Raw genomic sequence first — 41,547 nt, forward strand, 5'->3', positions numbered from 1 at the left:
GTCCGGCGCTTGAGGACGGACCCGGCCCACAGGGGCGGGGAGCCACCGGTCACCCCGGTTCCGCCCCGCCCCGGCACCGCACTACTTCCGCTTCGCGGAACCCGCGGAACCCGCGGAACCCGCGGGTTCCGCCACACCCTCCGCGCCGGCCGGGTCAGGCGCTTCTTCGAAGTCGACCTTCCCCATGTGCCGGTTCATGGACTTCATCAGCAGCCACACGCCCACGGCGAGCGCTGCGAAGACGATGAAGCCGAGGACCCCGGGGGTCACCTTGTTCTTGTCCAGTTCCTCGGCGAGCGGGACGAGGTGCGTCAGTGCCTGAGTCGCGTACATATCAGGCATTGTCGCGGATGCCCGCGAAGAGGTCGCTCTCGGGGAGGGAGGTATCGACGAGAGACTTCGCCAGCTCGTACTCCTCGGTCGGCCAGACCTCCCGCTGGATGTCCATCGGAACGCGGAACCAGCCGCCGTCCGGGTCGATCTGCGTCGCGTGCGCGATCAGCGCCTTGTCGCGGATCTCGAAGAAGTCCGCGCACGGAACGTGCGTGGTCAGCGTGCGTTCGGCGCGCTCGAATTCCTTCCAGCGCTCCAGCCAGTCCCCGTACGGCGACTCCAGGCCCCGGGCCAGCAGGGCCTCGTGCAGCGCGACCGTGCGCGGCTTGTTGAAGCCTTGGTTGTAGTACAGCTTCTGCGGCGTCCAGGCGGGACCGAACTCCGCCTCGGGGAACTTCTCGGTGTCCGCCGCTCCCTCGAAGGCGATCATCGAGATGGTGTGGGTCATGATGTGGTCGGGGTGCGGGTAGCCCCCGTTCTCGTCGTACGTGGTGATGACCTGCGGCCGGAAAGCGCGGATCTTCGCGACGAGGCGCCCCGCCGCCACGGTCTCGTCCTCCAGCGCGAAGCAGCCGTCGGGCAGCGGCGGCAGCGGGTCGCCCTCGGGCAGGCCCGAGTCGACGAAGCCGAGCCACTCCTGCTTGACGCCCAGGATCTCCCGGGCCTCGTCCATCTCCTTCTTGCGTACCTCGTGGATGTGCTCCTCGATGTACGCGTCCCCCTGGAGTTTCGGGTTGAGGATGGAGCCGCGCTCGCCTCCCGTGCAGGTCACGACCAGCACGTCCACCCCCTCGGACACATACTTGGCCATGGTGGCCGCGCCCTTGCTCGACTCGTCGTCGGGGTGGGCGTGTACGGCCATCAGTCGAAGCTGCTCAGTCAAGACTCGATCCTCAGTGATTGGTCGCGAAGTGCAACTTCTATAGTGACCGAACCGGGGGGTGGAAAATTCCTCGATACCCGGTACGGGAGGAACGATCATGACGGCGGTGCGCGAGGCGCTTCCCGAGAACCGCTACGGCCGCTCCGCGGACCAGCGCGCGGACCGCAAGCTCAAGATCATCGGCTCCGTCCTCGGCGTCGCCCTGCTGGGCGTGGTCGGCTGGATCGGCTTCGGATACGTGAGCGGCCAGGGCCTCAGCGCCGAGATGATCAAGTTCAAGGTCGCCTCGGACGAACACGTCGAGGTGCACCTGGAGGTCCGCAAGGACCGGGACGCCAAGGGCTACTGCACGCTCCGCTCGCTGAGCGAGGACGGCATGGAGGTCGCCCGCAAGGACTTCCGCTTCGACGAGGACACCGACCGGATCGACCAGGTCCTCACCCTGCGTACGACTTCCCGGGCGACCGCCGTCGAGCTCCTGGGGTGTACGGATGACGGCGGGGCGTAGCGTTGACCGCCGCACGGGTGACCTGAGCGACTCCTGACGGGTCTGACCTGCGGTTCAACACTCTCAGCCGTTTACCTCCTCCCCCTTTCCCCGCCGAATTGTTAGGCTCGTGGTTTCGCCCACCCGTGGAAGCGCATGCTTCGGGGTAGGGCGATGCTTTGTATTCCCAGTACCGACGAGGAGCACCCTGTGACCCAGACCAGCGAAAACGTCACCTGGCTCACGCCGGAGGCGTACAACCAGCTCAAGGCCGAGCTGGAGTACCTGTCTGGTCCCGCGCGCACGGAGATCGCCGTCAAGATCGCGGCGGCCCGTGAGGAGGGCGACCTGCGCGAGAACGGCGGGTACCACGCGGCCAAGGAGGAGCAGGGCAAGATGGAGCTCCGGGTGCGCCAGCTGACCCAGCTCCTGGAACACGCGAAGGTCGGCGAGGCACCGGCCGACGACGGCGTGGTCGAGCCCGGCATGGTCGTGACGATCGCCTTCGACGGCGATGACGACGACACGACGACCTTCCTCCTCGCCTCCCGCGAGTACGCGAGCTCGGACATCGAGACGTACTCCCCGCAGTCCCCGCTCGGTGTGGGCGTGAACGGCAAGCGGATGGGTGAGACCGCGGACTACGAGCTGCCGAACGGCAAGACCGCCACGGTGAAGATCCTCTCGGCGAAGCCGTACTCCGGCTGATCCGCAAACCTCGGACACCCCGTACGCAGCAGGAAGCCCCGGCCGATGAGGCCGGGGCTTCCTGCTGTGTTCGGCTCGGACGGCGTTCCGATCAGACGGCGACCGAGCGGTACTTGCGGACGGAGAGGGTCCGGAAGACCACGATGATCAGTACGGACCAGATGATCGAGGCCCAGATCGGGTGCTCCATCGGCCACGCTCCGGTGACCGACTTCGGCACGCCCGGCATCGTGTTCCCGAAGAGTTCACGGGCGCCCGCCACCGTGGCGCTGAACGGGTTCCACTCGGCGACGTGCTGGAGGAACGTCGGCATGCCGGTGACCGGTACGAAGGCGTTCGAGATGAACGTCAGGGGGAACAGCCAGATCAGACCGCCGGAGGTGGCGGCCTCCGGGGTCCGCACGGACAGGCCGATCAGGGCTCCGATCCAGGAGAACGCGTAGCCGAGCAGGAGCAGGAAGCCGCAGAGCACCTTGCCGATGTTCTCGTGGGTACGCCAGCCGACGATCAGGGCGACCCCCGCGAGCACCGCGAGGGTGAAGGTGGTCTGGACGAGGTCCGCGAGCGTCCGTCCGGTGAGGACGGCGCCCCGCGCCATGGGCAGCGACCGGAAGCGGTCGATCAGCCCCTTGTGCATGTCGTCGGCGATGCCCGCACCGGCGCCCGCGGTGGCGAAGGTGACGGTCTGGGCGAAGATCCCCGCTATGAGGAACTCGCGGTACTCGGCGGCGCTGGTCGAGCCGCCGATCACCATCGAGCCGCCGAAGACGTAGCTGAACAGCACGACGAACATGACCGGCTGGATGACCCCGAAAAGGATCATCTCCGGGAAGCTAGTCCAGCCATGTCGTCACTGTTGCAGCCCGCACTCTCACCGTGTTCTCTCAGGTCAGAGGCAGCCGGCACTTCGAGTTCCAGTTCATGCGCCTGATGGAAGGCGGCGGTGTCGGGGCGAACTACAGCTCGCGCTTCCTGGCCCCGTACGGCGCCCCGCGCCGTGAGCTGAAGGTGCACATCGTGTGCGACCCGATGCACCAGGACTACGAGGAGATAAAGGCCGCGGGGGGGGCCTCTCCGAGGAGTACAACTCGGACTGGGCCGGCGCCTTCGAGATCGAGGACTCCCGCGAGGGCTGGTCCGACACCTTCATGCACGACCGCCACGTCCAGCACGCCGACCGCGTGTACGACGTCTCGCGCGTCCGCTGCAAGGGAAGCCGACTGAAGACGTTCGGCGGCACGGCCAGCGGTCCGGGCCCGTTCGCCCGCATGATGCTGGAGATCGCGGCCGTCATGAGCAAGGCGGTCGATCCGTTCTTCTTCGGCCACGGCCCGCACCTCTCGCCGACCGACGCCATGGAGATAGCGCACGCCATCGCCGAGTGCGTCGCGTCCGGCGGGGTCCGGCGCTCCGCCCGCATGGCGATCTGCCACTGGGACGACCCGGCGATCGACGACTTCCTGGAGTGCAAGGCTGACGGCTCGAAGCACTGGACCACGAACATCTCCGTCGAGATCGACGACACGTTCATGGCCGCCCTCAAGGATGACGAGCACCCGGAGCACGAGAACGCCCGCTTCGTGCACCAGCAGGTCATCGCCGGGATGCTCAAGAACGGAGAGCCCGGCTACTGGAACAGCCCCGCCTCGAACGAGGGCGAGACCGGCACAGTCATCGCGACCAACCCGTGCGGCGAGATCGCGCTGGAGCCGGCCGAGAACTGCAACTTGGGCCACGTGAACCTGGTCTGCTTCGCCCCCACGGCGAGCGGCGCCAGGCTCGACCGCGCCGGTCTCCAGAGGGCGCACAAGCTGATGACCCGGTTCCTGATCCGGGCTACCTACGGCGACGTGAACGACGACCAGCAGGCCGGCCTTCTCCTGCGGAACCGACGCATCGGCGTGGGACACCTCGGGGTCCAGGGCTTCCTCGCCAAGCAGAGCATCCGGTACTCCAAGGCCCCGTACAACAAGTTCTTCCGGGCTCATCTGGCAGACCTGTACGACGCGGTCCGCGAGGAGGCTCGCGAGTACGCCTTCGAGCTGGGGATACCCGAGCCGGTCAAGGTCACCACCGTGGCGCCGACCGGGTCCATCGCCAAGCTGCCGGGCGTGACCGAGGGAATCCACCCGATCTACGCCCGCCACTTCATCCGCCGCGTGCGGTTCTCGATGCCGGACCCGGCGCAGGCCAAGACGGTCCGCGACTTCGAGGCGCAGGGGTACGCGGTCGAGCCGTGCGTGTACGACCAGTCGGGCAACACGTACGTGGTCGCGTTCCCGACGAAGGAGAAGCTCGTCGCCGAGGTCGAAGAGCTGGGCTTCGATCCGAAGAGCGTCGAGTCCGCCGACGAGCTGACCCCTCACGAGATGCTCGCCTTCCAGGCGATGTATCAGGAGTGCTGGGCGGACAACGCCGTCTCCTTCACGGTGTACTTCCCCGAGGGCAAGTACAAGGTCCACGAGGCGATGGACATCATCGAGTCGTGGCTTCCGTCGCTGAAGGGCACGACCCTGATGCCGGACGGCACCCGCCCCCAGAGCCCGTACGAGCGGATCACCGAGGGAGAGTTCGACTCTTACGAGCTGACCTCGATCGAGGACTCCACGGACGAAGAGTGTGCATCTGGGGCGTGCCCGATCCGGTAGTCACATCGTCGGTGTCCCCTGTTGCTGACTCGCAGGGGGCGCCGGCTGGGCGTCGGTGAATTGGAACATGCCGATGATCACCAAGCCGAGCGTACAAGTAAGGCCGAAGGCTGCGCCCCCGGTCATGACACTTTCCAGCCCGGACGCACCGCGCGCAGAAACCAAGAAGGCGCAGATGATCCCGATACATGCAGAGAAAACGATGTTGCCGAGGATCGCGCACGCCTTCTTCAGGTTGGCGCTCATCGATAACCTCCTTCTTCCGGAGGTGGCCGATCGAGAGCCGCAACAGCCTCGACCAGCCGCCTGCCTGAGCAGATGACGTCAAACCCCTCTCGCAGTCCACGCACTTGCGTGAACCGCCTCCAGAGGAGTCGGTCGAGTCCTGTCGCACCAGCCCGTGGCAGTACCCGTTCAGACCCACTTCGGGTCCGTCGTGCCGTAGATGCCCTCACTACAGGGCGCGAAGTGTCTGGCGATGAGGGGGCTGCCAACATCACCTCTGAAACATCCAGCAGGACACCAAGTGTCCGAACCAGCTCGATGAGCCTAGCACCGCACTCTTGAGGGCACCAAAAACCCCCCAACTCGCCGGAGTTGGGGGGATTCAGTCGTTCAGCTCAGGGTCTCGCCCACCTCATAGATCGTGGGCCGGTCCTTCGGGTCGTAGCGGAGCATCTCCCGCACGAGGCTGCGCATCGGGCCGGGGATAGTGACGTCCCGGTGCCGACCGTCCACGATGGCCTCACGCTGCACGGGACGCGGGGCGTCGTCCGGGTACTCGACAGCTCGCCCCCCGGTAGCGGAGATGAGCAGCGAGGCACCGAAGGCGTAGACATCGGCCGCCTGTGTCGGCTCGGCCCATCCGGTTTCCAGCACGCTGCGGGAGATCTCGGGCGCCTCGTAGTGGACCAGGCACCCACGGAACGGGAAGTCGAGGCCGGCGGGCACGTGACCGCCTCGGGCCAGGGCGAGGTCGATGAGGTGCACCCGCTCCGATCCGACCACGAAGTGCGCGGGCTGTACGTCCGCGTGCACCCATCCCTTTCCGTGAAGCTCGGCCAGAACCTCGGCGCATGCGAGAGCATCCCTCTGGAGCGGCTCCATCGTCGAGCCCGGTACTCGGCAGCCCTCCCAGAGCTGCCAGAGGCTGGGGCCCTCGCGCCAAGGCTGGACGTTCCACGTCCCCTCTTCCCACTCGCCATAGGGAGTGGCCTCCTCGTTCAACCGGTTGAGGATGTACCCCTCTCGGCCCGGAGCAAGAGCAGTCCACGGTTGGGCCGGGCCCTCGCCCGACTCGTTGGAGTACCCGAGCTTCACCGCGTGCCTGCCGCGCTCGCTCTCGATCTCCCACACAGAGGAGCCGCGCCGGTTCAGGACCAGACGCTTAGACGTTGGCATGTAGGCATCGACGATGACGATGGGTAGTTCTGTTACGGGCAAGGGGGGTCTCCCTCCAGAGGGGCGCGGCCGGCCCGTGTGCAGGCCGGCCGCGCTCTGTCACTGGGGCGGCGGCTTAGTAGTCGCGCCCGTCATCCGAGTCGCACTGGGCGGCGTTGGTGCCGTCCACCGTCCACAGGTCGTCGAAGACCATGAAACCCGCGGCCTTCATCGCGTGGGCGGTGCTCCTGACGTTCGCCAGGGGGCGGCCACCTTCGACCGGAGCCGGCGCGGGGTTGTGGTGCAGGAACCGGCCGCCGTGGCGGTTGCAGAACTCGGCGTATGCCTTCGTGTGCAGGATGAAGGCGTGGTACCCCTTGTCGACGTCGTCACTGGGCATCATCGGCGACGTGGCGGTGGCGACGTAGGCGACGGCCTGGTCCGCGATCCGCTGGGCCCGCTCCAGGCTCTCGCCGTCGTGCTGCATCACGAAGTTCGCGATGCTGTCGAACAGTTCCTCGCCGGCCAGGACGCGGCCGGTCTTCGTCTCGTTTGCTACGACAGTCATGCGTGTTCCTCTCACTGATGGAGTGTGCACTGGACTTGCAACCCACCCCGGACGCTGACCGTCATGAGAGCGGCCGGGGTGGGGGTCTGAGGGTCCGTCCCGCGCGGGTGACGGGGGAGCCATGGGTAGGCACCGCGAGGGACGGACCGGTCTAGGGGGTGGCCGCCCGCCAGCCGAACACAAGGACGAAGCCGACCGAGGCCCCGATCGTCAGGGCGAGGATCGGGCCGGCCGCTCGGGTTATCAGTCGCCAGATCATGAACGGGCTCCAGGCTCGTCGTTCATGTGCGTACGCCACGGGCGCCAGATCACCTCGCGGAACGTGTGATGCGTAGGGTTCTTGCCCGAGTGCCTGAGCGCCCACTTCTGCGGCGTCTTCCAGTGCTCGGACCGCTCCGACCTCTCACGGCAGACGACGCACTGGAGCACGTAGGTGATCGGCTCTCCGTCCGGTTCCCGGTCCGGGGCGATGGTCCACGGGACGTGCCGGACGACGGAACGGACCGAACTCATACTCGGTTCCTGGACCAGTAGTTGGCGACCGCTACGCGGGCACTGAGCCGCTCTACCGAAGTCAGCTCCGACAGGAGGTTGGGGTCGACCTCCCAGTGACTGTCACTCGACAGGGCATGTAAGCGGAAGGGCCCCTCGGGAGAGCGCTGCACGATCCCGATCTGACCTGACTCTGTGTCCCTCATGACCGAGCCGATCTCGATACGGGGCTCGGCTTGCTGGTTGCTCACCATGACGAAGAAGCTACGAGGGGTGACCGTGGTGAGCCAGACACGCAACGATGCACTTCCAACGACTAGCCGTCAGAAGCGCATCGTCAGCGTGTAGTTAGGCGAATACGCCCAGGTGAGCGCCTACTTCGCGCATCTCTGTCGTGAGGGTACGGCGCTTCTTCGTGATCTCCTCGAAGGTGATCGCGGCGGACGACTGGTGCCGGAACCACTCGGGCGCGATGTCGTCGAGGTGCGAAAGCTCCTCCATGGCGGCGGTGGGGTCACCGGTACGCACCATGGCGCGAGCGAGGTCGAGGCGGTAGCGGTTGCCATCGTTGGTACTCGGCCCGCCGAGCTGCTTCCAGTGCTTTTCCTGGAAGGTGGCGTCCTCCTTGGACTTCCGGATCACGGACTGTGCGTCACCCTCGATCATGAAGTCCTCCAGCTCCTTCATGGCAGCCGTGACGGGACCGAACATCGACCAGTGCCGCAGCAGGTTCCTGTGCGTCTTGCCCACGGCCTTCGCGGCAGTGCCGGCCGCCTTGCGCAGGGCCTTGGCCTCCTTCGCGCGATTGTTCCGCGCTGCCGCAGCCGCCGCTTCCATCGCCAGGCCGCCCCATGTCGAGTACTGGTCCGGGGTGGCTCCCATGATCTTCGGCTCAACGATGTCCATCGTCGCGACCGCGATGTCCTCGGCCTCGTCGAACCGCTCGGTTCGTACGAGCAGCCAGCACATCCCGCCAACCCCGGAGGCTGCCACGAGGTTGTTTCCGGCCGCCTTGGCGTCCTCGATGGCACCCCGAGCTGCCACGTGGGCAAGGTCGAACTGGCGGATCTGCGTCAGGTACCGCCCGACCAGGTTCAAGGCCCGTGAGCGCTCCACCAGAGCGTTCGCACGCTCATCCCCGGAGTCGTAGTAGGCCACGGCGTCGTTCGCCGCCCTGATGAGCGTAGGCAGATCCGCGGCGATGCTCTTGTAGGTGTCGCCGAAGTACAGGACGGAGTTGTCGTACGTCATGCGGCTCAGGCGGCGCAGGTCTGGCTCCTCGCCTGCCGGGGCGGTCGTCGGGCCGAGGGCGAGCGCAGGCGTAAGTGCGATGCGCAGCTCGCGCAGGTTCTGACTGTTCGGATCGTCGTGCTTGACCGGCTGGGGAGGGCCGGCCGCCATCAGGTCCGAGGTCTTCAGCTTGAGGACGCGGGCGAGCGTATGGAGGGTCTCCATCCGGACGCCACCATGGCCCTGCTCGATCTTGCGGATCGGCCCGACCGACATGCCGGCGCGATGTGCGAGCTGCTCCTGGCTCAGCCCCGCAGCGCGGCGGTATTTCCGTAGGTTGTCTGCGAGTTCGTCGGACATGCGCGACACCACCTCTCTCAGCCAGAGTAAGCCCTTCGGAAAAAGCGCAAGCCCCCTTCAGGATTGGCCTGTCGAGGGCTTGGGTGCTCAGACGGAGGTGCTCGGAGCTTCCTCGACGGGAGTCGGCACGATGGGCGGCAGCTCGGTGGGCTTGAGCTGCTCGTACCGGTCGGGCTGTGGGGTGTCCCCGACTGATTCAGTCAGCACGGGCCCTCCCGCTCCGAAGGCGTGGAGTCCACGTACTGCTCGATGACGTCCTCCTTCCACTCCTGGAACTCGGGCGGCAGCGCCGCGAAGGCCATGAACGGGTTGAACGCACCCCAGAAGTCCCCGAGGTCGTCCCAAGCGTCGTGATCATCCTCGGGCACGAAGAGTTCGAACGAGTCGGGATCGACGTTCTGGACGGTGAACGGCTGGGGGTTGGGCTTCGCGGCCGGGTTCTTCGGGGCGGCCTTCTTGGGTCCGCTCGGCTTCTTCCTGGCCGGGGTCCTGGCCGGAGGCTTCTCGGTGTCCGCCCCTGCTGCCGCCGAGGACCTGGGGACCACCCTGGCGGCCTCCGTGGGGGCCGGGGCGGGCTTGTCCGCCGACACGGGCGATCACTACCTGACATGGCGCCCCGAGCCGACGGAGGACGACGCACAGCCGGCGCCTGGGCCGGCTGCTCGTCGATCGTCACCCCCACAGGCGGAACCGTGCCCCGTGTGGGCGTGGCGGAGGTCTCCGAGACGGTGATGTCGTCTCTCTGGTCGGAAGGGGCTTCGTCGTCGCCAACGCTGATGTCGTGCGTGTGTACTGCGTCGTGCTGCGGTCCCCGGATGCCCACTACGGCCATCCAAGACATGCTCAGCACCATCGTTGCCGGCTCCGCGACTTCTGCCAGCTTTCAGCCCGGCGGCGAACAAGCCGAACAGCGTCCGAAAACATGGTGTTATCACTCGATTACACACCGTTACCATGCGTGAGGTAGAAGCCTCGATGTGATTCACACACGACAGCGGCTCGTCTCGCAGCCTGCGTTGCAGAGGGCCGCACATGGAGCTGATAAGCGATGAAGGCAAGCATCAAGTTACTAGGGACGGGCTCTGCGGCGTTGGTCCTCGTCATGGCCAGCGCGTTCGCGGCTCAGGCTGGCGAGCAGGCGTCGGGGACGGCCAAGCTTCCTTACTTGTCTGGTGGCAAGGTCTACGCCGAAGCGAACCTGAACGGCCCCAACCCCGTGGGTACGAAGCTCTGCGTCTACCTGAACGCGCTGTACCCGTACGGGCCGGACGTGAACCTGGCATCCAAGTGCGCAACCATCAACGCCGGCACGGTGAAGGTGGGCATCAACAAGCCGAGCTGCGCGGCCCTCACGACGTGGGCTGTCGCCACGTATAACGGGAAGAGCATCTGGGAAGGGTCGTCGAAGTACGCAAGCTTCTGCTGACGCTCCAACACAAAGAGGGGGCTCGCCGGATTCAGCCCGGCGAGCCCCTATCCGTGGCGCGGGTGGATTTCACGCCCCCACCGCCTGCCCCTGGCGCTAGCCAAGTGAAACGAAAATCCAACTCGGCTAACAGGATTCGGCGGGCCCGTAAATCCGCCTGCGCCTCCAAGGGGCGGGTCAGGCGTCCACTCGACGGTACTTGCGCACCGCGAGGGTGCGGAAGGCCAGGATGATCAGGACGGACCAGATCAGCGACGCCCAGACGGGGTGCTCCATCGGCCAGGCTCCGGTGACCGACTTCGGGACGCCCTCGATCGTGTTGCCGAACAGCTCTCGGGCCGCCTGCACCGTGGCACTGAAGGGGTTCCACTCGGCGACGTACTGAAGGAACGTCGGCATGCCGTTGACCGGGACGAACGCGTTCGAGATGAAGGTCAGCGGGAACAGCCAGATCAGACCGCCGGAGGTCGCCGCTTCCGGGGTGCGCACAGACAGGCCGATCAGCGCCCCGATCCAGGTGAAGGCGTACCCGAGCAGCAGAAGTAGGGCGAAGCCCGCCAGCACCTTGCCGATGTTCTCGTGTGTACGCCAGCCGACGATCAAGGCCACGCCCGCCAGCACGGCAAGCGTCACCGCAGTCTGCACGAGGTCAGCGAGGGTACGGCCCGTGAGCACGGCGCCGCGCGCCATGGGCAGCGACCGGAAGCGGTCGATGAGGCCCTTGTGCATGTCGTCGGCGATACCGGCGCCCGCGCCGGCCGTGGCGAAGGTGACGGTCTGCGCGAAGATGCCCGCCATCAGGAATTCCTTGTAGGCGGAGGCGCTGACGCCGGCACCCGGGATGGCGATGGAGCCGCCGAAGACGTACGTGAACAGCACCACGAACATGACCGGCTGGATGACCCCGAACAGCAACATCTCCGGAATCCGTGACATCCGAATCAAGTTCCTGCGGGCGATGACCAGCGAGTCACGGACGGACTGGCCGACGCCGCCTCCGGAGCGGGGTGCGGGAGCTGCGGTCGTCTCGGTCACGGCACTCACTTCTCTGCCTCCGTCGGGGCGGCGACCGGCGCGTCCGTCCCGTTCTCGTCGTTCTTCTCCTGTTCGGCCGCGTGGCCGGTGAGGGAGATGAACACGTCGTCGAGGGTGGGGCGGCGCAGCCCGATGTCGTCGATCTCCACGCCGCGGGCGTCGAGGTCGCGGATGACCTCGGCGAGGAGCTTGGCACCGCCGTCGACCGGGACGGTCAGCTTGCGCATGTGCGGGACGACGGCGACCTCGCCCTTGCCCAGGTGGGCGAGGACGTCGCGGGCCGGGTCGATCTGGTCGCGCTGCTGGACGACGACCTCGATGCGCTCGCCGCCGGTGCGGGCCTTGAGCTGGTCGGAGGTGCCGCGGGCGATGACGAGACCGTGGTCGATCACGCAGATGTCGTGGGCGAGGCGGTCCGCCTCCTCCAGGTACTGAGTGGTGAGCAGCAGCGTCGTGCCGCCTGCGACGAGCTCCTCGATGACCTCCCAGAGCTGCTGCCGGTTGCGCGGGTCGAGTCCGGTGGTGGGCTCGTCCATGAACATGACCGGCGGGGAGACGACGAGCGCCGCGGCGAGGTCGAGCCGGCGGCGCATGCCGCCGGAGTACGTCTTGGCGGTGCGGTCGGCCGCCTCGGCGAGGTTGAAGCGTTCCAGCAGCTCCCCGGCCCGGGCCTTCGCGGCGCGGGAGGACATCTGGTAGAGCTGGCCGACCATGTGCAGGTTCTCGCGGCCGGTCAGGTATTCGTCGACTGCGGCGAACTGGCCGGAGAGCCCGATCGAGCGCCGCACCTCGTTGGGATTCTTGAGTACGTCGATGCCCGCGACGAAGGCGCTGCCGCTGTCGGGCCTGAGCAGCGTCGTGAGGACGCGTACGGCGGTCGTCTTGCCGGCCCCGTTGGGGCCGAGAAGTCCGAGGACGGTGCCTTGCGGCACGTCGAGGTCGACACCGCCGAGTGCGGTGACGTCGCCGAAGGTCTTCACCAGACCTTCTGCGTAGATCGCGCCTGGCATACGGGATTCCCCCAGTGCGTTCGGGTGACTTCCTCACAGATCCTAGATTTGCCCGGGTTTCCGCGCCCGGTGAACACACGAGACGAACGCGCGTACGCCGGTGGACCGGGCGCACGCACAGTAACGCGATACATCGCGACCGACAAGCGATTTCAGCCCATCACGAGATAGCCCGCCCCGCGCAGCGCCGCCGCGACCTCTTCGCAGTGTTCGGGGCCCTTGGTCTCCAGGTGCAGTTCCACCTCGGCCTCGGTGAGACCGAGCCGGGGGTCGGTCCGCACATGGCTGACGTCCAGGACGTTGGCGTCGGCCACCGTGAGCACGCCCAGCATGGTGGCCAGCGCGCCGGGGCGGTCCGTCAGGCGCAGCCGCAGGCTCAGATAGCGGCCGGCCGCCGACATGCCGTGGGTCAGGATGCGCTGCATCAGCAGCGGGTCCACGTTGCCGCCGGACAGCAGCGCCACCACCGGCCCGCGGAACGACTTCGGGTCGCTGAGCAGCGCGGCCACCGGGCTCGCGCCGGCCGGTTCCACCACCATCTTCGCCCGCTCCAGGCAGAGCAGCAGGGCGCTGGACAGCTCGTCCTCGGAGACCGTACGGACTTTGTCGACCAGCTCCTGGACCAGGCCGAACGGCACGTCGCCGGGGCGTCCCACCTTGATGCCGTCCGCCATCGTCTGGAGCGAGCCGATCGAGACAGGGTGGCCGGCGGCCAGCGACGGCGGGTAGCAGGCCGCGCCGGCCGCCTGCACACCGACGATCCGCACGTCGGGCCGGACCGCCTTCACCGCCACGGCGATACCGGCCGCGAGACCCCCGCCGCCGATGCCGACGACGATCGTGCGCACCTCCGGGCACTGCTCCAGGATCTCCAGGCCCACCGTGCCCTGGCCCGCGATGATGTCCGGGTGGTCGAAGGGGTGGATGAAGACCGCGCCGGTCTCCTGCGCGTACTCCTGAGCCGCGGCGAGCGTCTCGTCGACGACGTGGCCGTGCAGCCGCACCCGCGCTCCGTACTCACGGGTCGCGGCGATCTTGGGCAGCGGTGCGCCGACCGGCATGAAGACCGTTGACCGTACGCCGAGCAGTGCAGACGCGAGCGCTACACCCTGCGCATGGTTTCCGGCGCTCGCGGCGACGACACCGGCGGCGCGTTCGACCGGGGTGAGGCCCGAGATCCGTACGTACGCGCCCCGCAGTTTGAACGAGCCGGTCCGCTGCAGGTTCTCGCACTTGAACTGGACGGGTGCGCCCACCAGGGCCGAAAGATGGCGGCTTCCCTCGAGCGGAGTGACCCGGGAGACGCCGGAGAGCATCTTCTGCGCACCCCGGACGTCATCGAGGATCAGTGGGGGAAATCGGCCGGGCGGCGGGAAGTTCATACCGCAAGTCTTGCAGCTGAAAGGGGTTGCGGCCGCCGCGAACGGACCCGTCCTGCGCCGATGTCCGCAGGTTTGTGCGGCACTGGTACGCGTTGCCCCGGGGCCGCGTACTCTGTCCCCCACCCATCCGACACCGCACGAAGAGAGCTCCCGGCCATGCCCCCTCAGGACATGACGACTGCCGCGTCTCCTTCCGGGGGCGCCACCCCGGAGAAGCCGGGTCACGACCATCTTCTCGACGCTCTGCAGCACCAGGTGGCGGTCTTCGCCCGGCGTGCCGAGCAGACCCGCCTCGGCGGCGTCGGCCAGGTACGCAACTCCATGGACCGCGCCGCGTATCTGCTGCTCAACCGGCTGGACCGGGAAGGCCCCATGGGTGTCAAGGCGCTGGCCGCGGGGATGGGGATCGACTCCTCGACCGTGACCCGGCAGGTCGCACCGCTCGTGGACACCGGCCTGGTCAAGCGCACCTCGCACCCGGAGGACGGCCGTGCGGTCGTGCTCCAGCTGTCCCCGCGCGGGCAGGCCCGGCTGGACGAGGTCCGTTCCTCTCGGCGCGAGCTGATGTCGCAGGTGACGGACGAGTGGTCCGAGGACGAGCGGGACACGTTCTGCACACTCCTCACCCGCTTCAACGCGGCCCTGGCCGCGCGGCAGGCCGCGCACCAGGCACCGGCTGCGGGATAGCGCGGGCCGCCGGGCTCCCGGGGGTTGACCCGGGGCCCGCGGAGCGCTCCGATTGACCTCGTGCGAGAGCGTCAAGCGGGCCGGCAGCGGCGCCGTGCCCAGGAGTTCGAGGCCTTCGTGGCGGGCGCGGCGGGCCGGCTGTTGCACGTCGCGACCCTGCTCACGGCCGAACCGGTGGACCCGCCCGGGACCGACGAGCGCGCGCAGCGGCTTCTGACGGCCGCGCTGGCCCGGACGTACGCGGACTGGGACCAGCTGCACGGCGAGGATCCGTACGTCCGCACCCGGCAGGATCTGGCTGTCCGGTTCGCCCGTCAGGCGTGGCGGCACCGCCGTCCGCGCGGCGGGCTGCTGGACCGGCTGACCCCGCAGGAGCGGCTGGTCCTGGTGCTGCGCCTGTACGAAGGTGTCCCGGAGGAGCAGGCTTCGGCGCTGCTCGGGATCTCGGTGGAGCGGATCCGTTCGGTCTGCGACCGCTCGGTGGCCACGATGCGCGGCACCAGGAGCCCGACGGGGCGGTGGGGTCACACCCGGCAGCTGCGGGCCGCGCCATGAGCGGTGTCCGGCGCAACGAGGACGAGGTCCGGCGGATGCTGGAGACCGCCCGTCCGCAGGTGCCCGCGGGGCTGCCGGCGCGGGCGTCGCGGCGCGGCGCCCGGCTGTTGCGCCGCCGGCGGGTGCTGCGCAGGCTGTGGCTGGTGGCGGCGGGAGCGGTGGTCGTGGCGTTCACGGTGTGGGCGGTGATGGTCCAGCCCTGGCAGGCGCCGCCCGCCGGGACGACACCGCCGCTGGACGGCTGGTAGAGCGGCGGACCCGGACATCGCGGGACGGCTCCTCTACGCTCGTCCGCGCAGTCGGAGAACCTTTCGGAAAACATCCCGGAAAAGTCCGGGCGGCCATGTCGAGAACCCGCGGGCGGCTCCGTCCCGGGGGTGAACGCGACCACAGAGGGCCGCACGAGCACCAAGGAGAACCGTCATGGCGAAGTACCTGCTCCTGAAGCACTACCGCGGCGCCCCGGCACCGGTCAACGACGTGTCCATGGACCAGTGGACGCCGGAGGAGATCTCGGCCCACATGCGGTACATGCACGACTTCGCGGCCCGGCTGGAGAAGTCCGGCGAGTACGTCGACGGTCAGGCGCTCGCCCCCGAGGGTGCGTGGGTGCGCTACGACGGGGAAGGGCGGCCGCCGGTCACCGACGGACCGTTCGCCGAGACCAAGGACCTCATCGCCGGCTGGATGATCATCGACGTCGACAGCTACGAGCGCGCCGTCGAACTGACCGGGGAGCTGTCGGCCGCCCCCGGCGCGGGCGGCAAGCCGATCCACGAGTGGCTGGAGCTGCGCCCGTTCCTGGCCGAGCCGCCCACCATCTCGGAGTGCCACCTCGGATGAACGAGGTCATGCTCAGGAGCCTCACCCCGGGCGTGCTCACCGTCCTCGTCCGCCGCGGAGCAGACTTCGCGGCGGCCGAGGACGCGGTGCAGGACGCTCTGGTCGAGGCGCTCCGGGTCTGGGAGGCCGACCCTCCGCGGGATGCCAAGGGCTGGCTGATCACCGTGGCCTGGCGCAAGTTCCTCGACGCGGCGCGCGCCGACACCGCGCGCCGCCGCCGTGAGGACCGGGTCGAGGAGGAGCCGGCGCCCGGGCCGGCTCCCGCGGGGGACGACACGCTCCAGCTGTACTTCCTGTGCGCGCACCCGTCGCTGACCCCGGCATCGGCGGTCGCGCTCACGCTGCGCGCGGTCGGCGGGCTCACCACCCGCCAGATCGCCGCGGCCTATCTGGTGCCCGAGGCGACCATGGCGCAGCGCATCAGCCGGGCCAAGCGCACCGTCTCCGGAGTGCGGTTCGACCGGCCGGGCGACGTCGCCACCGTGCTGCGCGTCCTGTACCTGGTGTTCAACGAGGGCTACTCCGGCGATGTCGACCTGGCCGCCGAGGCCATCCGCCTCACCCGGCAGGTCGCGGCCGCCGTCGACCACCCCGAGGTGGCGGGGCTGCTCGCCCTCATGCTGCTCCACCACGCCCGGCGCGCCGCCCGGACCGCGTCCGACGGCAGCCTGGTCCCGCTGGCCGAGCAGGACCGCGGCCGGTGGGACACGGCGTCGATCGCCGAGGGCGTCGGAATCCTTCAGGCGGCGCTCGCCCGCGATCGGCTGGGCGAGTTCCAGGCTCAGGCCGCCATCGCGGCGCTCCATGCGGACGCGCCCGTCGCGGAGGAGACCGACTGGGTGCAGATCGTCGAGTGGTACGACGAGCTCGCGCGCCTGACCGACAGCCCGGTCGTCCGGCTCAACCGCGCGGTCGCGGTCGGGGAGGCCGACGGGCCGCGGGCGGGCCTGGCGGCGCTCGCGGCGCTGGACTCCACGCTTCCCCGCCACACCGCGGTGGCGGCGTACCTCCACGAGCGCGACGGTGACCTGGTGACGGCGGCCCGGCTGTACGCGGAGGCTGCCCACCGGGCCCCGAACCTCGCGGAGCGCGACCACCTGACCCGCCGGGCCGCCCGGCTCAACGCCCGCCGGGGTCGCTGACCGGTCACTGCCGAGGTCGCGCGCTGCTGCCCGATTTATCCTGGAAGGGATCGGCCGAGGAGGCTGTGATGACCAGGAAGATCGCCGACTGCCGCAAGTATCCGAGCGTGTCGAACTGCTCGCTGACCATCTCCGGCGAGGAGGAGGAAGTCGTGCGGGCCGCGACCGAGCACGCGGTCTCGGTCCATGAGCACACCGACAGTCCCGAGCTGCGGGAGCAGGTCAGGGCCTCGCTGGAGGACGAGAAGGTCCCGGCCTGAGGCCGGGAGGGCCAAGAACACCGTGGGCGGGACCGGCGGAACCGGCCCCGCCCACGCATGCACGGACCGACGGACTGACTGACGGACTAGCCGAGCGCCTGCGTCAGGTCGGCCAGCAGGTCGTCGCCGTTCTCGATGCCGACGGAGAGCCGCACCAGGTCGGCCGGGACCTCCAGCGGGGATCCGGCGGCGGAGGCGTGTGTCATCCGGCCCGGGTGCTCCAGCAGCGACTCGACGCCGCCGAGCGACTCACCGAGCGTGAAGAGCTTCGCGCGGTTGCAGACCTCGACGGCCGCTTCCTCGCCGCCCGCGACGCGGAAGGACACCATCCCGCCGAACGCCTTCATCTGCTTGGCGGCGATCTCGTGGCCCTGGTGCTCGGGCAGTCCGGGGTAGAGGACCTGGGTGACCTTGGGGTGGCGGGTCAGCAGGTCGGCGACCTTGGTGGCGTTCTCGCTGTGCCGGTCCATCCGGACGGCGAGGGTCTTGATGCCGCGCAGCACCAGCCAGGCGTCGAACGGCCCGGCGACGGCACCCATCGCGTTCTGGTGGTACGCCAACTCATCGGACAGGTCGGGGTCGTTGACGATCAGCGCGCCGCCGACGACGTCCGAGTGGCCGCCCATGTACTTGGTGGTGGAGTGGACCACGACATCGGCGCCGAGGGCGAGGGGCTGCTGGAGGTAGGGGCTGGCGAAGGTGTTGTCGACGACCAGCCGGGCGCCGGCGGCGCGGGCGACACCGGCGACGGCCGCGATGTCGGTGATGCCGAGCAGCGGGTTGGACGGGGTCTCCACCCAGATCGCCTTGGTGCGCGGGGTGATCGCGGCCCGTACCGCCGCCACGTCCGAGGTGTCGGCGACCGAGAACTCCACGCCCCAGCGCGAGGCGACCTTCGCGAACAGCCGGAACGTGCCGCCGTAGGCGTCGTTCGGGATGACCACGTGGTCGCCGGGGGTCAGCAGCGTACGGAGCAGGCAGTCCTCGGCGGCGAGTCCGGACGCGAAGGCGAGTCCCCGGCGGCCGCCCTCCAGGGCCGCGAGGTTCTCCTCCAGCGCGGTGCGGGTCGGGTTGGCACTGCGGCTGTACTCGTAGCCGCCGCGCAGCCCGCCCACGCCGTCCTGCTTGTACGTGGACACCTGGTAAATGGGCGGAACAACGGCGCCGGTGAGGGGATCGGCGGTGTTTCCCGCGTGGATCGCGAGAGTCTCGAAGCTGTGCTGGTCGCTCATGAGCCCCGAGCGTAGTCCGCCGCCGAGGCCGCTCACGGAGCACCGGGCCGTCCGGGGACAATGGGGGCATGGAGATTCTGTGGTTCCTGCTCGCGCTGTGCATGCTCGCCGCGGTCATCGGCCCCTTTGTGCTGCGCCGCCGCGGTGGTATCCGTCAGGTGGCGCCCGGTTCCCCGGACGCCGCCGACCCGGACACCTATGGTTTCGCGCGTCAGGAGGAGCTGGATATCCGGATGCCGGGCCCCGACCAGGATCTCCTCGACGTGCTCGATGTCGTCCAGCACACCCAGGAGTGGCGGGCGGCGTCCCAGCTGCTCTCCGGTACGCCGAAGGACGGCGAGGTGCGGTGGCAGCGGGTGCAGGCCTTCGCCGGGGCCGCCTCGCTGGAGCTGATGCAGCGGCCGGGCGTCGGCGGGGCGTGGCTGCGCAAGTGGCGGGCCGAGGCGCCGAAGGACGCGGGCGGCGCGGCCGTGCACGCGGAGTTCCTGGTCCAGCAGGCGTGGCGTTCGTCGACGGCCGGTACGGACGACTTCCGGATCATCCTGGAGGAGGCCCGTACGGTGGTCGGCGAGGCTGCCCTGCTGGCGCCGGGCGACCCGGTGCCGTATCTCGTGGAGCTGGCCGCGGCCCGTGGACTGGGCTATTCCCACGAGGAGTTCGACCAGCTCTGGGCGAAGGTCATCGACCGGGCGCCGGCCCACATGGGCGCCCATATCGCGGCGCTGCACTTCTGGTGCGAGAAGTGGCACGGATCCCGCGAGGAGGCCGACCGCTTCGCGACCGCGGCGGCTGCCCGCGCCCCGCAGGGCTCGCTGCTGGCGGCGCTGCCGCTGTTCGCGGTGTACGAGCACCTGCCCGAGGTCAACCTGGTGCAGGGGTTCTACCGGAGCCAGGTGGTGACCAGGGCGGTCGAGGGTGCGATGTTCGCGGTCCACGCGGCCCGTGCCGACGATCCGATGCTCGCGCACGTCCGCCATCTCCTGGTGCTGTTCCTGGTCCGGATGGAGCGCTGGTCCGAGGCGATGAACCAGCTGGTCCACATCGACGGCCACGTGGGCGCGCTGCCCTGGACGGAGAACTCCGACCCGGCCGCCGAATACACCGTGTACCGGGCCCTGGCGGTGGCCGGTTACGAGGCAAACGGCGGCAGCCCGGCGACGCTGCCGCGGTAGCCGGTGTGCGACCGTGGAGGCACCGATACCGCGAAGCAGCGGCCGACCTCACGACAAGGACCGGTGTTCCCGTGGCACGACTGATACCTCTGATCCTGATCGGCCTCGGCGTGTACTTCTGGCTCAGGGCCCGCAAGCGGGCCGCCTCGTTCGCCGAGACCTTCGAGTCCGAGGACGGCACGCCCCGCCGCTGACCGCGGGCGCCCGGAATCCGCGGCGCTCCCGGGACGTTGTACGGACAGCACACCGACCCAGGAGGAGCCCCCGCATGTTCCTGCACCGCCGCACCCCGCAGCTCCCCACGCCGGAGGAGGCCCTGCGCGGCCGCGCCACCCCGGAATTCACCGTCCCGTCCCGGCACACGGTCCTGGGCAACGCCCTGCTGGGCCCGTACCCGGAGGGCCTGGAGGTCGCGGACTTCGCGATGGGCTGCTTCTGGGGCGCCGAGCGGAAGTTCTGGGAGACGGACGGCGTCTGGACGACGCTCGTCGGCTACCAGGGCGGCTATACGGAGAATCCCGCGTACGAGGAGGTCTGCTCGGGCCTGACCGGGCACACGGAGGCGGTCCGCGTCGTGTACGACCCGAAGACCGTCACATACGCACAGCTCCTGAAGGTCTTCTGGGAGTCCCACGACCCGACCCAGGGCTTCCGCCAGGGCAACGACGTGGGCACCCAGTACCGCTCCGCCGTCTACACCCACTCCCCCGAGCAGGCGGCGGCCGTGGCGGCCTCCCGCGAGGCGTACCAGAAGGTCCTCACGGGCTCAGGCTACGGCGAGATCAGCACGGAGATCCTGCCCGCCGAGGGCCGCACCTTCTGGCCCGCGGAGCCCGCGCACCAGCAGTACCTCGACAAGAACCCGGCGGGCTACTGCGGGATCGGCGGCACGGGTGTCTCCTGCCCGATCGGTGTGGCCCCGGCCGGGAGCTGAGCCGGTTACCCTCACCCCGGACGCGAACGCCAAGGGTGGGGGCACCATGCACGACAACCGTACGGACGGACCGGCGGTCCCTTCACTGAAGGGCCGCCCGTGGTGGGCCGCCAACGAGGTCCTGGCGTTCCTCGTCGAACTGGCAGCGCTGGCCTGCCTGTTCTGGTGGGGGTTCACTCTCGGCGACGCCCTGGTCGTCCAACTCCTGCTGGGAACAGCGCTCCTGGCCCTCGCCATCACCCTGTGGGCGCTGTTCGCCGCACCCCGCGCCCGGGTCCGTCTGCCGCTGGCCGGCGTACTCGCCGTCAAGGCGGTGGTGCTCGGCGGCGGCGCCTTCGCGCTGTACGAGGTGGGGCATCCGGTGGCGGCCGCGGTCATGGCCGTCGTGGTGGTGGTGAACACGGGACTGGCGGAGACGTTCCGGCGCCGGCCGCAGCCCGCGAAGTAGACCCCGACACCAGCACAGACGCCGACACAGACACAGACACCGGCCCGGGACGCGTCCGCGTCCCGGGCCGGTGTCTGTGCGCCGGGGCCCCGGTCAGATCAGGCCCTGTGCCAGCATCGCGTCCGCCACCAGCTCGAAGCCGGCGATGTTCGCGCCGACCACGTAGTTGCCGGGGCTGCCGTAGCGCTCCGCCGTGGTGTAGCAGGAGTCGTGGATGTGGCGCATGATCTCCGCGAGCCGCTCCTCCGTGTGGGCGAAGGTCCAGGAGTCGCGCGAGGCGTTCTGCTGCATCTCCAGGGCGCTGGTGGCCACGCCGCCCGCGTTGGCCGCCTTGCCGGGCGCGAAGGCCACGCCGGCCTCCTGGAACACGCGGACGGCCTCGGGGGTGGTGGGCATGTTGGCGCCCTCCGCGACCGCCTTCACGCCGTTGCGTACGAGGGCCAGTGCGTCGGCCTCGTGGAGTTCGTTCTGCGTGGCGCAGGGCAGCGCCACATCGCAGGGCACGCTCCAGACGCCGGTGCCGGGTACGAAGCGGGCCTCGGGCCGGCGCTCCGCGTACTCGGAGACGCGGCCGCGGCCGGCTTCCTTGATCTCCTTGAGCAGGGCGAGGTCGATGCCCTTCTCGTCCACGACGTAGCCGTCGGAGTCGGAGCAGGTCACCACGGTGGCGCCGAGCTGCTGGGCCTTCTCGATCGCGTAGATCGCGACGTTGCCCGAGCCGGAGACGGCGATGCGCCGGCCGTCGAGGCTGTCGCCCTGGCTGCGGAGCATCTCGGCGGTGAACATGACGCAGCCGTAGCCGGTCGCCTCCGTACGCACCAGCGCCCCGCCCCAGCCGAGGCCCTTCCCGGTGAGGACGCCGGACTCGTAGCGGTTGGTGATCCGCTTGTACTGGCCGAAGAGGTAGCCGATCTCGCGGCCGCCGACACCGATGTCACCGGCGGGGACATCGGTGTACTCGCCGAGGTGGCGGTGGAGCTCCGTCATGAACGACTGGCAGAACCGCATGATCTCGGCGTCCGAGCGGCCCTTCGGGTCGAAGTCGGAGCCGCCCTTGCCGCCGCCGATGGGCATGCCGGTGAGGGCGTTCTTGAAGATCTGCTCGAAGCCGAGGAACTTCACGATGCCGAGGTTGACCGAGGGGTGGAAGCGCAGCCCGCCCTTGTACGGGCCCAGCGAGCTGGAGAACTCGACCCGGAATCCGCGGTTGACGTGGATGTCGCCGGAGTCGTCCGACCACGGCACCCGGAAGATGAGCTGGCGCTCCGGCTCGCATATGCGCTCGATGATCCGGGCGTCCACGAACTCCGGCCGCTGGGCCAGCACCGGGCCGAGCGTCTCCAGGACCTCGCGTACGGCCTGGTGGAACTCCTTCTCGCCCTGGTTGCGGCGGAGGATCTCCGCGTACAGCGGCTCGATGACGCGGTGGGCGGCGGGCGGCGTTGCGGAGTCAGGGGTGGCCGTCATCTGATCAAGACCTTCCATGGGTCGGCTCATGCGCGAAGGCGCCCCCGTCCCGAGGGGCACCAGGTCCTCCCTCGCCGTTGAGGGCGCCGCCCGACATCACGCATACCGTGCTCACGAAAGCGACGTACAGGACCGTTGTGGCGTATCGAGTGTCCCAGTGGGGTGGTGGGATGCTCCACGGGCATCCACATGATGATCCCTTCGCGCCCTGCGCGGGAAGGCCGCCGCCGCCCGGACCCGGGCCGGTTCCGGGGAGAATCTGCCGGGTTGCGGCAGGGGCGCACATCATCGGAAGTGGTGAACCTCACAACGGCGCGCGGGCGACTGTGAGGTCAGCCGCCGGTTCTCGCGCGGCACACGCAGCATCCGTCCGCCTCGGTTCTCGCGCGGCCGTACGGCATCCGTCCGCCTCGGTTCTCGCGCGGCCGTACGACATCCGTCCGCCTCCGGTCTCACGCGGCCGTACGGCATCCCTCCGCCTCAGTTCTCGCGCGGCACGCGCAGCATCCACAGGCCTGCCGCCGACGCGAGCAGGACCGCGCCCGAGACGACGCTCAGGGCGATGTGCAGCCCTTCCTGACCCACCAGGAAGTTCAGCGAGACGTTCGCGACGAGCGCGACGAGGAGCACGGTGCGGAGCAGCGGTTTCACGGGTTCTCCAGGAGGTCGGGCGGGACGCCGGGCCCCTGCCCGGCTGTGTCCCTCCATCCTTCCGGCGGACGGACCCGGGCACGAGGGACCGGCCTCCCGGACCCGTGGTGTAGCGGGCTACACCACGGCGCCGACGGCCGCGAGGCCCGCAGGTGTGCGGTCCGGGCCCGCGGTGACGGGCTATCAGACATGATTCCGTCATGACGACATCACGGGGGAATCGCAAGGGCCGCGACCCCCATACTCCTTACAGGCAAACGCCGTTGGCCGCAGGACCGCTCCTCGGCTACGGGCAGCCCGGTCCCCCGTACGTCCCCGGGCGGGCGGAGCGGCCCGCGCCCGGGACGCCGCCCCGGGCCGGCGAGATGCGCCGGTATCTCGCCGTGGGGCTCGACTGCTACCTCTGCCTGGTCACCAGCGGCTTACTCGTCCGGCCGTACGCACACTCGGCGGCCGTTCCCCAGGTCGTCGGGCTGCTGATCGGGCCGGTGCTCGTCCTCTCGTTCCTCAACCAGGTCATGCTCACCGCGGTCGTGGGTGCCGGAGTGGGAAAGCTGATCATGGGGATACGGGTGGTGAGCCTGCCGGACGTGGGGCGCCCGGGCCCCGTACGGCTGGTGCGGCGCTGGCTGTACGGGCTGTGCTGGCTGCCGCTGCAGCCCTGGTACGGGGTGCACGCCCGGCTGGCCGGAGACGGTTCCGGTCCGCGTACGGCCTGCGCGGAAGGCGCCGCCTACAGCGACCCGGCCGGCCTGCGCCAGGTCCGCCGCACCGATCTGGTGGCGCACCGCCGGGCCGTGGCCGGACGGACCGGCTGAAGGTCCGCCGGGTGGCCTGTGAGCCGCTGGGCCGGCGGATCCGTCGTACGGGTCGGGGCCGCCGGCTGGGCGGGCTCGGGTGTCGCCGGGTCAGGCCGCGGCGTTCTCCGTGATGGTGACCTTGCCCTTGCGGATGGTCGCCAGGCGCGGGGCCCTGCGGGCGATCGCGCTGTCGTGGGTGACCATGATGAAGGTGAGCCCGTGCTCCTTCCACAGGGTCTCCAGCACCTCCATGATCTCGTCGCGCATGGACTCGTCGAGGTTGCCGGTGGGCTCGTCGGCGAGCAGCACCTTGGGCTGCTTGACCAGGGCCCTGGCGATCGCGACGCGCTGCTGCTGGCCGCCGGACATCTCGCTGGGGAGGTGGGCGAGGCGTTCGCCGAGCCCGACCGAGTCGAGTGCCTCGGCCGCTCTTCTGCGGCGCTCGGACGTCTTGACGCCGAGCGGGACGAGGGCGGTCTCGACGTTCTCCTGGGCGGTGAGGGTCGGGATGAGGTTGAAGCTCTGGAAGACGAAGCCGATGTTCTCGGCGCGCACCTTGGTGAGCTTGGCCTCGCTGAGCTTCGCGAGGTCGACCCCGTCGAGCTCGACGCTGCCGGCGGTGGGGCGGTCCAGGCCGCCGAGCATCTGCAGCAGCGTGGACTTGCCGCCGCCGGTAGGGCCCTGGATGACCAGGCGGCCACCGTCCTCGATGGTCAGGTCGACGCCGGCGAGCGCGTGGACGGTGGACTTGCCGCGTGTGTACTGCTTGGTGACGCCTTGAAGCGTGTACATGGGTCAGCTCCTGCTGGGCGGTGATCGCGGATCCCGGGCGACCGCCTCGGGGGTCGCCCGCGGACCGGGGATCGCTGGGGGACGGGGTACGGGATGCCCGGTCGCCGGTCATCCCGTGCGGGCTACTCGACGCGGCGCAGCGCGTCGGCGGGGCGCAGCCGGGACGCGCGCCAGCCGCCGAAGGCGCCCGCGATCAGTCCGCCCGCCACGGCCAGGCCGACGGCCATCAGGATGACGGAGAGGGAGACGGGTGCGGTCAGCGCGATGTCGAGCGCCTTGGAGGCGGTCTGCCGGCCGGGGCCGCCCATGCCGCCGCCGCGTCCCGCGCCGCCGCCCGTGGAGCCGAGCTGGGCGGTGAGGGTGGGGCTGACGGCGGTGACGGCGTAGGCGCCGGCGAGGCCCACCGCGATGCCGAGGACGCCGCCCATCAGGCCGTTGACGAGTGCCTCGCCGATGACCTGGCGGGTGACCCGGCCGCTCTTCCAGCCGAGTGCCTTGAGCGTGCCGAACTCCCGTACGCGGCGGCTGACCGCGGAGGAGGTGAGGAGGCCCGCCACCAGGAAGGCGGCGATGAGCACGGCGATGGAGAGCCACTTGCCGACGCTGGAGGCCAGGTCGGAGGCGGTGGAAAGGGAGCCGGACACGGTGTCCGCGAGGTCGGCGGAGGTGGTGACCGTGGTTCCCGTGATGTTCTTCTGGATCGTGGCCTTGACGCTGTCGATCTGCTGCGAGTCGGCGGCCTTGACGTAGACCGTGGTGACCTTGTCCTTCGAGTCGGCGAGGGTCTGCGCCTGCTGGAGCGGGATGTACAGGTTCGCGGCCGCGTCACCGCTCTCGGCCGTCGAGACGCCGACGATCGAGAACTTGGTCCCGTGGATCGTCACCGTCTTGCCGGTCGAGAGTTCCTTCTCCTTCGCGTACGCGGCGTCGACGACGGCCACCTTCGCGTTGGTCTCGGTCGTCTTGAACGTACGGCCGGTGGTGATCTTCGACGAGGTGAGCGGGCCGAGGTCCTGCTTGGTGACGTCGGTGCCGTAGACGGTGTAGGAGTTGACGTCGAAGGAGGCTCCGCCGCCCTGGACCTCGCCCTGCGGCTGGGTGCTGCCACCGCCGCCGGGGCCGCCGCGGCCGCCGCCCCCGGTCGTGGCGCTCTCGTCCTGCTTGAACTCGCCGCGCTTGAACTGGCCGTCCACCTTCATGACGGTCAGGCTCAGCCCGCCGACGGCGTCGGCGACGCCGGTCTGCTTGCCCACCTGGTCGACCGTGGTGGCGGCCAGGCTCTGGAAGCCCTGGACCATGACGCGGTCGGTGCTCTGCGTCGCGTCGTCGTCGCCGTCCTTGGCGTCGAACTCGAACCTGGGGCGCCCCGTGCCGGAGCCCGGAGCTGCCGCGGCCTTGGTGACGGTCATGTCCGTGCCGAGGCCGTACAGCGATTCCAGGACCTTGTCCTGGGCCTTGCTCATGCCCGATGAGACCGAGCTGACGATGATGACGAGCGCAATGCCGAGGGCGAGCCCCGAGGCGACGACGAGCGCCGCCTTTCTGCGGCGGCGCAGCTCGCGCCGGAGGTAGGTGAAGAACATGGCGCGAGGCTAGGGACCGCTTGTGATGGTGGGTTAAGGCCACGATGAGAGCGGGATGAGAACAGCCCCGGAACGCCGCAGGCGGGGCTCCGGGATCCGTGGGGATCGCGGAGCCGCCGCCTGCGGCGTACGGAGCGGGGTGCGGCCGGCTCAGGCCTGGGAGCCCGCCGTCCACTCGGCCCAGCTGAGGTTCCAGCCGTTGAGGCCGTTGTCGGCCTTGATGGTCGCGTCCGGGGAGTTCTTGACGATGACCACGTCGCCGATCATGGAGTTGTTGTAGAACCAGGCGGCGGGCTCGTTGGGGTCTCCGGCGCCCTTGGCGTCGGAGAGGCCGACGCAGCCGTGGCTGGTGTTGGCGCTGCCGAAGATCGACTTGGCGCCCCAGTAGTTGCCGTGGATGAAGGTGCCCGACGTGGACAGCCGCATGGCGTGCGGCACGTCCTTGATGTCGTACTCACCCTTGCCGTCGTCGTCGGTGAAGCCGACCGTCGAGCCGTCCATCCGGGTCTCCTTGAACTTCTCGGAGATCACCATCTGGCCGTTGTACGTCGGGTTGTCCGACGAACCGGCCGAGATCGGGATGGTCTTGATCGTCTTGCCGTTCTGGGTGACGGTCATCGTGTGCGTCTTGGCGTCCACGGTCGACACCTGGTTGCGGCCGACCTTGAAGGTGACCGTCTTCTGCTGCACGCCGTAGACGCCGTCCGCGCCCTCGACGCCGTCCAGCGCCAGCTTCAGCGTGACGGTGGAGCCGCCCGTCCAGTAGTCCTCGGGGCGCAGGTCCAGGCGCTGGGAGTTGAACCAGTGGCCGGCGACCTGCTGGCCGCTGCTGGACGTCACGGTGATGCCGGCCTGGACCGCCTTCTGGTCCGTGATCGGCTTGTTGAAGTTGATCGAGACGGGCATGCCGACGCCGACGGTGGAGCCGTCCTCGGGGGTGAAGTTCCCGATGAAGCTGTTGTCCGGCGACACGGTGGTGAAGGAGGAGTTCTCGTGCGCCTCGCGGCCCTTCGAGTCCTGCGCCGTGGCGTTGATCTTGTACGTGGTCGAACGCTCCAGCTGCGCGTCCGGCTTCCAGCTGGTGCCGTCGGCGGAAAGGGTGCCCTTGACGCTCTCGCCGGCCGCCGTGGTCATCGTGACGACGGTCAGCTTGCCCTTGGCGACGGTGACCTTGGCGGCGTTGTTGATGCTCGCGTTGGTCGCGCCGTTCTTCGGCGAGATCGCTATCTGCGCCTCGGAGGCCTCCTCGGCCGCCGCCTTGTCGACCTCGGCGGCCTGTGACTTCTTCGAGCTGTCGGGGCTGGGGCCGCCGTTGTCGCCGCCGTCGCTGCAGGCCGAAAGCACCAGCACGCCGCCGAGCAGTGCGGACGCGGCCATGAGGCCCTTGCGCCGTTTGCTGTCCGTCATCACACGCTTCTCCATCGTTGCCGAAATCCCCGAAAACCCCGTGCCGGCCCATCGGCCGGCGAAAGCCCGTCAATGCTCCAAGAACACCCTGGCAGGGTGCCCCGTTCCATATCCGCCTCGGATGTGGGGAACACCACTCATCGACGCGGTGGTGACTGCCGTGGTTCCCGCTGTTCATCACCTATGTACCAGCCGGTGCACGACCCGGTTGTACCGCACGTCCGCGATCCGGATCCACCGGCCGCTCACGCGCACCGGCCCCGGTCCGCCGAAGCGTGCCGGGGCCGGTGTTCCCACCCGCTAGGCCCGCCGCTCCGTGCTGCCGTGCTTGTCGTCCTTCTCCCCATTGTGCGGGACGCCGGAGGTGCTCCCGTCGCCGTCTCCCTCTTCCTCGTCGTCGTAGTCGTCACCGTCCTGGCCGTCATCGAGGTCCCACGCGTCCGGTTCCTCCGGGTCGTAGTCGATGGTCTCGCTGCTCCAGGAGGCCTGGGTCAGTTCGACCCCGGGAACCTCGCTGACCAGGTCGAACGGGTCGATCAGCGAGGCGAGGGCCTCCGCACCGTCTTCCCGTACCGCGGTCTCGGCATGCGTGCGTTCTTCGGCGGACTCCCCGCCGGGCTCGCCGTACTCGGCGGCGAGGCTTTCCAGGGCTGTTCCGCTCAGGGCTTCGGCGTCCGTGATCTCCAACACCATTTCGACACGAAGGCGAACGAATCGTGATGACTCAGAAGTACTCATGAGGCGGAGCGTAAGCCGCCTGCCGCCATGGCTTTCCCGCGACCCGCTGCGTTCATTAGCATCGGTGCAACAGGCCTGAGGGGACCCGGCATTCGGGAAGCCCTCGTACGTACGGCTGCCCCGAGGGGGATCGATTCCGTGGCCATCACCCGCCGCCCGCTCCTGACCGCCACCGCTGCGGGAACACTGCTCTGCGCCCTGTGGTTCGTGCCGTCCGCCAACGCGGGCGACGCGGCCCCGGGCACGGCCGGCCACAGCGCCGCCGCCACCGGTCCGGAGTCGGACACCGGCTCGCTCGCCGACACCGGGACCGGCATCGACACGACGCCGTACCTCATCGGCGGGATGGCGTTCCTGGGCATCGGAGCGGGCTTCGTGACCTACTCGGGCCGTCGCGGAGGTCCACAGCCGGCCGTGTGACCGGCCCCGCACACGGCCACCGGGGCTCGCTCCCCGGTGGCCGCTCCCGTGCAGGTCATACGGTCAGGCCAGCGGCCCCGTGACCGGCTCGACCGCCGAGACGAGCTTGCCCGCCCGGACGAAGGCGTCCGCCGCGGCCAGGTCCGGCGACAGGAAGCGGTCCGGGCCCGGGCCCTCGACGCCCGCGGCCCGCAGCGCCGCGATGGCGGCGAGCGAGGCGGGGGCCGGGGTCAGCCCCTGCGCGGCGCGCAGCTCGACGGCGCGGGTCGCCGCGTACAGCTCGACGGCCACGATCCGGGCGAGGTTGTCGACGGCGGTACGGAGCTTGCGCGCGGCCGACCAGCCCATCGAGACGTGGTCCTCCTGCATCGCGGAGGACGGGATCGAGTCGGCGGAGGCCGGGACGGCGAGCCGCTTCATCTCGCTGACCAGGGCGGCCTGCGTGTACTGGGCGATCATCAGGCCCGAGTCGACACCGGCGTCGTCGGCGAGGAACGGCGGCAGGCCGTGCGAACGGTTCTTGTCCAGCAGGCGGTCGGTGCGGCGCTCGGCGATCGAGCCGAGGTCGGCGGCGACGATCGCCAGGAAGTCCAGGACGTACGCGACCGGCGCTCCGTGGAAGTTGCCGTTGGACTCGACCCGTCCGTCGGGGAGCACCACCGGGTTGTCGACGGAGGAGGCCAGTTCGCGGTCGGCGACGGTCGCGGCGTACGCGAGGGTGTCGCGGCCCGCACCGTTGACCTGGGGCGCACAGCGCACGGAGTAGGCGTCCTGGACGCGCGGCGCGTCGTCCTGGTGATGGCCCGTGAGGCCCGAACCGGCCAGCACCCGCAGCATGTTGTCGGCGCTGGCGCCCTGGCCGGGGTGCGGGCGGATGGCGTGCAGCTCGGGAGCGAGGACCTTGTCCGTGCCGAGCAGGGCCTCCAGCGAGAGGGCCGCCGTGATGTCGGCCGAGGTGTACAGGCTGCGCAGGTCGGCGAGGGCCATCACGAGCATGCCGAGCATGCCGTCGGTGCCGTTGAGGAGGGCGAGGCCCTCCTTCTCGCGCAGCTCGACCGGGGTGATGCCGTGGGCGGCCAGGAGCTCGCCTGCCGGGCGGACGGTCCCGTCGGGGCCCTCCGCGTCGCCTTCACCCATCAGAGTCAGGGCGCAGTGCGAGAGCGGTGCCAGATCGCCGGAGCAGCCGAGGGAACCGTACTCGTGAACGACGGGTGTGATCCCGGCGTTGAGTACGTCGGCCATGGTCTGCGCGACCTCGGGCCGCACGCCCGTGTGGCCGGAGGCGACCGTCTTCAGCCGGAGGAACATCAGCGCCCTGACGACCTCGCGCTCGACCCGCGGGCCCATGCCGGCGGCGTGCGAGCGGACGATGTTGCGCTGGAGCTGGGCACGGAGCTCCGGGCTGATGTGCCGGCTGGCCAGGGCGCCGAATCCGGTGGAGACGCCGTAGACCGGCTCGGGCTTGGCGGCGAGCGCTTCCACGATCTCGCGGGCGGCGGCCAGGGCGCTCACCGCGGCGGCGGAGAGCTCGACACGGGCGTTGCCGCGGGCCACGGCGATGACGTCCTGAGCGGTGGTACCGGACGTCCCCACCACGACTGTATGCATATCCATATTCAGAAGCGTACGGATTGAAACCCTTCATGTCACTAGTGGTCCTCGGGGTGACCCCTTACCTCGTCCGTCGCCTCGGGGGGCGCTCCCCGCAGCCGGCGACGGTCGTGGGCGGATTTCGGCGGGGAGTCGGCCAGCCGGATGACCTCGCCGTCACGCCCCGCAACCACGGGCTCCGTGGAGCGGGCCGCCTTCGCCCGGTACTGGGCCGCGTCCGCGAGCCGGAAGAGCCGCCGGGCGGAGACCACCGGGCCGATCGGGTCCCCCGTGGACGCGATCCCACAGGCGACCCCGTTGCCGAACTCCAGCTCGGCGGCCCGCTCGCAGAGCTCCGTGGCCACCGCAACCACCTCGTCCGCCCCGGGGCCCAGGGCCAGCAGGCAGAACTCGTCCCCGCCGAGCCGGGCCGCGAGCGCCCCGGGCAGCATGGCCCCGCACCGGGACAGCACGGAGCCGAAACGTTCCAGCAGACGGTCGCCGACGGCGTGCCCGTGCGTGTCGTTGACCCACTTGAGACCGTTGAGATCGCAGACGACCAGGCTCACCACCGAGCCGTCCTCCCGGTGCCGCTCCACCGCCTCGTCCAGCCGCATGTCGACGGCCCGCCGGTTGGCGAGGCCGGTCAGCGGATCGGTGAAGGCGAGCTTGCGCACCTCCTCCAGGCGCTCCGTCTGGGAGATCCCGGCAGCCACGACGGCGGCCAGCACCGTGGCGAAGTCCGCGTCCCGGCGGTCGAACACCGGCTCCCCCGACGGCCGCGCCACATAGAGCTCGCCCCAGGCCCGCCCGTGCAGCACGATCGGCGCCACGACACAGCAGCCGCGCCCGCGCCGGCGCAGCGCGGCCACCCGCTGATGGCAGTAGCCGCGCCGGTAACCATGCGCACCCGACACGTCCGCACCCCCCGCGCCGGCGTCCCCGGGCTCCGGCTCCACCGGACCGTCGGCGGTCTCCACCCAGGCATCCGGCTCACCACCCCCGGCCCACCGCTCGTGCAGGAACTCGGTGATCTCCGGGAACTGGTGCACGGGGTACGTCTCCTCGTCGGGGAACTCCTCCTCCCCGTCCGCCCGCTCGCCCGCGTTGACCAGGACCCGCAGCCGTCCGCGCCCGCGCTCCCAGACCGACAACGCGGCGAAACTGCCGCCCAGCGCCTCGCACGCCCCCAGCGCCGCCGCCCGCCAGCACCCCCGAGGGGTGTACGCCGCAGCCATCGCCTGCGCAAGCGAAACCACGGCCCGCAGCCGCGCATCGTCACCACCCATCGCCCCAGCTTATGTAGGTTTGCGGTGATTTGATCACTTGGCGACCCGAATCATGCACGGTGCGTCGCGACACGGGCACACGTAGTTACCGTCGGGTCACTCCCCGGGCCAGTTCGGCTTCCGCTTCTCGTTGAACGCGGCCACGCCCTCCGCCCGGTCGCCGGAGAAGGCCACCGAACGCCAGGCGGAGTCCTCGACCTCCAGACCGGCCCGCAGATCGAGCCCGTGGCCGAGCCGCAGGGCCCGCTTGGCCGCTCGCAGCCCCACCGGGGAGTTCGCCGCGATCCGGACGGCGAGCGCCAGCGCCTCGGCCCGGTCCCGGCCGTCCGCGACCAGCTCGTCCACCAGCCCCAGCTCCCGCGCCTCGGCCGCCTCCACCCGGCGGGCGGTGAAGATCAGCTCCGCGGCGCGCGCCGCCCCGATCCTGCGCGGCAGCAGCTGGGTCCCGCCGCCTCCCGGGATGACGCCGACCGACACCTCGGGCAGACCGACCAGGGCGGTCCGGTCGGCGACGATCAGATCGCAGGACAGGGCCAGCTCGAACCCGCCGCCCAGCGCGAAGCCGTGCACCGCGGCGATCGTCGGCATCGGCAGTTCCAGCACCCCGGTGTAGGCGGCGCGCGCGGTGGGCCGCTGGCGCACCAGGTCGGCGTCCGTGAAGGAGTTGCGCTCCTTGAGGTCCGCGCCCACGCAGAAGGCCCGCTCGTGGCTGGAGGTGAGGACGGTGACCCGGACCTCCGGATCGGCGGCCAGCGCGGCACAGGCGGCGGCGATCGAGCGGGCCATGTCCGTGGACACCGCGTTCATGGCCTTGGGCCGGTCGAGGACCAGCTCGGCGACATGCTCCAGCCCCTCGTGACCCCGTACGACGACGAACTCCCCGAACCGCTGCTCGGACGTGACGGTCATGACTGCACCCCTGTCGGTTAACGAGCGTTACCGGAGGGATCCTAGAGCTCTCCCGGGGCGGCAGGTCAGGGGGTGGCCGGGACAAGCCGACCGTGAGGACCGGCGGCGGTCAGGGCGCGGTCAGGAGGTGCCGCGACGGGCCAGCAGCCACGGTTCGACGATGCCGAGACCACGTACCGGCCGCTGCCACATCGGCTGGAGCCCGTAGCGGTACTTGGGTACGGGAGCCGGCTCCTCGCCGTCCGCGCTCTCCTTCGCGGCGGCCGCCTCCTCCGCGGCCCGGGCCTCGGAGACGGGGGCGTCGCCGGTCCGGGTCAGCTCCTTGGCGAACGCCCCGTCCACGAGGACGGCGTCCTTCGGAGCTATCGACGTCAGCCGGCTGGCGAGGTTCACGGTGGTGCCGAAGACATCGCCCATCCGGGTGGTGACCGTGCCGAACGCGATGCCGACGCGCAGCGCCGGCATCGTCTCGTCCAGGGTCATCGCCTCGACGAGGCGCAGTGCGATCTCCGAGGCCGTGCCCGCGTCGTCGGCGGCGAAGAGCACCTCGTCGCCGAGGGTCTTGATGAGCCGGCCGCCGTGCGCGGCCACGAGGTCGGCGCAGGTGGTCTCGAAGGACTCGACGAGTTCGCCGAGCTCCTCCTCCTCCAGCCGACGGGTCAGCCGGGTGAACCCGACGAGGTCGGCGAAGCCGACGGCCAGGCGACGGTCGACCATCTCCTCGTCGTCCGCGGCCTGCACGACCCGGCCGGTGGCGGCGGCGAGCTGGCGCCGCCACACGTACACCAGGAACTCCTCCAGCTCCGGCAGGAGCAGTTCGATCAGGGGGTACGTGACCTCGGTGCGGGTCATTCCGGGCTCGGGCGGCTCGGTGAGGCCCTCCAGGAACGAATCGATCTGCCATTCCGCCAGCCGGGCGGTGGTCTGCCCGGTCGACCGGGCCACCTGGATCGCCATCGGCTCGCTGAGCAGCCCCGCCTCGACGAGGCCGGACAGCCGCCGCAGCGCCAGGACGTCGGCCTCGGTCAGCGCCTTGGCCTGGCCGATGTCGGCGAACCCCATGGCCCGCCAGAACCGGGACGCCAGGTCCATGGAGACGCCCGCGGTGCGAGCGGCCTGGAACGGGGTGTAGCGCCGGTCGGCACCCAGGATCAGCTGTTCCAGCCGGATCGCCAGGGGGTCGTCGGTCGGTTCGGCCGTGTGGTCGACCTCGTGATGCGGTGTCGCGTGGACCGAGGAGTCCGACGGGGGCTCCGCGCCCGCGCCGGAGGTCGTGTCGCCGACGGTCACCAGCCGCCTCCTGCCCGTTCCCTGCGCACTGCCCTGCCGATCTGTCGGTGGATCGCCTCAACGATACGGCAGGTGTGCCCTACCTCACGTCGTCGAGGCGTTACCCGACGGGTCGGGGCGTGCGTGCCGCTCCGAAGCGCCTCTCGGAGGCTGTCAGCTCATACGCCAGCCTCTCAGGTCAGTCCGCCCTCCGCGCCGCGCAAGTGCACGATGTCGCCCGCCGAGACCGGTTCGCGCAGGCCGTCGTCCGAGGACAGGACCAGCCGCCCGTCCCCGTCGATCGCGACCGCCTCGCCGGTGAGCGTGCGGTCGCCGGGCAGCTGGGCCCGTACCGTCCGGCCGAGCGTGGCGCAGCCCGCCGCGTAGGCCTCCTGGAGGCCGCTCGCCGCCGCGTCGCCGTCGGCCGCGCGCCACTGCCCGTACCACTGCTCCAGGGAGCGCAGTACGCCCCGCAGCAGTGTTTCCCGGTCCGTGGAGACCGCTCCGGCGAGGGCGAGCGAGGCGGCGGTGGGGGCGGGCAGTTCGTCGGTGCGCAGGGAGACGTTGAGTCCGATGCCGATGACGACGCCGTCACCGGCCCGCTCGGCGAGGATGCCGCCCGTCTTGCGCTCCTCGCCGAACGGGGTCTCCCCTGGACGGAGCTCGTCGGAGTCCTTGGGGATGGTGACCAGCAGGTCGTTGGGCCATTTCAGTGCCGTGTCGACGCCGGCCGACCGCGCCAGGCCGGTCGCCGCGGCGACCCCCGCCAGCAGCGGCAGCCAGCCCCATCGCCGCATCGGTACGGGCGCCGGCGCCAGGTAGACCGAGAAGAACAGGCCGGAGCGGGCCGGGGCGGTCCAGGTGCGGTCCAGGCGGCCGCGGCCGGCGGTCTGCTCCTCGGCGACCAGGACGGCGCCCTCGGTGAGGGAGGCCGCGCGCCCCGCGAGGTCGGAGTTGGTGGAACCGGTGCTGTCGACGACGTCGAGGGAGGTCCACAGCCCGTCCGGCCGCAGCAGTCCACGGCGCAGCGCGGGAACGTTCAGGGGCGGCCGGTCCAGGTCCGACCAACGGCTCTGTGGCGCATCCGAGGGTGTCATGCAAGCCACCCTAGGTGTGTCAAACGACGCACTGCCGAACGGTATCCGCGCCGATACGCTACGGATCAGTAGCCGTACAGCGCTGCGGGCCGTCAGCCGTTCATCCGCTGATCAGCAGCACAGTCGTCCCCGTGACCAGGCAGGGAGCCGCCACCCGATGTCCGAGCCGGAAGAGATCGACATCCACACCACCGCGGGCAAGCTCGCGGACCTGCAGCGCCGTATCGACGAGGCGACCCACGCGGGTTCCGCGCGCGCGGTGGAAAAGCAGCACGCGAAGGGCAAGTTGACCGCGCGTGAGCGCGTCGACCTCCTGCTCGACGAGGGTTCCTTCGTGGAGCTGGACGAATTCGCCCGGCACCGCTCGACGAACTTCGGCATCGAGAAGAACCGGCCGTACGGGGACGGTGTCGTCACCGGGTACGGCACGGTCGACGGCCGCCCCGTCTGCGTGTACTCGCAGGACTTCACCATCTTCGGCGGCTCGCTCGGCGAGGTCTACGGTGAGAAGATCGTCAAGGTGATGGACTTCGCGCTGAAGACCGGCTGTCCGGTCATCGGCATCAACGACGGCGGCGGCGCCCGCATCCAGGAGGGTGTCGCGGCGCTGGGCCTCTTCGCGGAGATCTTCCGCCGCAACGTGCACGCCTCGGGTGTGATCCCGCAGATCTCGCTGATCGTCGGACCGTGCGCGGGCGGCGCGGTCTACTCCCCCGCGATCACCGACTTCACGGTCATGGTCGACCAGACCTCGCACATGTTCATCACCGGGCCCGACGTCATCAAGACGGTCACCGGCGAGGACGTGGGCTTCGAGGAGCTCGGCGGCGCCCGTACGCACAACACCACCTCGGGTGTGGCGCACCACATGGCGGGCGACGAGAAGGACGCGATCGAGTACGTCAAGTCGCTGCTGTCGTACCTGCCGTCGAACAACCTCTCCGAGGCCCCGGCCTTCCCGGAGGAGGCGGACCTGGCGGTCAGCGACGAGGACCGCGAGCTGGACACGCTGATCCCGGACTCGGCGAACCAGCCGTACGACATGCACACCGCGATCGAGCACGTGCTGGACGACGGCGAGTTCCTGGAGACCCAGGCCCTGTTCGCGCCGAACATCCTCACCGGCTTCGGCCGCGTGGAGGGTTACCCGGTCGGCATCGTCGCCAACCAGCCGATGCAGTTCGCCGGCTGCCTGGACATCAACGCGAGCGAGAAGGCCGCCCGGTTCGTCCGCACGTGCGACGCCTTCAACGTGCCCGTACTGACCTTCGTCGACGTGCCGGGCTTCCTGCCGGGTGTCGACCAGGAGTACGGCGGCATCATCCGCCGCGGCGCCAAGCTGATCTACGCGTACGCGGAGGCCACCGTCCCGCTGATCACGGTGATCACCCGCAAGGCGTTCGGCGGCGCGTACGACGTCATGGGCTCCAAGCACCTGGGCGCCGACATCAACGTCGCCTGGCCGACCGCGCAGATCGCCGTCATGGGCGCGCAGGGCGCCGTCAACATCCTGCACCGCCGCACCATCGCCGCCGCCGAGGATCAGGACGCGACCCGCGCCGGGCTGATGGCGGACTACGAGGACGCGCTCCTCAACCCGTACGTGGCGGCCGAGCGCGGCTACGTGGACGCGGTGATCATGCCGCACGAGACCCGGGCCCAGGTGGTCAAGGGTCTGCGGCAGCTGCGCACCAAGCGGGAGTCGCTGCCCCCGAAGAAGCACGGCAACATCCCCCTCTAGAAAGGGTCCTGGCCATGATCAAGGTCGTACGGGGCAACCCGACCCCGGAGGAGCTGGCCGCCGCTCTGGCGGTGGTGCGGGCGCGCGCCGCGGCGGCGTCCGCCGTGTCGTCCGGCGCGCCGGAGCTGCCCGCGCAGTGGTCCGACCCGGGCCGCCTGGCCCGGCGCGGGCGCCACCTGCCGGGACCGCGCGCCTGGGCGCGTACGTACTGGCCCGGGTAGGCGTGCGTGACGCGTGTGGCGGCGGTTGAGTACGCGTACTCAGGCGCCGCCGCGGTTCGCGGCGCAGGATCGGATCATGCTGTGGTCCGATCCCGAGAACAAACCGCCGAAGGAACTGCGCGACGCCCAGGACATGCTCCGGCGCGCGGGCCTCGTGCTCGCGCTGGCCATGGTGATCGCGATGTTCGTACTGGGCGCCCGCTGACGGCGTGAGCCCATCGGACCCCTCAGGCGGCCGAGGGGCCGGGTCCGGGGCGGCAGCCCGCGCATGCGGCTCATTTGTACGATGGCCCGCATGACTGACCCCGCGCCCCGCCGCCTCGTACTCGCCTCCGCCTCGCCCGCCCGTCTCGCCCTGCTGCGGCAGGCCGGGTTCGCGCCCGAGGTGATCGTCAGCGGGGTCGACGAGGACGCGCTGAGCGCCCCGACCCCGGCGGAACTCGCGCTCGTCCTGGCCGAGGCCAAGGCCGGCGTCGTGGCCGCGCTGCCGCAGGCCGCGGGGGCCCTGGTCATCGGGTGCGACTCGGTGCTCGAACTGGACGGCCAGGCGCTCGGCAAGCCGGCCGACGCCGAGGAGGCCACGGCCCGCTGGAAGTCCATGCGGGGACGCTCCGGGATCCTGCAGACGGGCCACTGCCTGACCGACACCGCGAGCGGACGCACCGCCTCCGCGACCGCGTCCACGACGGTCCGCTTCGGTGAGCCCTCGGACGCCGAGATCGCCGCCTACGTGGCCTCCGGCGAACCACTGCACGTCGCGGGCGCCTTCACCCTCGACGGGCGCTCGGCACCCTTCGTGGACTCGATCGACGGCGACCCGGGCAACGTCATCGGCCTTTCGCTGCCGCTGCTGCGGCGGCTGCTGGGCGAGCTGGGGATCCAGGTCACCGACCTCTGGGTCTGAGGGTCCCGGTTCAGGCCGGGGCCGGTGCCGCCGGCTGTTCGGACTCGGCGCCGGCGGCCGGCTCCCCGTCGGCGGGGCCGTACGCCACCAGGGTCAGCACGATCAGTCCGAGCACCACCATCATGAGGGCGAACGCCGCCCAGCCCACCAGACCGACCGTCAGCGCGCCCAGCACGCCGTGGACGACGGCGCAGCCGATGAGCACGATCCGGGCGGCACGGCCCGGGGCCCGGTCGCGGATACCGGCCACCAGGAGCAGTACACCGCAGAGCACCAGGAACAGTCCCGAGACGCCTCCCAGCACCCAGGTCCCCTTGGACATGACACCGGGATCGGTGCCGGCCAGGGACATGTCCTGGTTCTTCACGACCGTTCCCAGGACGACGTTGATGATCACGATGCCCACGGCTTCCGCGAACAGCACGAGCGCGGCTATCAAAGCCACCGGCCTGCGCACCACGGCGCTCACCCCCTGTTACCTGCAGTACGTGCGATAGCGCGGACCCTACTAACGGGTAATGCTCCGGACAAGGGGTTCGGCGCCCTCTTCCCGCACCCGTACGCCCCCACTTCGCGCCCCCTTGTCCGCGCCCAGGTGCGTCGGGCAAAGAATCGCGCGCCGCTTAGTAGGAATTCCACAAAGAAACACCAGGAGTCGGTGCCCGTGCCGACAGAGACCTGGACCACACCTCGTGGCTACTGTGCGGTCATGGTTCCCGGCGTACCGTGGTGCCACAAGGGATTTCGCGACTCGAGCAAGCCTCGAATCACACTCCGTGTGGGCAAGCTCACCAATGGGGACGGGTCGTAGGACCGTGTCGGTTGTCCCTAAACTCAGCTTGTTTCAAGGAGGGAGCCATCGTGCGCAAGGTGCTCATCGCCAACCGTGGCGAAATTGCTGTCCGTGTTGCCCGTGCCTGCCGGGACGCGGGAATCGGGAGCGTGGCCGTCTACGCAGACCCGGACCGCGACGCTCTGCATGTGCGTGCGGCCGACGAGGCATTCGCTCTGGGCGGTGACACCCCGGCCGCCAGCTACCTGGACATGGCCAAGGTGCTCCAGGCGGCCAAGGACTCCGGGGCGGACGCGATCCACCCGGGTTACGGCTTCCTGTCGGAGAACGCCGAGTTCGCCCAGGCCGTGCTCGATGCCGGTCTCACGTGGATCGGCCCGCCGCCCCAGGCGATCCGGGACCTCGGTGACAAGGTCGCCGCCCGCCACATCGCCCAGCGCGCCGGCGCGCCGCTCGTCGCGGGCACCCCGGACCCGGTCGAGGGTTCGGCCGAGGTCGTCGCCTTCGCCGAGGAGCACGGGCTGCCGATCGCGATCAAGGCCGCGTTCGGCGGTGGCGGGCGCGGGCTGAAGGTCGCGCGCACGCTGGAGGAGATCCCGGAGCTGTACGACTCCGCGGTCCGTGAGGCCGTCGCCGCGTTCGGGCGCGGGGAGTGCTTCGTGGAGCGCTACCTCGACAAGCCGCGGCACGTGGAGACCCAGTGCCTGGCCGACACCCACGGCAACGTGGTCGTCGTCTCCACCCGTGACTGCTCGCTCCAGCGCCGCCACCAGAAGCTGGTCGAGGAGGCCCCGGCCCCCTTCCTCTCCGAGGCGCAGAACGCGGAGCTGTACGCGGCGTCCAAGGCGATCCTGAAGGAGGCCGGCTACGTCGGCGCCGGCACGGTCGAGTTCCTGGTCGGCATGGACGGCACGATCTCCTTCCTGGAGGTCAACACCCGCCTCCAGGTGGAGCACCCGGTCACCGAGGAGGTCACCGGCCTCGACCTCGTACGCGAGATGTTCCGCATCGCCGACGGCGAGGAGCTCGGGTACGGCGACCCGGAGATGCGCGGTCACTCCTTCGAGTTCCGGATCAACGGCGAGGACCCGGGCCGCGGCTTCCTGCCCGCCCCGGGCACCGTCACCGTTTTCGCTCCGCCGAGCGGTCCCGGCGTCCGCCTCGACGCGGGCGTGGAGTCCGGCTCGGTCATCGGCCCGGCCTGGGACTCCCTGCTGGCCAAGCTGATCGTGACCGGTGCGTCACGCGCACAGGCGCTCCAGCGCGCGGCCCGCGCGCTGGCCGAGTTCAACGTCGAGGGCATGGCCACCGCCATCCCGTTCCACCGCGCGGTCGTCGCCGACCCGGCGTTCACCTCCGACCCGTTCCGCATCCACACCCGCTGGATCGAGACGGAGTTCGTCAACGAGATCAAGCCGTTCGCCGCTCCGGCCGACACGGATGCGGACGAGGAGTCCGGCCGCGAGACGGTCGTCGTCGAGGTCGGCGGCAAGCGCCTGGAAGTCTCCCTGCCCTCCTCGCTCGGCATGAGCCTGGCCCGTACGGGACTCGCGGCGGGCGCCAGGCCCAAGCGCCGTGCGGCGAAGAAGTCCGGCTCGGCCGTCTCCGGCGACACCCTGGCCTCCCCGATGCAGGGCACCATCGTGAAGATCGCGGTGGAGGAGGGCCAGGAGGTCAAGGAGGGCGATCTGATCGTCGTCCTGGAAGCCATGAAGATGGAGCAGCCGCTCAACGCGCACCGCGCGGGCACCATCAAGGGCCTGGCCGCCGAGGTCGGCAGCTCGGTCTCCTCCGGCGCCGTCATCTGTGAGATCAAGGACTGACCCTCACGGCATCCGTTCCCACCTGTTCCACCGGCGCCCCGCTCATGTCATAGGACGTGACCGGGGCGCCGGTCATTGCGGGGAACGAACCGCCCGTTCAGCGTTACGGAGGGCACCTCCGGTTACCCGGTGGCATCCTGGACCCCGAGGCGGACACAGGGAGGACTGCGCAATGGCGATCAGTACGGCAGGGACACCGGTCCGCACGCCGGACCGGCCCATGCGCGCCGACGCGCGCCGCAACTACGACCGGCTGCTCACCGAGGCCCGCAACTCCTTCGCCGAGCACGGCACCGACGCCTCCCTGGAGGACGTCGCGCGACGGGCGGGCGTGGGCATCGGCACCCTGTACCGGCACTTCCCGACCCGGCACGCACTGATGAGCGCGGTCTTCCAGGAGGCCGTGGCCGCCCTGATCACCCGCTCCCGCGAACTGGCCGGGGCGGAGCAGCCGTGCACCGGCCTGGTGGAGTGGCTGGGCGCGCTCATCACTCATGCGGGTGAGTACCGAGGGCTGGCCCAGGCACTCATGTCGACGTGCCGGGACGAGACATCGGCCCTGTCACCGTGCAACGTGCCGTTGCGCGAGGCGGGTTCGGTACTGCTGGCCCGGGCGCAGTCGAGCGGGGCGGTACGGGCCGAGGTGTCCATCGACGACCTGATGCAGCTGACGAACGCGATCGCCCTGGCCGCCGAGCAGTCACCGGACGATCCGGAACTGGCGGAGCGATTGCTGACGCTGACACTGCGGGGCCTGAGCAGTTCCGGCCCCTCCGAGCCTCCCCGCGATTGAGGTGCCGGGGGCAAATCAAGCCCCTCCGGCGATTGAGGAGCGGGG

General features: G+C 70.2%; 46 protein-coding genes and 1 pseudogene. 22 read left to right on the top strand and 25 right to left on the bottom strand.

Annotation, left to right across the window (positions count from 1 at the left end; translation table 11 throughout):
• Window positions 1-81 precede the first annotated feature (81 nt).
• Both JGS39_RS18115 and mca read right to left on the bottom strand, forming a co-directional pair.
• A complete protein-coding gene (locus tag JGS39_RS18115; RefSeq protein WP_219570204.1) occupies window positions 82-333 on the bottom strand; it encodes a hypothetical protein in 252 nt (83 codons plus the stop codon).
• A 1-nt stretch (window position 334) separates the two neighbouring features.
• Window positions 335-1,216 (bottom strand): mycothiol conjugate amidase Mca, encoded by an 882-nt coding sequence (gene mca / locus JGS39_RS18120; protein WP_148020414.1) that lies wholly within the window; start codon window positions 1,214-1,216, stop codon window positions 335-337.
• Between the two features lie 97 nt (window positions 1,217-1,313).
• Here mca and JGS39_RS18125 point away from each other — a divergent pair, with 97 nt between their 5' ends.
• Entirely contained in the window at window positions 1,314-1,724 is a 411-nt protein-coding gene (locus JGS39_RS18125) for a DUF4307 domain-containing protein (protein WP_219570205.1), read from the top strand.
• A 189-nt stretch (window positions 1,725-1,913) separates the two neighbouring features.
• Window positions 1,914-2,411 carry a transcription elongation factor GreA gene (greA, locus tag JGS39_RS18130; RefSeq protein ID WP_219570206.1) on the top strand — a complete coding sequence of 166 codons (498 nt, stop codon included), beginning with the start codon at window positions 1,914-1,916 and terminating at the stop codon, window positions 2,409-2,411.
• A gap of 91 nt (window positions 2,412-2,502) precedes the next feature.
• On the opposite strand, the pseudogene JGS39_RS18135 reads toward greA, so the two are convergent.
• A pseudogene (locus JGS39_RS18135) lies at window positions 2,503-3,249 on the bottom strand (ABC transporter permease); the annotation flags it as partial.
• Between the two features lie 181 nt (window positions 3,250-3,430).
• Here JGS39_RS18135 and nrdJ point away from each other — a divergent pair.
• Window positions 3,431-5,059, top strand: coding sequence for a ribonucleoside-triphosphate reductase, adenosylcobalamin-dependent (nrdJ, locus tag JGS39_RS18140; RefSeq protein WP_219570207.1), 1,629 nt, complete (start codon window positions 3,431-3,433; stop codon window positions 5,057-5,059).
• On the opposite strand, the gene JGS39_RS18145 is transcribed toward nrdJ, so the two are convergent.
• From JGS39_RS18145 to JGS39_RS18170, 6 genes are all read right to left on the bottom strand, one after another.
• Window positions 5,060-5,305 carry a hypothetical protein gene (locus JGS39_RS18145; protein WP_219570208.1) on the bottom strand — a complete coding sequence of 82 codons (246 nt, stop codon included), beginning with the start codon at window positions 5,303-5,305 and terminating at the stop codon, window positions 5,060-5,062.
• Window positions 5,306-5,674: 369 nt separating this feature from the next.
• Window positions 5,675-6,460: a protein kinase family protein gene (locus JGS39_RS18150; RefSeq protein WP_219570209.1), complete on the bottom strand. Its 786-nt coding sequence runs from the start codon at window positions 6,458-6,460 to the stop codon at window positions 5,675-5,677.
• A 115-nt stretch (window positions 6,461-6,575) separates the two neighbouring features.
• Window positions 6,576-7,007 carry a glycine-rich domain-containing protein gene (locus tag JGS39_RS18155; RefSeq protein ID WP_219570210.1) on the bottom strand — a complete coding sequence of 144 codons (432 nt, stop codon included), beginning with the start codon at window positions 7,005-7,007 and terminating at the stop codon, window positions 6,576-6,578.
• 255 nt (window positions 7,008-7,262) lie between these two features.
• Window positions 7,263-7,520: a DUF7848 domain-containing protein gene (locus JGS39_RS18160; protein WP_219570211.1), complete on the bottom strand. Its 258-nt coding sequence runs from the start codon at window positions 7,518-7,520 to the stop codon at window positions 7,263-7,265.
• A gap of 327 nt (window positions 7,521-7,847) precedes the next feature.
• Window positions 7,848-9,089, bottom strand: coding sequence for a helix-turn-helix domain-containing protein (locus JGS39_RS18165; RefSeq protein WP_219570212.1), 1,242 nt, complete (start codon window positions 9,087-9,089; stop codon window positions 7,848-7,850).
• Between the two features lie 200 nt (window positions 9,090-9,289).
• Complete coding sequence (locus JGS39_RS18170) at window positions 9,290-9,679, bottom strand: hypothetical protein (RefSeq protein WP_219570213.1); 390 nt, start codon at window positions 9,677-9,679, stop codon at window positions 9,290-9,292.
• Between the two features lie 458 nt (window positions 9,680-10,137).
• Here JGS39_RS18170 and JGS39_RS18175 point away from each other — a divergent pair, with 458 nt between their 5' ends.
• Complete coding sequence (locus JGS39_RS18175) at window positions 10,138-10,515, top strand: hypothetical protein (RefSeq protein ID WP_219570214.1); 378 nt, start codon at window positions 10,138-10,140, stop codon at window positions 10,513-10,515.
• Window positions 10,516-10,692: 177 nt separating this feature from the next.
• Here JGS39_RS18175 and JGS39_RS18180 read toward each other — a convergent pair whose 3' ends face one another.
• The 3 genes from JGS39_RS18180 to ilvA all read right to left on the bottom strand — a co-directional run bounded on the left by JGS39_RS18180 (window position 10,693) and on the right by ilvA (window position 13,942).
• A complete protein-coding gene (locus tag JGS39_RS18180) occupies window positions 10,693-11,559 on the bottom strand; it encodes an ABC transporter permease (protein WP_219570215.1) in 867 nt (288 codons plus the stop codon).
• Window positions 11,556-12,560 carry an ATP-binding cassette domain-containing protein gene (locus JGS39_RS18185; protein WP_219570216.1) on the bottom strand — a complete coding sequence of 335 codons (1,005 nt, stop codon included), beginning with the start codon at window positions 12,558-12,560 and terminating at the stop codon, window positions 11,556-11,558. Before JGS39_RS18185 ends, JGS39_RS18180 begins: the two co-directional genes overlap by 4 nt.
• A 152-nt stretch (window positions 12,561-12,712) precedes the next feature.
• On the bottom strand, window positions 12,713-13,942 hold the full coding sequence (gene ilvA, locus JGS39_RS18190) for a threonine ammonia-lyase (protein WP_219570217.1): 1,230 nt from the start codon (window positions 13,940-13,942) through the stop codon (window positions 12,713-12,715).
• Between the two features lie 156 nt (window positions 13,943-14,098).
• Between ilvA and JGS39_RS18195 the strand changes: the two genes are divergently transcribed.
• The 6 genes from JGS39_RS18195 (at window position 14,099) to JGS39_RS18215 (ending at window position 17,429) form a co-directional block, all read left to right on the top strand.
• Entirely contained in the window at window positions 14,099-14,629 is a 531-nt protein-coding gene (locus JGS39_RS18195; RefSeq protein ID WP_219570218.1) for a MarR family winged helix-turn-helix transcriptional regulator, read from the top strand.
• A 60-nt stretch (window positions 14,630-14,689) separates the two neighbouring features.
• Window positions 14,690-15,184, top strand: coding sequence for a sigma factor-like helix-turn-helix DNA-binding protein (locus tag JGS39_RS40935; RefSeq protein WP_306083045.1), 495 nt, complete (start codon window positions 14,690-14,692; stop codon window positions 15,182-15,184).
• Window positions 15,181-15,432: a hypothetical protein gene (locus JGS39_RS40940; RefSeq protein WP_236063114.1), complete on the top strand. Its 252-nt coding sequence runs from the start codon at window positions 15,181-15,183 to the stop codon at window positions 15,430-15,432. Before JGS39_RS40935 ends, JGS39_RS40940 begins: the two co-directional genes overlap by 4 nt.
• 175 nt (window positions 15,433-15,607) lie before the next feature.
• Window positions 15,608-16,027, top strand: coding sequence for a YciI family protein (locus tag JGS39_RS18205; RefSeq protein ID WP_219570220.1), 420 nt, complete (start codon window positions 15,608-15,610; stop codon window positions 16,025-16,027).
• The gene (locus tag JGS39_RS18210; RefSeq protein WP_219570221.1) at window positions 16,024-17,169 is read left to right on the top strand and encodes an RNA polymerase sigma factor; all 1,146 of its coding nucleotides are present in this window, start codon (window positions 16,024-16,026) and stop codon (window positions 17,167-17,169) included. Before JGS39_RS18205 ends, JGS39_RS18210 begins: the two co-directional genes overlap by 4 nt.
• 68 nt (window positions 17,170-17,237) lie before the next feature.
• Complete coding sequence (locus JGS39_RS18215; protein ID WP_219570222.1) at window positions 17,238-17,429, top strand: DUF1059 domain-containing protein; 192 nt, start codon at window positions 17,238-17,240, stop codon at window positions 17,427-17,429.
• Window positions 17,430-17,515: 86 nt separating this feature from the next.
• Here JGS39_RS18215 and JGS39_RS18220 read toward each other — a convergent pair whose 3' ends face one another.
• Window positions 17,516-18,661 (bottom strand): cystathionine gamma-synthase, encoded by a 1,146-nt coding sequence (locus JGS39_RS18220; protein ID WP_219570223.1) that lies wholly within the window; start codon window positions 18,659-18,661, stop codon window positions 17,516-17,518.
• A 68-nt stretch (window positions 18,662-18,729) separates the two neighbouring features.
• Here JGS39_RS18220 and JGS39_RS18225 point away from each other — a divergent pair, with 68 nt between their 5' ends.
• The 4 genes from JGS39_RS18225 (at window position 18,730) to JGS39_RS18235 (ending at window position 21,215) form a co-directional block, all read left to right on the top strand.
• On the top strand, window positions 18,730-19,833 hold the full coding sequence (locus tag JGS39_RS18225; RefSeq protein WP_219570224.1) for a hypothetical protein: 1,104 nt from the start codon (window positions 18,730-18,732) through the stop codon (window positions 19,831-19,833).
• Between the two features lie 71 nt (window positions 19,834-19,904).
• The gene (locus JGS39_RS41470; protein WP_264302735.1) at window positions 19,905-20,027 is read left to right on the top strand and encodes a hypothetical protein; all 123 of its coding nucleotides are present in this window, start codon (window positions 19,905-19,907) and stop codon (window positions 20,025-20,027) included.
• Window positions 20,028-20,101: 74 nt separating this feature from the next.
• Window positions 20,102-20,767 (top strand): peptide-methionine (S)-S-oxide reductase MsrA, encoded by a 666-nt coding sequence (gene msrA, locus JGS39_RS18230; protein ID WP_148020402.1) that lies wholly within the window; start codon window positions 20,102-20,104, stop codon window positions 20,765-20,767.
• A 46-nt stretch (window positions 20,768-20,813) separates the two neighbouring features.
• The gene (locus JGS39_RS18235) at window positions 20,814-21,215 is read left to right on the top strand and encodes a YrdB family protein (protein ID WP_236063115.1); all 402 of its coding nucleotides are present in this window, start codon (window positions 20,814-20,816) and stop codon (window positions 21,213-21,215) included.
• Window positions 21,216-21,308: 93 nt separating this feature from the next.
• On the opposite strand, the gene gdhA is transcribed toward JGS39_RS18235, so the two are convergent.
• A complete protein-coding gene (gdhA, locus tag JGS39_RS18240; RefSeq protein WP_219570225.1) occupies window positions 21,309-22,682 on the bottom strand; it encodes an NADP-specific glutamate dehydrogenase in 1,374 nt (457 codons plus the stop codon).
• A gap of 480 nt (window positions 22,683-23,162) precedes the next feature.
• A complete protein-coding gene (locus JGS39_RS18245; RefSeq protein WP_219570226.1) occupies window positions 23,163-23,333 on the bottom strand; it encodes a hypothetical protein in 171 nt (56 codons plus the stop codon).
• A 365-nt stretch (window positions 23,334-23,698) separates the two neighbouring features.
• On the opposite strand from JGS39_RS18245, the gene JGS39_RS18250 reads away from it, so the two are divergent.
• The gene (locus JGS39_RS18250) at window positions 23,699-24,151 is read left to right on the top strand and encodes an RDD family protein (protein ID WP_219570243.1); all 453 of its coding nucleotides are present in this window, start codon (window positions 23,699-23,701) and stop codon (window positions 24,149-24,151) included.
• Window positions 24,152-24,241: 90 nt separating this feature from the next.
• Here JGS39_RS18250 and JGS39_RS18255 read toward each other — a convergent pair whose 3' ends face one another.
• The 4 genes from JGS39_RS18255 to JGS39_RS18270 all read right to left on the bottom strand — a co-directional run bounded on the left by JGS39_RS18255 (window position 24,242) and on the right by JGS39_RS18270 (window position 28,608).
• Window positions 24,242-24,925, bottom strand: coding sequence for an ABC transporter ATP-binding protein (locus JGS39_RS18255; protein ID WP_148020400.1), 684 nt, complete (start codon window positions 24,923-24,925; stop codon window positions 24,242-24,244).
• Window positions 24,926-25,047: 122 nt separating this feature from the next.
• Complete coding sequence (locus JGS39_RS18260; protein WP_219570227.1) at window positions 25,048-26,508, bottom strand: ABC transporter permease; 1,461 nt, start codon at window positions 26,506-26,508, stop codon at window positions 25,048-25,050.
• A gap of 150 nt (window positions 26,509-26,658) precedes the next feature.
• The gene (locus JGS39_RS18265; protein WP_219570228.1) at window positions 26,659-27,915 is read right to left on the bottom strand and encodes a L,D-transpeptidase; all 1,257 of its coding nucleotides are present in this window, start codon (window positions 27,913-27,915) and stop codon (window positions 26,659-26,661) included.
• A 300-nt stretch (window positions 27,916-28,215) separates the two neighbouring features.
• Complete coding sequence (locus JGS39_RS18270) at window positions 28,216-28,608, bottom strand: hypothetical protein (RefSeq protein WP_219570229.1); 393 nt, start codon at window positions 28,606-28,608, stop codon at window positions 28,216-28,218.
• Window positions 28,609-28,791: 183 nt separating this feature from the next.
• On the opposite strand from JGS39_RS18270, the gene JGS39_RS18275 reads away from it, so the two are divergent.
• A complete protein-coding gene (locus JGS39_RS18275; RefSeq protein ID WP_219570230.1) occupies window positions 28,792-29,073 on the top strand; it encodes a hypothetical protein in 282 nt (93 codons plus the stop codon).
• Between the two features lie 63 nt (window positions 29,074-29,136).
• Here JGS39_RS18275 and hutH read toward each other — a convergent pair whose 3' ends face one another.
• The 5 genes from hutH to JGS39_RS18300 all read right to left on the bottom strand — a co-directional run bounded on the left by hutH (window position 29,137) and on the right by JGS39_RS18300 (window position 35,227).
• Window positions 29,137-30,687 (bottom strand): histidine ammonia-lyase, encoded by a 1,551-nt coding sequence (gene hutH / locus JGS39_RS18280; protein WP_219570231.1) that lies wholly within the window; start codon window positions 30,685-30,687, stop codon window positions 29,137-29,139.
• 35 nt (window positions 30,688-30,722) lie between these two features.
• Window positions 30,723-31,952, bottom strand: coding sequence for a GGDEF domain-containing protein (locus JGS39_RS18285; RefSeq protein WP_219570232.1), 1,230 nt, complete (start codon window positions 31,950-31,952; stop codon window positions 30,723-30,725).
• A 96-nt stretch (window positions 31,953-32,048) separates the two neighbouring features.
• Window positions 32,049-32,861 carry an enoyl-CoA hydratase/isomerase family protein gene (locus JGS39_RS18290; RefSeq protein ID WP_219570233.1) on the bottom strand — a complete coding sequence of 271 codons (813 nt, stop codon included), beginning with the start codon at window positions 32,859-32,861 and terminating at the stop codon, window positions 32,049-32,051.
• A gap of 120 nt (window positions 32,862-32,981) precedes the next feature.
• Complete coding sequence (locus JGS39_RS18295; protein WP_219570234.1) at window positions 32,982-34,151, bottom strand: adenylate/guanylate cyclase domain-containing protein; 1,170 nt, start codon at window positions 34,149-34,151, stop codon at window positions 32,982-32,984.
• A 173-nt stretch (window positions 34,152-34,324) separates the two neighbouring features.
• Window positions 34,325-35,227: a biotin--[acetyl-CoA-carboxylase] ligase gene (locus JGS39_RS18300; RefSeq protein ID WP_219570235.1), complete on the bottom strand. Its 903-nt coding sequence runs from the start codon at window positions 35,225-35,227 to the stop codon at window positions 34,325-34,327.
• Between the two features lie 157 nt (window positions 35,228-35,384).
• Between JGS39_RS18300 and JGS39_RS18305 the strand changes: the two genes are divergently transcribed.
• The 4 genes from JGS39_RS18305 (at window position 35,385) to JGS39_RS18315 (ending at window position 38,093) form a co-directional block, all read left to right on the top strand.
• On the top strand, window positions 35,385-36,968 hold the full coding sequence (locus JGS39_RS18305; protein ID WP_219570236.1) for an acyl-CoA carboxylase subunit beta: 1,584 nt from the start codon (window positions 35,385-35,387) through the stop codon (window positions 36,966-36,968).
• 14 nt (window positions 36,969-36,982) lie between these two features.
• Window positions 36,983-37,189, top strand: coding sequence for an acyl-CoA carboxylase epsilon subunit (locus JGS39_RS18310; RefSeq protein WP_219570237.1), 207 nt, complete (start codon window positions 36,983-36,985; stop codon window positions 37,187-37,189).
• 76 nt (window positions 37,190-37,265) lie between these two features.
• Window positions 37,266-37,394 carry a morphogenic membrane protein MmpB gene (gene mmpB, locus JGS39_RS41475; RefSeq protein ID WP_261991678.1) on the top strand — a complete coding sequence of 43 codons (129 nt, stop codon included), beginning with the start codon at window positions 37,266-37,268 and terminating at the stop codon, window positions 37,392-37,394.
• Between the two features lie 81 nt (window positions 37,395-37,475).
• Window positions 37,476-38,093, top strand: a complete 618-nt coding sequence (locus JGS39_RS18315; RefSeq protein WP_219570238.1) for a Maf family protein — start codon at window positions 37,476-37,478, stop codon at window positions 38,091-38,093.
• Window positions 38,094-38,103: 10 nt separating this feature from the next.
• On the opposite strand, the gene JGS39_RS18320 is transcribed toward JGS39_RS18315, so the two are convergent.
• Window positions 38,104-38,562 (bottom strand): hypothetical protein, encoded by a 459-nt coding sequence (locus JGS39_RS18320; protein WP_219570239.1) that lies wholly within the window; start codon window positions 38,560-38,562, stop codon window positions 38,104-38,106.
• 392 nt (window positions 38,563-38,954) lie between these two features.
• On the opposite strand from JGS39_RS18320, the gene JGS39_RS18325 reads away from it, so the two are divergent.
• Window positions 38,955-40,709, top strand: a complete 1,755-nt coding sequence (locus JGS39_RS18325) for an acetyl/propionyl/methylcrotonyl-CoA carboxylase subunit alpha (RefSeq protein ID WP_219570240.1) — start codon at window positions 38,955-38,957, stop codon at window positions 40,707-40,709.
• 172 nt (window positions 40,710-40,881) lie between these two features.
• Window positions 40,882-41,502: a TetR/AcrR family transcriptional regulator gene (locus JGS39_RS18330; RefSeq protein WP_219570241.1), complete on the top strand. Its 621-nt coding sequence runs from the start codon at window positions 40,882-40,884 to the stop codon at window positions 41,500-41,502.
• Window positions 41,503-41,547 lie beyond the last annotated feature (45 nt).

Origin of the sequence: Streptomyces poriferorum, from assembly GCF_019399235.1 — a bacterium.
Classification (GTDB): Bacteria; Actinomycetota; Actinomycetes; order Streptomycetales; family Streptomycetaceae; genus Streptomyces; species Streptomyces poriferorum.

What these genes read in the sequence shown, in the direction of transcription:
- JGS39_RS18145 (WP_219570208.1), bottom strand. Translation starts at nt 5,305, where the DNA reads ATGAGCGCCAACCTGAAGAAGGCGTGCGCGATCCTCGGCAACATCGTT.
- JGS39_RS18305 (WP_219570236.1), top strand. Translation starts at nt 35,385, where the DNA reads ATGTCCGAGCCGGAAGAGATCGACATCCACACCACCGCGGGCAAGCTC.
- gdhA (WP_219570225.1), bottom strand. Translation starts at nt 22,682, where the DNA reads ATGACGGCCACCCCTGACTCCGCAACGCCGCCCGCCGCCCACCGCGTC.
- mmpB (WP_261991678.1), top strand. Translation starts at nt 37,266, where the DNA reads ATGCTGTGGTCCGATCCCGAGAACAAACCGCCGAAGGAACTGCGCGAC.
- JGS39_RS18185 (WP_219570216.1), bottom strand. Translation starts at nt 12,560, where the DNA reads ATGCCAGGCGCGATCTACGCAGAAGGTCTGGTGAAGACCTTCGGCGAC.
- JGS39_RS18255 (WP_148020400.1), bottom strand. Translation starts at nt 24,925, where the DNA reads ATGTACACGCTTCAAGGCGTCACCAAGCAGTACACACGCGGCAAGTCC.
- JGS39_RS18155 (WP_219570210.1), bottom strand. Translation starts at nt 7,007, where the DNA reads ATGACTGTCGTAGCAAACGAGACGAAGACCGGCCGCGTCCTGGCCGGC.
- JGS39_RS18165 (WP_219570212.1), bottom strand. Translation starts at nt 9,089, where the DNA reads ATGTCCGACGAACTCGCAGACAACCTACGGAAATACCGCCGCGCTGCG.
- JGS39_RS18290 (WP_219570233.1), bottom strand. Translation starts at nt 32,861, where the DNA reads ATGACCGTCACGTCCGAGCAGCGGTTCGGGGAGTTCGTCGTCGTACGG.
- JGS39_RS18300 (WP_219570235.1), bottom strand. Translation starts at nt 35,227, where the DNA reads ATGACACCCTCGGATGCGCCACAGAGCCGTTGGTCGGACCTGGACCGG.
- JGS39_RS40940 (WP_236063114.1), top strand. Translation starts at nt 15,181, where the DNA reads ATGAGCGGTGTCCGGCGCAACGAGGACGAGGTCCGGCGGATGCTGGAG.
- JGS39_RS18115 (WP_219570204.1), bottom strand. Translation starts at nt 333, where the DNA reads ATGTACGCGACTCAGGCACTGACGCACCTCGTCCCGCTCGCCGAGGAA.
- JGS39_RS18225 (WP_219570224.1), top strand. Translation starts at nt 18,730, where the DNA reads ATGGAGATTCTGTGGTTCCTGCTCGCGCTGTGCATGCTCGCCGCGGTC.
- JGS39_RS18330 (WP_219570241.1), top strand. Translation starts at nt 40,882, where the DNA reads ATGGCGATCAGTACGGCAGGGACACCGGTCCGCACGCCGGACCGGCCC.
- JGS39_RS18310 (WP_219570237.1), top strand. Translation starts at nt 36,983, where the DNA reads ATGATCAAGGTCGTACGGGGCAACCCGACCCCGGAGGAGCTGGCCGCC.
- hutH (WP_219570231.1), bottom strand. Translation starts at nt 30,687, where the DNA reads ATGGATATGCATACAGTCGTGGTGGGGACGTCCGGTACCACCGCTCAG.
- JGS39_RS18315 (WP_219570238.1), top strand. Translation starts at nt 37,476, where the DNA reads ATGGCCCGCATGACTGACCCCGCGCCCCGCCGCCTCGTACTCGCCTCC.
- JGS39_RS18175 (WP_219570214.1), top strand. Translation starts at nt 10,138, where the DNA reads ATGAAGGCAAGCATCAAGTTACTAGGGACGGGCTCTGCGGCGTTGGTC.
- JGS39_RS18160 (WP_219570211.1), bottom strand. Translation starts at nt 7,520, where the DNA reads ATGAGTTCGGTCCGTTCCGTCGTCCGGCACGTCCCGTGGACCATCGCC.
- JGS39_RS18220 (WP_219570223.1), bottom strand. Translation starts at nt 18,661, where the DNA reads ATGAGCGACCAGCACAGCTTCGAGACTCTCGCGATCCACGCGGGAAAC.
- JGS39_RS18265 (WP_219570228.1), bottom strand. Translation starts at nt 27,915, where the DNA reads ATGACGGACAGCAAACGGCGCAAGGGCCTCATGGCCGCGTCCGCACTG.
- JGS39_RS18125 (WP_219570205.1), top strand. Translation starts at nt 1,314, where the DNA reads ATGACGGCGGTGCGCGAGGCGCTTCCCGAGAACCGCTACGGCCGCTCC.
- JGS39_RS18235 (WP_236063115.1), top strand. Translation starts at nt 20,814, where the DNA reads ATGCACGACAACCGTACGGACGGACCGGCGGTCCCTTCACTGAAGGGC.
- JGS39_RS18260 (WP_219570227.1), bottom strand. Translation starts at nt 26,508, where the DNA reads ATGTTCTTCACCTACCTCCGGCGCGAGCTGCGCCGCCGCAGAAAGGCG.
- JGS39_RS18250 (WP_219570243.1), top strand. Translation starts at nt 23,699, where the DNA reads ATGCGCCGGTATCTCGCCGTGGGGCTCGACTGCTACCTCTGCCTGGTC.
- ilvA (WP_219570217.1), bottom strand. Translation starts at nt 13,942, where the DNA reads ATGAACTTCCCGCCGCCCGGCCGATTTCCCCCACTGATCCTCGATGAC.
- JGS39_RS18210 (WP_219570221.1), top strand. Translation starts at nt 16,024, where the DNA reads ATGAACGAGGTCATGCTCAGGAGCCTCACCCCGGGCGTGCTCACCGTC.
- JGS39_RS18270 (WP_219570229.1), bottom strand. Translation starts at nt 28,608, where the DNA reads ATGGTGTTGGAGATCACGGACGCCGAAGCCCTGAGCGGAACAGCCCTG.
- JGS39_RS18195 (WP_219570218.1), top strand. Translation starts at nt 14,099, where the DNA reads ATGCCCCCTCAGGACATGACGACTGCCGCGTCTCCTTCCGGGGGCGCC.
- JGS39_RS18215 (WP_219570222.1), top strand. Translation starts at nt 17,238, where the DNA reads ATGACCAGGAAGATCGCCGACTGCCGCAAGTATCCGAGCGTGTCGAAC.
- JGS39_RS18205 (WP_219570220.1), top strand. Translation starts at nt 15,608, where the DNA reads ATGGCGAAGTACCTGCTCCTGAAGCACTACCGCGGCGCCCCGGCACCG.
- JGS39_RS18150 (WP_219570209.1), bottom strand. Translation starts at nt 6,460, where the DNA reads ATGCCAACGTCTAAGCGTCTGGTCCTGAACCGGCGCGGCTCCTCTGTG.
- JGS39_RS18285 (WP_219570232.1), bottom strand. Translation starts at nt 31,952, where the DNA reads ATGGGTGGTGACGATGCGCGGCTGCGGGCCGTGGTTTCGCTTGCGCAG.
- msrA (WP_148020402.1), top strand. Translation starts at nt 20,102, where the DNA reads ATGTTCCTGCACCGCCGCACCCCGCAGCTCCCCACGCCGGAGGAGGCC.